The sequence below is a fragment of the Streptomyces sp. NPDC090798 genome, assembly GCF_044768965.1.
In the GTDB taxonomy this organism is placed as follows: Bacteria; Actinomycetota; Actinomycetes; order Streptomycetales; family Streptomycetaceae; genus Streptomyces.
In genome coordinates, this window is the sequence record NZ_JBIVXA010000012.1 from 110619 (window position 1) to 164475 (window position 53857).

At 68.5% G+C, this 53857-nt stretch carries 56 protein-coding genes and 3 pseudogenes (2 of these 59 only partly in view); 24 read left to right on the top strand and 35 right to left on the bottom strand.

Features of this window, described 5'->3' with window-relative positions; translation table 11 throughout:
• Nucleotides 1–164: the 5' portion of an alcohol dehydrogenase catalytic domain-containing protein gene (locus ACIQTP_RS26005; protein ID WP_403403695.1), read on the bottom strand. Its footprint begins 847 nt before the window's first position; the window shows 164 of its 1011 coding nt (coding positions 1–164); the start codon lies at nucleotides 162–164; its stop codon lies beyond the left edge, outside the window.
• Between the two features lie 113 nt (nucleotides 165–277).
• Between ACIQTP_RS26005 and ACIQTP_RS26010 the strand changes: the two genes are divergently transcribed.
• The gene (locus ACIQTP_RS26010; protein WP_403403697.1) at nucleotides 278–886 is read left to right on the top strand and encodes a TetR/AcrR family transcriptional regulator; all 609 of its coding nucleotides are present in this window, start codon (nucleotides 278–280) and stop codon (nucleotides 884–886) included.
• A 298-nt stretch (nucleotides 887–1184) separates the two neighbouring features.
• Here the strand turns inward: ACIQTP_RS26010 and ACIQTP_RS26015 are convergent, their stop codons facing one another.
• The 3 genes from ACIQTP_RS26015 to ACIQTP_RS26025 form a co-directional block, all read right to left on the bottom strand.
• Complete coding sequence (locus tag ACIQTP_RS26015) at nucleotides 1185–1352, bottom strand: hypothetical protein (RefSeq protein ID WP_403403699.1); 168 nt, start codon at nucleotides 1350–1352, stop codon at nucleotides 1185–1187.
• A 9-nt stretch (nucleotides 1353–1361) separates the two neighbouring features.
• On the bottom strand, nucleotides 1362–1526 hold the full coding sequence (locus tag ACIQTP_RS26020) for a hypothetical protein (RefSeq protein WP_403403701.1): 165 nt from the start codon (nucleotides 1524–1526) through the stop codon (nucleotides 1362–1364).
• A gap of 182 nt (nucleotides 1527–1708) precedes the next feature.
• Complete coding sequence (locus tag ACIQTP_RS26025; protein WP_403403703.1) at nucleotides 1709–2017, bottom strand: hypothetical protein; 309 nt, start codon at nucleotides 2015–2017, stop codon at nucleotides 1709–1711.
• Nucleotides 2018–2200: 183 nt separating this feature from the next.
• Between ACIQTP_RS26025 and ACIQTP_RS26030 the strand changes: the two genes are divergently transcribed.
• Nucleotides 2201–3058 (top strand): alpha/beta fold hydrolase, encoded by an 858-nt coding sequence (locus ACIQTP_RS26030; RefSeq protein WP_403403706.1) that lies wholly within the window; start codon nucleotides 2201–2203, stop codon nucleotides 3056–3058.
• A 19-nt stretch (nucleotides 3059–3077) separates the two neighbouring features.
• Here the strand turns inward: ACIQTP_RS26030 and ACIQTP_RS26035 are convergent.
• A pseudogene (locus tag ACIQTP_RS26035) lies at nucleotides 3078–3957 on the bottom strand (IS5 family transposase).
• A gap of 421 nt (nucleotides 3958–4378) precedes the next feature.
• On the opposite strand from ACIQTP_RS26035, the gene ACIQTP_RS26040 reads away from it, so the two are divergent.
• From ACIQTP_RS26040 to ACIQTP_RS26050, 3 genes are all read left to right on the top strand, one after another.
• Nucleotides 4379–4618, top strand: a complete 240-nt coding sequence (locus tag ACIQTP_RS26040) for a hypothetical protein (RefSeq protein ID WP_382129874.1) — start codon at nucleotides 4379–4381, stop codon at nucleotides 4616–4618.
• Nucleotides 4618–4995, top strand: coding sequence for a fic family toxin-antitoxin system, toxin component (locus tag ACIQTP_RS26045; protein ID WP_382129875.1), 378 nt, complete (start codon nucleotides 4618–4620; stop codon nucleotides 4993–4995). The genes ACIQTP_RS26040 and ACIQTP_RS26045 overlap by 1 nt, the downstream gene beginning before the upstream one ends.
• Nucleotides 4996–5168: 173 nt before the next feature.
• Nucleotides 5169–5480 carry a hypothetical protein gene (locus ACIQTP_RS26050; protein WP_403403709.1) on the top strand — a complete coding sequence of 104 codons (312 nt, stop codon included), beginning with the start codon at nucleotides 5169–5171 and terminating at the stop codon, nucleotides 5478–5480.
• Between the two features lie 71 nt (nucleotides 5481–5551).
• Here ACIQTP_RS26050 and ACIQTP_RS26055 read toward each other — a convergent pair whose 3' ends face one another.
• Nucleotides 5552–6763: a Cmx/CmrA family chloramphenicol efflux MFS transporter gene (locus ACIQTP_RS26055; RefSeq protein WP_403403712.1), complete on the bottom strand. Its 1212-nt coding sequence runs from the start codon at nucleotides 6761–6763 to the stop codon at nucleotides 5552–5554.
• A gap of 245 nt (nucleotides 6764–7008) precedes the next feature.
• On the opposite strand from ACIQTP_RS26055, the gene ACIQTP_RS26060 reads away from it, so the two are divergent.
• On the top strand, nucleotides 7009–7896 hold the full coding sequence (locus tag ACIQTP_RS26060) for a helix-turn-helix transcriptional regulator (RefSeq protein ID WP_403403715.1): 888 nt from the start codon (nucleotides 7009–7011) through the stop codon (nucleotides 7894–7896).
• Nucleotides 7897–8198: 302 nt separating this feature from the next.
• Here ACIQTP_RS26060 and ACIQTP_RS26065 read toward each other — a convergent pair whose 3' ends face one another.
• The 5 genes from ACIQTP_RS26065 to ACIQTP_RS26085 form a co-directional block, all read right to left on the bottom strand.
• Nucleotides 8199–9185, bottom strand: a complete 987-nt coding sequence (locus ACIQTP_RS26065) for an SDR family NAD(P)-dependent oxidoreductase (protein ID WP_403403717.1) — start codon at nucleotides 9183–9185, stop codon at nucleotides 8199–8201.
• A 111-nt stretch (nucleotides 9186–9296) separates the two neighbouring features.
• Nucleotides 9297–10310 carry an NADP-dependent oxidoreductase gene (locus tag ACIQTP_RS26070; protein WP_403403720.1) on the bottom strand — a complete coding sequence of 338 codons (1014 nt, stop codon included), beginning with the start codon at nucleotides 10308–10310 and terminating at the stop codon, nucleotides 9297–9299.
• A 6-nt stretch (nucleotides 10311–10316) separates the two neighbouring features.
• Entirely contained in the window at nucleotides 10317–10721 is a 405-nt protein-coding gene (locus ACIQTP_RS26075) for a nuclear transport factor 2 family protein (RefSeq protein ID WP_403403723.1), read from the bottom strand.
• 55 nt (nucleotides 10722–10776) lie between these two features.
• Nucleotides 10777–11670 carry an LLM class F420-dependent oxidoreductase gene (locus ACIQTP_RS26080; protein ID WP_403403725.1) on the bottom strand — a complete coding sequence of 298 codons (894 nt, stop codon included), beginning with the start codon at nucleotides 11668–11670 and terminating at the stop codon, nucleotides 10777–10779.
• A gap of 701 nt (nucleotides 11671–12371) precedes the next feature.
• The gene (locus ACIQTP_RS26085; RefSeq protein WP_403403727.1) at nucleotides 12372–13259 is read right to left on the bottom strand and encodes a helix-turn-helix transcriptional regulator; all 888 of its coding nucleotides are present in this window, start codon (nucleotides 13257–13259) and stop codon (nucleotides 12372–12374) included.
• Nucleotides 13260–13600: 341 nt separating this feature from the next.
• On the opposite strand from ACIQTP_RS26085, the gene ACIQTP_RS26090 reads away from it, so the two are divergent.
• Together ACIQTP_RS26090 and ACIQTP_RS26095 are read left to right on the top strand one after the other, a co-directional pair.
• A complete protein-coding gene (locus ACIQTP_RS26090; RefSeq protein WP_067383292.1) occupies nucleotides 13601–14509 on the top strand; it encodes an MBL fold metallo-hydrolase in 909 nt (302 codons plus the stop codon).
• A 75-nt stretch (nucleotides 14510–14584) separates the two neighbouring features.
• Nucleotides 14585–15193, top strand: a complete 609-nt coding sequence (locus ACIQTP_RS26095) for a TIGR03086 family metal-binding protein (protein ID WP_403403729.1) — start codon at nucleotides 14585–14587, stop codon at nucleotides 15191–15193.
• Between the two features lie 79 nt (nucleotides 15194–15272).
• Here ACIQTP_RS26095 and ACIQTP_RS26100 read toward each other — a convergent pair.
• Nucleotides 15273–15459, bottom strand: a pseudogene (locus tag ACIQTP_RS26100) (IS5/IS1182 family transposase); the annotation flags it as partial.
• Nucleotides 15460–16383: 924 nt separating this feature from the next.
• Here ACIQTP_RS26100 and ACIQTP_RS26105 point away from each other — a divergent pair.
• The 3 genes from ACIQTP_RS26105 to ACIQTP_RS26115 are packed head-to-tail and all read left to right on the top strand — an operon-like array spanning nucleotide 16384 to nucleotide 19161.
• Nucleotides 16384–17358: a zinc-dependent alcohol dehydrogenase family protein gene (locus tag ACIQTP_RS26105; protein ID WP_403403732.1), complete on the top strand. Its 975-nt coding sequence runs from the start codon at nucleotides 16384–16386 to the stop codon at nucleotides 17356–17358.
• 32 nt (nucleotides 17359–17390) lie between these two features.
• On the top strand, nucleotides 17391–18095 hold the full coding sequence (locus ACIQTP_RS26110) for an NADPH-dependent F420 reductase (RefSeq protein WP_403404139.1): 705 nt from the start codon (nucleotides 17391–17393) through the stop codon (nucleotides 18093–18095).
• A 58-nt stretch (nucleotides 18096–18153) separates the two neighbouring features.
• Entirely contained in the window at nucleotides 18154–19161 is a 1008-nt protein-coding gene (locus ACIQTP_RS26115; protein ID WP_403403735.1) for a zinc-binding dehydrogenase, read from the top strand.
• Nucleotides 19162–19305: 144 nt separating this feature from the next.
• Here the strand turns inward: ACIQTP_RS26115 and ACIQTP_RS26120 are convergent, their stop codons facing one another.
• The 7 genes from ACIQTP_RS26120 to ACIQTP_RS26150 form a co-directional block, all read right to left on the bottom strand.
• Nucleotides 19306–19938 (bottom strand): TetR/AcrR family transcriptional regulator, encoded by a 633-nt coding sequence (locus ACIQTP_RS26120; protein WP_403403737.1) that lies wholly within the window; start codon nucleotides 19936–19938, stop codon nucleotides 19306–19308.
• Nucleotides 19939–20087: 149 nt separating this feature from the next.
• Complete coding sequence (locus ACIQTP_RS26125) at nucleotides 20088–21701, bottom strand: FAD-dependent oxidoreductase (protein WP_403403740.1); 1614 nt, start codon at nucleotides 21699–21701, stop codon at nucleotides 20088–20090.
• 321 nt (nucleotides 21702–22022) lie between these two features.
• The gene (locus tag ACIQTP_RS26130) at nucleotides 22023–22772 is read right to left on the bottom strand and encodes an SDR family NAD(P)-dependent oxidoreductase (RefSeq protein WP_403404142.1); all 750 of its coding nucleotides are present in this window, start codon (nucleotides 22770–22772) and stop codon (nucleotides 22023–22025) included.
• A 237-nt stretch (nucleotides 22773–23009) separates the two neighbouring features.
• On the bottom strand, nucleotides 23010–23552 hold the full coding sequence (locus ACIQTP_RS26135) for a DUF302 domain-containing protein (protein WP_403403743.1): 543 nt from the start codon (nucleotides 23550–23552) through the stop codon (nucleotides 23010–23012).
• A 528-nt stretch (nucleotides 23553–24080) separates the two neighbouring features.
• Nucleotides 24081–24407 carry an MmcQ/YjbR family DNA-binding protein gene (locus ACIQTP_RS26140; RefSeq protein WP_402046359.1) on the bottom strand — a complete coding sequence of 109 codons (327 nt, stop codon included), beginning with the start codon at nucleotides 24405–24407 and terminating at the stop codon, nucleotides 24081–24083.
• A 924-nt stretch (nucleotides 24408–25331) separates the two neighbouring features.
• Complete coding sequence (locus ACIQTP_RS26145; RefSeq protein WP_403403746.1) at nucleotides 25332–25670, bottom strand: thioredoxin family protein; 339 nt, start codon at nucleotides 25668–25670, stop codon at nucleotides 25332–25334.
• Nucleotides 25610–26374: an SDR family NAD(P)-dependent oxidoreductase gene (locus tag ACIQTP_RS26150; protein WP_403403749.1), complete on the bottom strand. Its 765-nt coding sequence runs from the start codon at nucleotides 26372–26374 to the stop codon at nucleotides 25610–25612. Before ACIQTP_RS26150 ends, ACIQTP_RS26145 begins: the two co-directional genes overlap by 61 nt.
• Between ACIQTP_RS26150 and ACIQTP_RS26155 the strand changes: the two genes are divergently transcribed.
• Together ACIQTP_RS26155 and ACIQTP_RS26160 are read left to right on the top strand one after the other, a co-directional pair.
• Nucleotides 26338–26757, top strand: a complete 420-nt coding sequence (locus ACIQTP_RS26155) for an SDR family NAD(P)-dependent oxidoreductase (RefSeq protein ID WP_403403752.1) — start codon at nucleotides 26338–26340, stop codon at nucleotides 26755–26757. The genes ACIQTP_RS26150 and ACIQTP_RS26155 overlap by 37 nt on opposite strands.
• Nucleotides 26758–26768: 11 nt before the next feature.
• A complete protein-coding gene (locus tag ACIQTP_RS26160) occupies nucleotides 26769–27041 on the top strand; it encodes an NAD-dependent epimerase/dehydratase family protein (RefSeq protein ID WP_403403755.1) in 273 nt (90 codons plus the stop codon).
• Here the strand turns inward: ACIQTP_RS26160 and ACIQTP_RS26165 are convergent.
• Complete coding sequence (locus ACIQTP_RS26165) at nucleotides 26980–27279, bottom strand: hypothetical protein (protein ID WP_403404154.1); 300 nt, start codon at nucleotides 27277–27279, stop codon at nucleotides 26980–26982. The genes ACIQTP_RS26160 and ACIQTP_RS26165 overlap by 62 nt on opposite strands.
• 119 nt (nucleotides 27280–27398) lie before the next feature.
• On the opposite strand from ACIQTP_RS26165, the gene ACIQTP_RS26170 reads away from it, so the two are divergent.
• Nucleotides 27399–28094 (top strand): alpha/beta fold hydrolase, encoded by a 696-nt coding sequence (locus tag ACIQTP_RS26170; RefSeq protein WP_403403758.1) that lies wholly within the window; start codon nucleotides 27399–27401, stop codon nucleotides 28092–28094.
• Nucleotides 28095–28512: 418 nt separating this feature from the next.
• The gene (locus ACIQTP_RS26175; protein WP_403403760.1) at nucleotides 28513–29067 is read left to right on the top strand and encodes an SMI1/KNR4 family protein; all 555 of its coding nucleotides are present in this window, start codon (nucleotides 28513–28515) and stop codon (nucleotides 29065–29067) included.
• Nucleotides 29068–29096: 29 nt separating this feature from the next.
• On the opposite strand, the gene ACIQTP_RS26180 is transcribed toward ACIQTP_RS26175, so the two are convergent.
• Nucleotides 29097–29576, bottom strand: coding sequence for a hypothetical protein (locus ACIQTP_RS26180; RefSeq protein ID WP_403404157.1), 480 nt, complete (start codon nucleotides 29574–29576; stop codon nucleotides 29097–29099).
• A gap of 99 nt (nucleotides 29577–29675) precedes the next feature.
• On the opposite strand from ACIQTP_RS26180, the gene ACIQTP_RS26185 reads away from it, so the two are divergent.
• Both ACIQTP_RS26185 and ACIQTP_RS26190 read left to right on the top strand, forming a co-directional pair.
• Entirely contained in the window at nucleotides 29676–30725 is a 1050-nt protein-coding gene (locus ACIQTP_RS26185; protein ID WP_403403763.1) for an NADP-dependent oxidoreductase, read from the top strand.
• A 48-nt stretch (nucleotides 30726–30773) separates the two neighbouring features.
• Nucleotides 30774–31166: a MerR family transcriptional regulator gene (locus ACIQTP_RS26190; RefSeq protein ID WP_403403765.1), complete on the top strand. Its 393-nt coding sequence runs from the start codon at nucleotides 30774–30776 to the stop codon at nucleotides 31164–31166.
• A 146-nt stretch (nucleotides 31167–31312) separates the two neighbouring features.
• Here ACIQTP_RS26190 and ACIQTP_RS26195 read toward each other — a convergent pair whose 3' ends face one another.
• Nucleotides 31313–31444, bottom strand: coding sequence for a helix-turn-helix domain-containing protein (locus ACIQTP_RS26195; protein ID WP_403403768.1), 132 nt, complete (start codon nucleotides 31442–31444; stop codon nucleotides 31313–31315).
• A 511-nt stretch (nucleotides 31445–31955) separates the two neighbouring features.
• Between ACIQTP_RS26195 and ACIQTP_RS26200 the strand changes: the two genes are divergently transcribed.
• Together ACIQTP_RS26200 and ACIQTP_RS26205 are read left to right on the top strand one after the other, a co-directional pair.
• Complete coding sequence (locus ACIQTP_RS26200; protein WP_403403770.1) at nucleotides 31956–32465, top strand: hypothetical protein; 510 nt, start codon at nucleotides 31956–31958, stop codon at nucleotides 32463–32465.
• A gap of 118 nt (nucleotides 32466–32583) precedes the next feature.
• Complete coding sequence (locus ACIQTP_RS26205; RefSeq protein ID WP_403403773.1) at nucleotides 32584–32742, top strand: hypothetical protein; 159 nt, start codon at nucleotides 32584–32586, stop codon at nucleotides 32740–32742.
• Here the strand turns inward: ACIQTP_RS26205 and ACIQTP_RS26210 are convergent.
• Nucleotides 32735–32863 carry a hypothetical protein gene (locus tag ACIQTP_RS26210; protein WP_403403776.1) on the bottom strand — a complete coding sequence of 43 codons (129 nt, stop codon included), beginning with the start codon at nucleotides 32861–32863 and terminating at the stop codon, nucleotides 32735–32737. The two genes, ACIQTP_RS26205 and ACIQTP_RS26210, sit on opposite strands and share 8 nt — an antisense overlap.
• Before the next feature lie 149 nt (nucleotides 32864–33012).
• Complete coding sequence (locus ACIQTP_RS26215) at nucleotides 33013–33300, bottom strand: hypothetical protein (protein ID WP_403403778.1); 288 nt, start codon at nucleotides 33298–33300, stop codon at nucleotides 33013–33015.
• Nucleotides 33301–33574: 274 nt separating this feature from the next.
• Here ACIQTP_RS26215 and ACIQTP_RS26220 point away from each other — a divergent pair, with 274 nt between their 5' ends.
• Both ACIQTP_RS26220 and ACIQTP_RS26225 read left to right on the top strand, forming a co-directional pair.
• Nucleotides 33575–34174 carry a TetR/AcrR family transcriptional regulator gene (locus ACIQTP_RS26220; protein WP_403403781.1) on the top strand — a complete coding sequence of 200 codons (600 nt, stop codon included), beginning with the start codon at nucleotides 33575–33577 and terminating at the stop codon, nucleotides 34172–34174.
• A 310-nt stretch (nucleotides 34175–34484) separates the two neighbouring features.
• Complete coding sequence (locus tag ACIQTP_RS26225; protein WP_403403783.1) at nucleotides 34485–34898, top strand: SRPBCC family protein; 414 nt, start codon at nucleotides 34485–34487, stop codon at nucleotides 34896–34898.
• Nucleotides 34899–35858: 960 nt separating this feature from the next.
• On the opposite strand, the gene ACIQTP_RS26230 is transcribed toward ACIQTP_RS26225, so the two are convergent.
• The 8 genes and pseudogenes from ACIQTP_RS26230 to ACIQTP_RS26265 all read right to left on the bottom strand — a co-directional run bounded on the left by ACIQTP_RS26230 (nucleotide 35859) and on the right by ACIQTP_RS26265 (nucleotide 44557).
• Nucleotides 35859–36563 carry a hypothetical protein gene (locus ACIQTP_RS26230; protein WP_403403786.1) on the bottom strand — a complete coding sequence of 235 codons (705 nt, stop codon included), beginning with the start codon at nucleotides 36561–36563 and terminating at the stop codon, nucleotides 35859–35861.
• A gap of 95 nt (nucleotides 36564–36658) precedes the next feature.
• On the bottom strand, nucleotides 36659–37081 hold the full coding sequence (locus tag ACIQTP_RS26235; protein ID WP_403403789.1) for an SsgA family sporulation/cell division regulator: 423 nt from the start codon (nucleotides 37079–37081) through the stop codon (nucleotides 36659–36661).
• A 599-nt stretch (nucleotides 37082–37680) separates the two neighbouring features.
• Nucleotides 37681–37962: pseudogene (locus tag ACIQTP_RS26240) on the bottom strand (GTP cyclohydrolase); the annotation flags it as partial.
• Between the two features lie 94 nt (nucleotides 37963–38056).
• A complete protein-coding gene (locus ACIQTP_RS26245; RefSeq protein WP_403403792.1) occupies nucleotides 38057–38674 on the bottom strand; it encodes a malonic semialdehyde reductase in 618 nt (205 codons plus the stop codon).
• Between the two features lie 148 nt (nucleotides 38675–38822).
• On the bottom strand, nucleotides 38823–40841 hold the full coding sequence (locus ACIQTP_RS26250; RefSeq protein WP_403403795.1) for an acetoacetate--CoA ligase: 2019 nt from the start codon (nucleotides 40839–40841) through the stop codon (nucleotides 38823–38825).
• Between the two features lie 16 nt (nucleotides 40842–40857).
• Nucleotides 40858–42480 (bottom strand): bifunctional 3-(3-hydroxy-phenyl)propionate/3-hydroxycinnamic acid hydroxylase, encoded by a 1623-nt coding sequence (locus ACIQTP_RS26255; protein WP_403403798.1) that lies wholly within the window; start codon nucleotides 42478–42480, stop codon nucleotides 40858–40860.
• A complete protein-coding gene (locus ACIQTP_RS26260; protein ID WP_403403800.1) occupies nucleotides 42477–43415 on the bottom strand; it encodes a fumarylacetoacetate hydrolase family protein in 939 nt (312 codons plus the stop codon). The genes ACIQTP_RS26255 and ACIQTP_RS26260 overlap by 4 nt, the downstream gene beginning before the upstream one ends.
• Nucleotides 43412–44557 carry a VOC family protein gene (locus ACIQTP_RS26265; RefSeq protein ID WP_403403803.1) on the bottom strand — a complete coding sequence of 382 codons (1146 nt, stop codon included), beginning with the start codon at nucleotides 44555–44557 and terminating at the stop codon, nucleotides 43412–43414. The genes ACIQTP_RS26260 and ACIQTP_RS26265 overlap by 4 nt, the downstream gene beginning before the upstream one ends.
• A 137-nt stretch (nucleotides 44558–44694) precedes the next feature.
• Here ACIQTP_RS26265 and ACIQTP_RS26270 point away from each other — a divergent pair, with 137 nt between their 5' ends.
• Together ACIQTP_RS26270 and ACIQTP_RS26275 are read left to right on the top strand one after the other, a co-directional pair.
• On the top strand, nucleotides 44695–45330 hold the full coding sequence (locus ACIQTP_RS26270) for a TetR/AcrR family transcriptional regulator (RefSeq protein WP_402046448.1): 636 nt from the start codon (nucleotides 44695–44697) through the stop codon (nucleotides 45328–45330).
• A gap of 57 nt (nucleotides 45331–45387) precedes the next feature.
• Entirely contained in the window at nucleotides 45388–47559 is a 2172-nt protein-coding gene (locus ACIQTP_RS26275; RefSeq protein WP_403403806.1) for a SpoIIE family protein phosphatase, read from the top strand.
• Between the two features lie 166 nt (nucleotides 47560–47725).
• Here the strand turns inward: ACIQTP_RS26275 and ACIQTP_RS26280 are convergent, their stop codons facing one another.
• Together ACIQTP_RS26280 and ACIQTP_RS26285 are read right to left on the bottom strand one after the other, a co-directional pair.
• On the bottom strand, nucleotides 47726–48772 hold the full coding sequence (locus tag ACIQTP_RS26280; RefSeq protein ID WP_403403809.1) for a zinc-binding dehydrogenase: 1047 nt from the start codon (nucleotides 48770–48772) through the stop codon (nucleotides 47726–47728).
• A gap of 131 nt (nucleotides 48773–48903) precedes the next feature.
• Nucleotides 48904–52125 carry a cytochrome P450 gene (locus ACIQTP_RS26285; RefSeq protein WP_403403812.1) on the bottom strand — a complete coding sequence of 1074 codons (3222 nt, stop codon included), beginning with the start codon at nucleotides 52123–52125 and terminating at the stop codon, nucleotides 48904–48906.
• 394 nt (nucleotides 52126–52519) lie between these two features.
• On the opposite strand from ACIQTP_RS26285, the gene ACIQTP_RS26290 reads away from it, so the two are divergent.
• Nucleotides 52520–53176, top strand: a complete 657-nt coding sequence (locus tag ACIQTP_RS26290) for a TetR/AcrR family transcriptional regulator (protein ID WP_403403815.1) — start codon at nucleotides 52520–52522, stop codon at nucleotides 53174–53176.
• Between the two features lie 112 nt (nucleotides 53177–53288).
• On the opposite strand, the gene ACIQTP_RS26295 is transcribed toward ACIQTP_RS26290, so the two are convergent.
• Nucleotides 53289–53857, bottom strand: partial view of an alpha/beta fold hydrolase gene (locus tag ACIQTP_RS26295; protein WP_403403818.1) — the 3' portion only. It continues 154 nt past the right edge of the window; 569 of the gene's 723 nt are visible here — the last part of the coding sequence; its start codon lies off the right edge, out of view — the gene reads right to left on this strand; its stop codon occupies nucleotides 53289–53291.

The window sequence follows — 53857 nt, forward strand, 5'->3', positions numbered from 1 at the left end:
CCACCCGGAAGGCCCTCCACTCCCGCCAGGTCGCCGGGGTGGATCGGCCGGGACAGCACCCGCACCAGCACCTCCCCGGCCGCGGGCGCGGCAGGGGCCGGCTGCTCGCTCAGGCGTAGTACCTGCCCGGCTTCTCCGTGCTGGTCGTAGGCGATGGCGCGCATGACGCTCCCCTTCCAGGAACTATTGATGATGGGCATCATTGAAACTCCTGTTATGATGAGAGGCATCATTGAAAAGGTCAAATCGAGAGCGACGCGAGAGGACGGCCACGGCCATGCCGCGGATCACCAAGGAGGACAAGGCCCGCAACCGGCAGAACATCCTCGAAGCGGCGGGCCGCATGTTTCGCTCGGAGGGCATCGACGCGGTCGGCATCGCCGAGCTGATGAAGGAAGCCGGACTCACCCACGGCGGCTTCTACAATCACTTCGCCTCCAAGAACGACCTGGCCGTGGAGGTGTGCGGCGCCTCCTTCGCCGCCTCGCTCGGGGGCCTGGCCCGGACGATCGAGGACGGTCCGGGCCAGAACGGTTCGCCGCTGGAGCGGGTCGTGGCTGGGTACCTGTCCACCGAGCACCGTGACGCCCCGGACGGCGGCTGCCCCTCCGCCTCCCTGGTCACCGATGCCGGACGGCACAGCGAAGCCGTGCAGAGCGCGTACGCCGAAGGCGTCGAGGGCTACCTCACCGGCTTCGCCGCAGAGTTCCTGCGCGAAGCCGAGGAGAAGGGGCACGAGCTCGACCCGGCCGAGGCCCGCCACAGGGCCATCCGCCTGCTCAGCGAAATGGTCGGCGCGCTGATGCTCGCCCGCGCCGTACGCCACGTCGAGCCCGAGCTCTCCGACGAGATCCTGCGGACCGGCCGCAGCCACGCCCTCGACTGATGCGACTCAGGGCCGCTGCGGGACGTGGCGCTGAGGCGTTCGCGATAGACGGGCCGGCCCCGACGGGCGCAGGAATGGACACGCTCCCTACAAGGCTGTTCGGCCTGACCTGGTTGAGGGCTCTACTCCTCCGCGCCGTGTTCGTCATCGTCGAGCTCGATCGCGTCCGGGTCACGCAGCGGACGTAGGTCTCGCACGGCACGGAGGCGTTGAAGTTGTCGCGGCCCAGGACGTTGAGGGTTCTCGCCAACGGCTGTACCGATGTTTCCCACGGCCGAGCTGGGCCCCTGAGCGCGGTTCACGGGATCCGATTGGGCCGCTGCGTCGGCAGCGCCCTGACCGGGGAGCTGGGCCGCGACGGCGCACCGCGCAGTCGCCGGTTCTCCACGGTCAGTTGGTTGACGGCGCGGACGAGGTGATCGATGTCGGTCTGCGGCTGCGACAGCTCCTTGGGCGTCCTTGGCACGGAGTTCCTTCAGCTTGACGATCTGCTCGCGTAGACGGATCTCGGAGTTGGCGTCTTACCGCGCGCCCTGGTCTGCGCAGCGGCCTCGCGGACCTGGAGGTCGGACAGCGCGTAGACGCGGTCGTGGGTGGCCTGGCTGTTCTGGCCGGGCTCGCGCCGGTGCAGCGTGTTCACCGTCCGCCGCTCCCTGCGGAACGGCGAGGAGGTAGACCCTTGTTGGGTCGCCCAGCGATTGGCTGTGCATCCAGAGATACCGAGACCGAACACCCCGATGCCCGACTTCTTGCTCGTCTCCTCCTGCTCGCTTCTGGTGAGCTCGGACGGTCACGTTGGCGAGCCTCTTCACGCTGCAGCTACTACTCGTCACTGAGTTGCTGGTCGCGCGGGTGCGATGTCAGAAGCACCCGGCGCACTGAGAACAACCGCGGATTGGTGCCCTCGACGGCCGACTTCAGGATCTTGGCGCACTTCGGGCCGAACCGGGAGACGCCGTCCTCGAACACCATCTCCCCGTCGTCCTTCACCAGCTCCTTCGTCGCCAGCCACCGCGTCGGCGATTTCCCTTCCATCTCCTGCTCGCCCAGCAGCCCGCAGTACCGCTTCATCGCGTCCGCGGCCGTCGCCGTGCCCTGCCCGTCGAAGTGGAACGACGTGCCCAATACCATCGCGTCGAAGCCCTCCTCCGGCGTCGACCTGACACAGGGGCGTGGTAGCAGGGCGGCGACGCCGGCTACGTCGAGTACCCCAGCCACCAGTACTGAGCGCCCCTGAAAGTGCCGTCTAGGAAGCGGTCGGACAGTTACCTATCGTTTTGTGGTCACCAATGGTAACCAGCCGGAGGAGCCGTCATGCCCGTCACTCCCGCACACCACCTGCGCCGTATCGCGACGAACGGGGTCCAACTCAATGTCGCAATCGCCGGGGACGGGCCTGCGGTTCTCCTGCTGCACGGCTTCCCGCACACCTGGCAACTCTGGAGCGGCATCATGGGCCGACTGGCCGGGCAGTACCGGGTCATCGCCCCGGACCTTCGAGGCTTCGGTGCCAGTGCACGTGCCATCGAGGGTTACGACGCAGGCACCCTCGCCGCCGACGCCGAAGGGCTGCTCGACGCACTCGGCGAGCCCTCGGCAGCGGTGGTCGGCATCGACGCGGGCACCGCCGCCGCCGTCCTGCTCGCGCTGCGCCGACCCGGCCTCGTCCGGCGCCTGGTCGTGATGGAGGCACTGCTCGGCCGCCTGCCCGGAGCAGAGCACGCCGTCGCGGGGGGCGCCCCGTGGTGGTTCGGCTTCCACGCCGTCCCCGGCCTCGCCGAGACCGTCCTGGCCGGCAACGAGGCCCCATACATCGACTGGTTCCTCGACTCGGGGACGCTCGGGCGAGGAGTACCCGACCACATCCGTGCGGCCTTCGTCCACGCGTACACCGGGAACGAGGCCCTGCGCTGCGCGTTCTCCTATTACCGGGCCCTGCCCACCAGCGCGCAGCAGATCCAGGACGCCGTCGCGACAGCTCGGCTGACCATGCCCACCGTGGCCGTCGGCTCTCACCCCGTCGGCACCGGGCTCGAACGCCAACTCCGACCCATCGCGGATGACCTGGTCGGACACCATCTCCAGGACTGCGGCCACATCATCCCCCTCGACCGCCCCGACGCGTTGTTCGCGCTCCTTGCTCCCTTCCTCTCCGCCGATCTGCCGAAGTGACTGACGAGGGGCCGAAGGATCACGGTCGGCGGTTCGGGCGTTCGTCCCAGCGGTGAGTTGTCCAGGACCGCCGGATCAGGCTGCGCACGGTGATGATTGTGTCGGCGAGGTCGAAGAAGGCATCAATGACAGTGACGCGACGCTCGTAGCACCGGGCGAGACGGTGAAAGGCGTTCCGCCACACGTGAGTGCGTTCGACGTGCCAACGCCGACTGGCCGGAATGGGCGCCTTCTCCCCCTTGTACGCGATGCGTCCGTGCAGGCCGCGTTCGCTGAGCAGAGCGCGGGTGGTGTCCGAGTCGTAGCCGGCGTCCAGGCGCACGGTGATGATGTTGGGGCAACGGGCCGGGGCCCTCCAGACGGTCCAGAGTCGGGGCGAGCAGCGGAGAGTCGTGGCGGTTGGCACCGGCCAGGACACGGCCCAGCGGGATGCCGTATCCATCCGTCATGCCCGAGCGCTTCAGTCCCTGTTTGCCGCGGTCGACCGGTGAACGTCCGGTGGCCTCCCCGCCTCCAGGTGCCTTGGTGATCGCTCCGTCGACGGCGATCTGGTCGAGGATGAGGCCGACGATCCGGTCGTAGGACTCCAGTGCGAGCTGCATGAGCCGGGTGAATACGCCCAGTCGTATCCATTCGTCGCGGCGGCTGCGGATCGCGGTGGCCGAGCAGGTCGTGTCGGCGATCGCCTCGTAAGAACAGCCGAAGCACAGCAGTTGCAGCATCTTGTCGAAGATGATCCGGTCGCTGATGCGTCGGCGGTGCCAGCCGAATGGATGGTCCGGGTGGTACTCCGGCCGCTCGGGCAGCAGGGCTGCGCATTGGTCCCAGAGCGGTTCGGTCAGCCATGATGAAGGGCGGGCACAGGTCTCCCCAGTGATCACAGAGCGTCGCAACTCCATGATCACCGGGACCTGTGCTTGTCTGTTGCCGGTGTCCCCAACCGCGCCTATCCGCGCGACCTCCAAGGCGGTTGACCTAGTCGAGCCCCCGGGAGCCTCTTGCCACGCCGTGTTGACCCCGAAGCCGCAGCCGGACGGACAGCGGCAGGCCCCTGCGGCGGCGCAGTCTCCGTGAGCAGGGCCGCCAGAGGTCGGTCCAGGTGAACGCAGGGTTCTGCACCGGGTGACCGGCCTGTCGCCACCATGGCCGCTGGCACTGACAATGCCCCGCTCACGCACTCGCACAAGTCCTCAGCTCTGCCGACCCTCGGATCCGGTCCACGGCTGCAGTCCGCTTCACGGTCCGTCCGGCAGTCTTGCCCGTCGGCACGTCCGGGAGAAGGGCGCTCCGCCCCGTGGTACCAGCTGTTACCATCTGGAGATGGCGAAGACTCAGAAAGGCTGGCGCGTCGACGACGAGATCGCGGAACTTGCCACGGCACGGGCCAAGGACCGCGGCATGAGCGTCGGCGACTACATTGCCGCTCTCGTGCGGGAAGACGTCGGTGGGTTGCGGCAGCGAGGCCTCGACGCGGCGAGGCGCTTCCTCGACGAACACCAGAGCGTCTTCGACGAGGCCGAAGACGCAGACCGTCCCACCTCGGGGGCACACGCCGCGTAATGGACCTGTACATCGACGTCCCCTGGATTCTGCAGGTCGCGGAGATCGCGGGCGCGGCAGATCCCGCACCCGACGACTACGGGGTGCCGGTGGCCGCAGTCGCCTGCCACCGGGCCGAACTACTGGATACTCCCGTCTACGCCGGCCCCTACGCCCGCGCCGCCGCGCTGGTCCACATCCTCGGACGCTGCCGCTGGCTCGAGCGCTCCAACATGGCCGTGGCCGCCGCAACCGGCGTGATGTACCTGGAGGCCTCCGGGATCCCCGTCAAGCCCACGCGCGAGGACGCCGTGGCCCTCCGCGACATGCTGCGTGATCCCTCCTGCACCGCAGCCAGGATCGCCGCCCTGCTGCGTGCCTGGCCCCAGGCCACCTGAGCCGTATCGCACGGCGTCAGCCATCATGACGGTGCCCCCTCGACGGAACTCACTGGCCAATTCCTTTGCGGGGATGGCTTGTCCGGTGCCCGGCCTGAATGTCGCAGGCGGCTGGCAGCGTGACGTGGGTGATCCCGCACCGAGCGGCGGCAGTTGAGCCATGGCCTGGCTGGGTGACCCGCCGGGCGGCGCAGGCCGTGCACGGCGAGGACCTGGTCCGCATCGGCCGGCTCATCCCGGCCCTGCTCTACAGCCAGGCCATGGACCGCCGGGACCTGGCCGCAGCGCACGAGCGCGGCGACCGGGACCGGGTGCCGGCCGAAGTCGGCCTCCAGGTGATGGGGTGCCGCGACGACCTGCCGGAGACGGCGGTAGTCCTGGACGTGCTCGCCCTGTGCCGCCCGCCGGGCGGACGGGCGTCAACTCACCTCCGCCGCGCGGGGACTCGTACCGGATCTCGTCGAGTGTGCGTCGCCGGTAGATGAGGTCCTGTTCTGGAATTGTCGGTCTCCGCAGCCGATGCCCGCGACGGAACGATTGGGTTCGGTTGCAGTTGTCAGGAGGCGACGGGAGCGTGCTCCCGCTCCGAGACGGTTGTGGGCTCCTCGGTTCCCCCTTCGTGGCGTCGGGTGAGGTGGCGGTCCAGCAGAACGCTGCCCAAGTGGGCGACCCCGAAGGCCGCGCCGATCCAGGCCGTACCCGCCAGCCCCAGTCCCGTGTTGATCACGAGGCCGGACGCCAGGGGGGCGACGGCGATGCCGACGTTGAAGGCGGCGATGTTCACGGCGCCGCCGAGCGTCCTGGTCTCTCCGAGAATGGAGAAGACTCTTGCGTTGACTGCGGGCGTGACTCCGAAGTTGGCGGCGCCCAGGAGCACCACCAGCGCGATCGTGACCCAGGCGACATGTGCGGTCACCGCGAGTGCTGTCGCGGCGACGATGAAGGCGGCCATGCCCACCAGCAGGAGTGTGAAGGGGGCGCGGTCGGCTACGCGTCCTCCGATGGTCAGGCCGATGAACGCGCCGACGCCGTAGAGTCCGAGCACGAGGGGTACCAGGCCTGTGCTGAGGCCGGTGACGTCCTCCAGCAGGGCTCCGAGGTAGGAGAAGATCGCGAATTGGGCGGCCACGGTCAGTGCGGTGGTGGCGTAGGCGACCCAGAGCCGTGGCTGCATCAGCGAGCGCAGTTCCGTGGCCAGACGCGGCTGTGCCGTCGCCGTGTCCCGGCCGCCGGGCAGGGCGATGACCAGTGCGATCGTGGACAGAGCGGTCATCGCGGCTACGGCCCAGAAGGCGGCCTCCCAGCCGGCGTGCTGTGCGAGCAGGGTGCCGCCCGGGACACCGATGATCGTGGCCACGCTCAGTCCCGAGACCACCACTCCCATGGCCCGGCCCTGCTTGTCGGCGTCCACCAGCGAGATGGCCGCGACCGAGGCCATGGCCCAGAATCCGGCGTACGCCATGGCCGACAGCACCCGCATGACCAGCAGGAATCCGAAGTGCGGGACGAGGGCGGCGCCGATGTGGGCGGCGATGAAGACGAGCTGGAAGCCGACCAGCGCGGCACGGCGCGGCATCTTCAGGGTGATCAGGCTCATCAGTGGTGCTCCGACGAGCATGCCGATGGCGAAGGCGGACACCAGCATTCCGGCGGAGGCGAGGGGGATGTCGAGGTCCTGGGCGATGGAGGGCATCACGCCGGAGAGCATGAATTCCGAGGTGCCCTGGGCGAATATGCCCAGCCCAAGGACGTAGATCACAAAGGGCATGATTCATCTGCTTCGTGTGAGGAACGAGGGGTAACCGGGTGCTCCGCTCGGCCGTGGACGGCCGTTTCTCAGACAGGGCCCGTTGTCGGCGAGCACCACCTGTGGAGGCGGCGTTGCCTCCCGGTTCGCGTCCAGCATCCCGCCCGGGACACGCGTGCGGACGCCTCGCGCGCGCCCTGCTGAACCTAGGTCTGGCTGGTCCACTCACCGGCCCGTCATGCCGCTGTAGTGGTATCACTGGAGGCATGGATCGAAGCGACGAGCTCGGTGGCTTCCTGCGCTCGCGCCGGGCCCGTCTGCGTCCCGAGGACGCGGGGGCGGCTTTCAGTGGCGGCGCGCGCCGGGTCCCGGGACTGCGCCGTGAAGAGGTCGCGCACCTGGCTGGGGTGAGCACGGACTACTACGCCCGTCTCGAACAGGGCCGGCACCCCCACGTCTCGGAGACGGTGCTGGAGGCGGTCGCCCGCGCGCTGCGCCTGGACGACACCGAACGCGGCTACCTCTTCGAACTCGCCCGGTCCAAGTCCCCCAGCCCGGAACGGCGCCGTCCGGCCCCGCTGCCGCGCGTGCGTCCGGCGATCCACCAGATGCTGGACGTCCTCAACGATGTCTCGCCGGCCCTGGTCCTCAACCACCGCAGCGACGTCCTGGCAGTCAACCATCTTGCCAAGGCGCTGATCACGGACTTCGACGCACTGCCGCACCGCGACCGCAACTTCGCCCGATTCGTACTGCTCCAGCCCGCCGCCCGTGACCTCTATCAGGACTGGGACCGGGTCGCGGAGGCGTTCGTCGCCAGTCTTCGTCTGGCTGCCGGACGCCATCCCGACGACCGCCTGCTGAACGAATTCGTCGAGGAGCTGTCCACAAAGCTTCCCGAGTTCTCCACCTGGTGGGCCGGCCACCGCGTGGACCAGTGCGCCCACGGCACCCGGCGCCTCGTTCACCCCGTGGTCGGCGAACTCACCCTCTCCTACGAGATTCTGGCCCTGCCCGCCGACCCTGACCTGAGTATCTGCCTCTACACCGCGGAACCTGGTTCGGCCTCTGCGGAGACGCTCAGCATGCTCGCCAGCTGGAGTGCCCCGACGGGCCTACGAGGGCGCAGCTCCTCCGAGGCACCCTCAAGTTGACTCCCAACGAGCGTCCGTAATTTCCGCTTCCGTGTGACCTGCGGCAGCCGTCCTGCCGCTGCCGCGACGTGTTTTGCCCTCGCCTGCGCGGTCCCGGACGATGGTCGGCCCCTCTGCCGACTCCCAGGACCGCGCAGGGAGACAGGTGTTCCGGTGTCTTCGACTGCGTCCCGGTAGAACCCCCGGTAGAACACCTCGTACAGGTCACGGCTCACGTATGCGATGTGCGGGTCAGCACAGTGTCGATGAAGGGCGCTGGAATCGCTGCCGCGAGTTCAGTTCCGCTCTTGCGAGGATTCTGCTCATGCGCCTGTTGCGGCGAGTGACAGCTCCCACAGGCGCTTGGCGGCGTCCGGGTCGAGCGCGTACGGGGCTATGCCGCCGGGGGCGGATCCAACGGCCTGGGCCGACAACTTCTCCGCTTCGTTGTTGTCCTCGAAGTAGCGGCCGCCGATGCCCTCCAGCTGAGGGGAGGTCGCGACGAGGACGCTGGTCGCGGCGCCCTGGGCGATGGTCTTGAACCGGAACGGTGCGCCCTGGATCGAGCCGGATTCTCCGGCTGCCTCGGCGGCGCGCAGCTGTGCGGCCTGGTCCGGATCCATGTAGCGCGACAGGTTCGTCGACATGATCACGCCGGGGTGGACGGCGTTGGCGGTGATCCCGTCGGTGGCCCAGCGGTTGCTCGCCTCGACCGCGAAGAGAACGTTGGCGGTCTTGGACTGCCCGTAGGCGAGCCACGGGTCGTAAGCGCGGTTGTCGAAATTGATGTCGTCGAACTCCACGGGCGAGGCGTGGTGGCCGCGGGAACTCAGCGACACGATCCGCGCGTTGCCGGCGGCCGCGAGCGCGTCGTGCAGGCCGAGCGCGAGCGCGAAGTGGCCGAGATGGTTGGACGCGAACTGCAGCTCCCAGCCGTCCGGTGTGCGCTCGAGCGTGGGCAGTGCCATCACGCCGGCGTTGTTGACGAGGATGTGCAGGGGCCCGGTCCAGGCGTTCGTGAAGGCGGCGATCGACGCCTGGTCGGCGAGGTCGAGCCGGCCGACATGGACGGCGTCGCTTCCGGTGGCCTTGCGGATGTCGGTCGCGGTGCGCTCGCCGGCGTCCGTGTTGCGGACCGCGAGGGTGACCGAGGCACCGGCGCCCGCGAGGGCGCGGGCGGTCTCGGCGCCGAGACCCGAGGCGGCGCCGGTGACGACCGCGTGCTTGCCGGAAAGGTCGATGCCTTCGATGACCTCGGCGGCCGTCGACTCTTCTCCGAAGGGCGTGTGGATGCGCTGGGTGGTTGTCATGATCTCAAGTCCTAGCTAGTCAGTGGTCGGTTGTTTTCCCCACCTGAACAGGCGAGGGAGGCGGTCCCGGCAGATCTGGTGCAGGTGCGCCGGGAAGACAGAGGGGTGGGCTCACGCCTGGTGCTCGAGTTCGAGGACGAGCTTGCCGGTGTTCCTGCTGGTGAACAGGCGCCTGAGCGTGGCCGGGAACGTCTCGATGTCGCCGTGCACCGTGTCCTCGACGCTCGTCAGCTGACCGGCGGCGAGCCAGTGCGACATCTGCGCCATGGCCTCGGGATACCGGTCGGCGAATGCCGGAACGGCGACGCCTGCCATGGAGGCGCTCCGGTACAGCAGAGTCAGGTAGTTGCTCGGTCCCACGACCGCATCGGCGTTGTCGTACTGGGAGATCGCGCCGCTGATGACGACTCGCGCGCCACGGGCGAGGCGGGTGAGTGCCTGATTGAGGATGTCTCCGCCGACGTTGTCGAAGAACACGTCGACGTATCGCGGGGTGCGGTCGCGCAGCTGGTCGAGAAAGTCGTCCCGCTTGTAGTCGATGGCGGCGCTGAACCCGAGCCGGTCGACGAGCATGCGCGTCTTCTCGGGGCCACCCGCGATCCCGATCACGTGCGCGCCCTTGATCCTCGCGATCTGACCGGCGGCGCTTCCCACGGCCCCGGCCGCCCCCGATACGAGCACCACGTCGCCCGCGGTGAGCCGGCCGACGTCGAGGAGCCCGAAGTAGGCGGTCATGCCGGTCATGCCCAGGACGCCGAGATACGCCGCGAGCGACCGGCCCTCCTCGGGGCGGATCTTGGAGACCCCGGTTCCGTCCGAGAGCGAAAACTCCTGGACGCCGAACGTGCCGTGGACGAAGTCGCCCTCCGCGAAGCCGGGGTGGCGGGAGTGCACGACCTGTCCGATCGTGATCGCCCGCATGACCGCTCCGATGTCCACCGGAGTGACGTGCTCTGCTTTCATCCAGCCGCGCATAGCGGGGTCGATCGACAAGTGTGTGACCTTGACCAGGAACTCGCCGTCGCCAGGCACGGGAATGGGTGTCCGGACGAGCTCGAAGTCGGAGTCTTCGAAGGGGCCGGCCGGGCGGGCTCTGAGGCGGAACTGGCGATTGGTGCCGGTCACCTCGGCTCACCTCGCCCGGTCGTGCGGGAAGTGGTCGCCGAACACCGGGAGGCCGCTTGCGGACTCGGCGCGGGTCGCCTCGTCCTCCCAGACGTCCCAGTGTTCGGCCAGTCTGCCGTTCTCGACACGCACCACGTCGGCCACGACGGAGGCGGTCTCGCCTGCGCCGGAGTAACGGCCGTAGAGCATCACGTAGTCGCCCTCGGCGACGGCGAGTTGGTTGTCGTAGCGCAGGGCGGCGGGCAGGGCGCCAACGAGGTTGAACAGACCCTCCCGACCCGGCGGGATGTGCCGGCTGTGCTGAAGGTAGTCCTCGGACCAGAACTCCTCCGCGGCCGCGTAGTCGCGCTTGCCGAAGAGTGTGTCGAAGGCCGTCAGAACGAGTTCTTTGTTCTGCTCGGGTGTGGACATGCCGTGCTCCAGAGGGTGATTGTCATGAGTGCCTCGGGCGTCGTCACCTGTGCGGCTACGCGCTCTTCGCGCTGACGCCGGCGAGGCGGTGCCACTGGGTGAGGGGCGGCGTCTCGCCTCCCTCGGCGGTGATGAGCTGCAGGGCCAGGTGGTCGGCGCCGGCGGTGTGGAACTCGGTCAGGCGGTCGCTGATCGCGTCGTCGGTTCCCCAGGCCGCCAGGGCGTCGACCAAGGGGTCGCTGCCGCCGCCGGTGAAGTCGTCAGCGGTGAAGCCGAGGCGTTCGAAGTTCGTGGTGTAGTTGGGCAGCCGGAGGTACAGCTCGAGGAAGTCACGTGCGATGGCACGTGCCCGGACGGGGTCGTTTTCCAGGACCACGGTGACCACGGGAGCCAGGAGCGGTCCGTCGCCCAGGACCTCCCGGGCCTGCCTGATGTATTCGGGGGTGACCATCGCGGGGTGGGCGCCGGCGGCCCGGTCGCGGGCGAGACGCAGCATCTTCGGTCCGAGCGCCGCCAGGATCCGGCGGCCTGCCGGGACGGGGGCGGCGGCGTTGTCTAGGGCGTCGAGGTAGCCGACCATCGTGGAGTAGGGCCGCTGGTAGTTCTGGGCCAGCTGGGCGTGGCTGGCGCCCAGGCCCAGGAGGAACCGGCCGGGGTGGGCTTCCTCCAGCTCGGCTCGCTGCCGGGCCACCGTGGCGGCGTCCTCGTGCCAGATGTTGAGGATGCCGGTGGCCAGGGCGATGCGTTCAGTGGACCCGGCGAGCGCGGCGGCGTGGTGCACGCTGCTGTTGCCCCCGAGCCAGATCACGCCGAAGCCGAGTTCTTCCAGCTCGGCTGCCGCGCGTCGCCGTTGCTCTTGAAGTGCCGGGTCTTCGGAGCGCAGTTCGTGGCTGAAGATTCCGAAGCGGCCCAGGGACTGCTGCGGTGCGGTGCGAGGTGCGGAGTGCATCGTTTATTCCCTAACAGGATGAATGCGCTGTTCGTGCTGCCGATCTGTATGCGTGGACCTCCCCTGGCCCGGAGAGGTGTCATGCCGTTCACTGGGCCGGTCGAGCCGCTGCTGCCGCGGCTCGGCCGAGGGCCTGGAATTCGGCCTCGCCGATGGCGAACCCGGGCGTGGTTCTCGCGGCGTGGCGTTGGATGCGCTCGACGGCCTTCAAGACCTCAATTCCTAGTCATCAGTCGGCTGTGTTTCTCTCATCCGGATAGGTGGGGGAGTGGGTCTGGCCGGCAGAGAGACAAGGGGCGGCCGAGAGACAAGGGCCGGCCGAGAGACAAGAGGCGGAACGGCCGCTGATGCAGGGACCCGGACCAGGCGCTCGTGAAGGCGGGGATCAACGCCCAGTCGGCGAGATCGAGCGGGCCGACATGGACGGCGTCGCTCCCGGCCGCCTTGCGGATGCCGGTCGCGATGCGCTCACCGACGTCCGTGCCGCGGACCGCGAAGGTGACCAGGGCGCCGGCGCTCGCGAGGGCACGGGCGGTCTCGGCGCGAGACCCGACGCGGCGCCGGTGACGACCGCCTGCTTGCCTGAAAGGTCGACGCCCTCGATGACCTCGGCGGCCGTCGACCCTTCTCCGAAGGGAGTCTGGATGAGCGTGGACATCATGGCCTCAAGTCCTCGTCACTGATCGGCCGCCTGTTCCTCATCAGCCGTGCGGTGCCTGGGAGGGGGCGGCCTCGTGTGTGTTCGTCGGTGTGGTCCAGCTGGCGAGCAGGCGGAGTGTTTCCGCGGAGGCGGAGCCGGGTTCGGTGGTGTAGAGCACGATGCTCTGGTCAGGGTCGGCGGGCAGAGCCAGCGTTTCGTAGGAGAGGGTGAGATCGCCGACCACGGGGTGAACAAGGCGTTGGGTGCCGTGGGCGCACTGGTCCACGCGGTGGCCGGCCCACCAGGTGGAGAACTCGGGAACCTTGATGGACAGCTCCCCGACGAGTTCGTTCAGCAGGCGGTCGTCGGGATGGCGTCCGGAGGCCAGGCGCAGACTGGCGACGAAGGTCTCCGCGACCCGGTCCCAGTCCTGGTACAGGTCACGGGCGGCAGGGTGGAGCAGGACGAATCGGGCGAGGTTGCGGTCGCGGAGCGGCAGTGCGTCGAAGTCCGTGATCAGCTGTCTGGCCAGGTGGTTGGCGCCCAGGACGTCACTGCGGTGGTTGATGACGACGGCCGGTGAGACGTCGTTCAGGACGTCCAGCATCTGGTGGATCGGCTGCCGTATGCGTGGTGCGCGGGAGGGACTGCTCCGGTCGCGTCCGGGTGTCCTGGGCCGGGCGAGTTCGAAGAGGTAGCCGCGTTCGGTGTCGTCCAGGCGCAGGGCGCGGGCGACCGCCTCCAGTACCGTCTCGGAGACGTGGGGGTGCCGGCCCTGTTCGAGGCGGGCGTAGTAGTCCGTGCTCACCCCGGCCAGATGTGCGACTTCCTCGCGGCGCAGTCCGGGCACCCGGCGCGCGCCGCCACTGAAAGCCGCCCCCGCGTCCTCGGGACGCAGACGGGCCCGCCGCGAGCGCAGGAAGTCCCCCAGTTCGCCGTTGTCGTTCATGCGGCCAGTGTGCTCTCCATAGCGGCCTGACGGGCCGGTGAAGGTGGACCAGTCAGACCTAGGTTCAGCAGGGCGCCCTTGGGGTGTCCACGCGCTCGCAAAGCAGACCATGCTGGACGAAAAGCGACGACCTTCTCCCGCGAGGAAGCCAGAGGAAGCCAGAGGACCTCCCTGCGCCGGGCCGGAGAAAGGAGCGGCTGTCCCGCACCGGCCCGCTGTCGCCTCGAAGACCGCGCCGCCGCAGGCCAGGCCCGAGCCGGCCCTCACGCGGCCCCTTGGAACCCCATCACGGGACACCCCTCCGCCCCAGCCCTGGGGCGGGCCACCCAAAGGAGATCACCATGACCGAGTTCGCGCCTGTACCCGACTTTGCCCTGGGCCCGGACATCCCCGAGTCCGGGTATGTCGTCCAGGACCTGGGCGGAGGTGCCCACTTCGTCACCCAGGGGATGATCAACACGATGTTCGTGGAGACGAAGAACGGTGTCGTCCTCGTGGACGCCTCACCGTTCCTGGGGGACAAACTGCTGGAGGCGATCGAGTCGGTCACCCCCAAGCCGGTCACCCACCTGATCTACAGCCACGCGCACGCCGACCACATCGGGGCGGCTCACCTGCTGAAGCGGGACGGCCTGAAGATCATCTCTCATGAGATCACCGGCGAGTTCATCAAGGAGGTCAAGAACGACGACCGGCGCCCGCTGCCCACCGAGACCTTCAGTGGCCGGCGCAAGGAGATGGACATCGACGGGGTGCGGTTCGTCCTCGACTACACGGGAGACTGGCATCAGGCCGGCAACCTGTTCATCCACCTGCCGGAGCTGAAGCTCATGGGAGCGATGGACAGCTTCACTCCGAAGAGCGCGCCGTTCTTCCGCCTGTACTTCTCCGCGCACGTGCCCGCGTACTTCGACGCCATGGACCAGTTGCTGGAGTACGACTACGAGACCATCGTCACCGGCCATATGGCCCTGCCCGGTACGCCCGAGGACGTGGCGACGAACCGGGAGTACATCCGGGACCTGCGCGCCGCTGCTTCCGAAGCACTGCGCACGGTCGACATGAAGGAAGCCTCGGCCGCCGCCAAGGTGCCGGCCGACAACAAGCAGGCGGAAATCAAGGTCTGGATGGACGCGGTCACCGCCCGCGCGGCCGAACTCATGCCGTCCTGGGAAAAGCGCCTGGGAGGAACCGACATCTTCCTCTCCGACAACCTCAACGCCACCGCGTGGAGCGCCTTCATCGACTAGGACGACGCCCTACGAATGAGGGGCGAACCGCGGTGACTGCGTTCGTCGCAGTCGACTTCGAAGGAGGGATGCCGCATGCTGCCGGCGACGAAGGTGGAGCAGTTGGCGCAGAGCATCGATCTGGTCGTGGACGCTGTGCGCGGTGCACCGGTCGACCAGTATCACAACCCGACGCCGTGTTCGGCGTGGACGGTGAAAGACCTCGTCAATCACATCGCCATGATGCTGCTGATGACGAGAGACGCGGGCACCCGCACGGCGTCGGATCCGGGCCTGCTGACCGCGAGCCCGGTGCCACTCCTCGCCGGGCGGCCGGAGTCCGAGTGGGCGTTGCTCGTGGCCGGCAGAGCGGAACCGGCGGCCAGTGCCTGGTCCGAGCCGGCAGCGTGGGAGGGCGAGGCCGGCCTCGGCGGACCGCTCATGCCCGCGACCGCGCTCGGCGGGATCCTGATCGCCGAATTCACCGTCCACGCCTGGGACACGGCAGCAGCCACGGGACAACGGCGCACCATTCCCACGGCCTTGGCCGAAGCCACGTTCGCGACATACTCGCGTGAGGCCCCCCGCATGCGCAGTCTCCGCCTTCTGGGTGACGAAGTACCCCAAGACGCAGACGCACCCGTGTTCGACCGCGCACTGGCCCTCACTGGCAGAAACCCCCGATGGACACCAGCGGCGCATTAGGGTGTGCCCGACGGTCCACCGGGGCCTTCATCGCCGGTGAATCTTCCTGCCTCGCGTACGGCCGGCGCATCGATGACGCGTTCTTGAGTCCCTGGTCGACCAGGGCCTTCTCCACGGTGTCGGTGTCGGCGGCGACCCGGTGTCGGAGGCGACCTTGTCCAGCAGTGCGATGCCGACGGCGTTGTCGTGCACGGACGCGGCGAACACCACCACCGCGATCACCAGGCCCAACACGTCAACGGCCAGGCGCCGCGCCTGCGGCCCGGATGTGTGAACCGTGCAGGGCATGGCGCCTGGCACGGCCGCTGGGCGTCGGGTCGGGAGCCCACTGGTGCTGTACGACGGGGGCGCCGACCGTGTAGTCGATGTGGGTGGCCGGTTCCGCGCCTCGGGGCCAGAAGGCGCACGGGGTGACGTTGGCGGCGAAGTCTCCGACGACGGCGTGGCGGGCGCTCTCGCGGCGGGGCGTCGCGCCGATAATGGGCCACCGCCGTGTGTCCGTCCTCCTTGTGTCCGTCCTCCTTCGGGTGATGTCGAGAGCAGAGTCTGGCCGCTGCCGCGCTGGTCAGGCAGGGTGGCTGACTGGTTCCTTGATCCCGCCAGGTGCCTTGTCCCTGGGGGCTCGGTGCAGCTGTTCCTCACAGACCGGCGGAAGGTCTGGAAGGTGGGGTACGTGGCCGGCGTTCGTCCTGCCGAGCTGAGCGAGCTGTTTGAACGGCGATGGGTTCCGACGGGCACGCGGACTGGAGCTGCGGCACCGGGCGGGGCGAGTACCTCTCCGGTTGCGGCGCCCGGGTCAGGGTTCTTTACTAGTAGGTACAAATCTGGCTGCACCAAGCGGTCCCCGAGGTGGCGTGGCGGAGCACTCCGTCGTTGGCGGGGGGCGTTACAAAGTGGCTGGGCACGGGTTGCCGCGTTTCTGTGTGCTGTGGTTTCAGCGGGTCTCCGGAGGGACTGCATGGAGGAAGAAGCGGACATCCGCGGACAACTGGATGGCAAGGCCGGTTTGGTGGCTGCTCGACCGGGATCGGTCTAGCTACAGCCCGTCGGTCTATCGCCGAGGGCTCTGCCGTCTCCCTCGATGGCGGAGCCGGACCGGGCCGGATACAGCCGCGGAAACCCTTGGGGGACCGGGCCGTCGGCGTCGGAAGCGGTGTCTCGAATTTCGACGAAGCAAGGAGTCGTGTCCCATGCTCGCCATCCACCTCACCCAGTTCGGAGAGCCGGAGAAGAGCCTTCAGGTGGTGGACGTGCCCGAGCCCCCGGCACCCACTGCCGGGCAGGCGCTGGTCCAGGTCGAGTATGCCCCGCTCGACCACCACGACCTTCTCCTGGCGCAAGGTGTCTACCCCGTACGCCCTGAGCTGCCGACCGCTATTGGAAACGAGGGTGTTGGGACGGTCGTGTCCGTGGGGCCCGGAGTCACGGAGGTCCGTCCCGGCGAGAGAGTCCTGCTTCCTTTCGGCGTCTTTTCCTGGTCCGAGCGAGTCGTGGCCGAGGCAACAAACCTGACCGTCGTCGACAAGTCCATCAGTCTTGAACAGGCAGCGATGCTCACCATCAATCCCGTCACCGCGGGGCTCCTGGTCGGCCTACGTGACCTCCCGGCCGGTTCCTGGGTGGTGCAGAACGCGGCGAACAGCGGGGTAGGCCGGTCTGTCATCGTGTTCGCCAAGGAACGAGGGCTGCGCACCATCAACATCGTGCGCCGCGCGGAACTCGTGAGCGAACTCCGTGACCTCGGCGCCGACATCGTGGTGGTCGACTCGGCGGACGCCGGCGCGCGCGTGCGGGAAGCCATCGGCTCCGATCCTGTGCTCCTCGGCCTCGACGGTGTCAGCGGGGCGGCGACCGCACTGCTGCTGGACGTACTGACCGACGGCGCCCTGCTGGCGATCTACGGGTATCTGAGCGGCCAGCCGTTCACGCCCGATCCAGACGTGCTGAGGACGAAGAACATCACCACGACGGAATTCTGGATGTACAAGGACGAATTTCTGCCCCGGCTTCCGGCGTTGAACGCGGAGTCCGCGCGGCTGGTCTCCGAGGGAGGACTCGTCCTGCCCTCCGCGCCCGTCTACAAGGCGGCGGACTTTCCCGAGGCGCTCGCGTACTTCCGGGAGAAGGGCAAGGTCCTCCTGGACTTCAACCCGCATCGCGCGTAGGCGCCGCCGCACCTGCCGCTGAGGCCGGGACCATCCCGACAGGAAGCGGCCGGAGTCGATCACACAGCCGCTGCCGGGGCGCCGGCACGACCCCCGACACACGATCAAGGAGTGGCAGCATGGCCGCACACAGCACCATCGGCATTCTCGGCGCGGGAGAGATCGGGCAGGCCATCGCCGACAAGGCCGTCCGTCACGGACATGAGGTACTCATCGGCAACAGCCGGGGCCCGGAGACACTCAAGGCGGTCGTGGAACAGCTGGGGCCGAAGGCCCACGCCGTGACAGCCGAGGAGGCGGCGCAGCCGGACCTCGTCTTCCTCGCGGTCCCTTTCGGCGCGGTACTGGACCTGACCAGCCTTACCGAGTGGTCCGGGAAGATCGTCGTCGACACGACGAATCAGTTCGCCGCGGCCAACCCCTGGCGGGGCCGGTACGACGTGGGTGACCTCACGGGCAGCGAATGGGTCGCCGAGCGCCTCCCCGGAGCGCGAATCGTGAAGGCGTTCAACAGCCTGTTCGCCGCGTTCATCGCCGCGGACCCCCAGCACGAGGAAGGCCGCCAGGTGGTCTTCTACGCGGGTGACGACGCCGACGCGAAGGCGGCCGTGGCTGTGTTGCTGGATCAGTTCGGATTCGCCGCACTGGACCTTGGTGGTCTGCGGGAGGGCGGACGGCTGATGCAGCTCGACGGCCCGCTCAGCGCACGGCACTTCCTGCTTCAGGATGCCGGCTGACGACCCAGACCTCGCTCACCCCCGGCCACGCACGCCGAGCACACACAGGAGAAGTGTCATGAGCCGTCGTGTCGTCCACACCCGCGGCGGGTCGCCCGCCGATGTCCTGACCGTCATCGAGGAGCCCGAGCCGGCAGCGCCCCAGACCGGTCAAGTACTCGTCCGCGTCACCGCGTTCCCCGTTCACCCTGGTGATCTCCAAGCTGTCGAGGCGTATCAAGGCAGCGGCGGACAACCGGCCCCGGCCGGTGTCGAGGCCACCGGCGTGGTGGAGGCAGTCGGCCCGGGCACCCCGGTGGCGCCGGGAGTCGAGCCCGGCGCGCGGGTGACGGTCTTCCCGCACCCGGGCGCCTGGTCCCAGTGGGTCATGGCGGCCTCCCGGGCAGTGGTCGCCGTACCGGCAGGGGTGTCGGACGAGGTCGCCGCGCAGATGCTGGTGAACCCGATCACCGCTGTGATGCTGCGTCGCGAGGCGGAGGCACACGCATCCATCGGGTACGACGGCGTTGTGCTGCAGACCGCCGCCGGCTCGTCGGTCGGACGGCTGCTGACCGCCGTGAGTGTGGCCCACAACATCTCCCTCGTCAACGTCGTCCGCAGTGAACGAGGTGCCGCGGAGCTGCGTACCCGCTTCCCGGACGTGCCGGTGGTGACGACGGAGCAGCCAGGCTGGGCCGATGAAGTCCGCGGCGCGGCCGACGGCCGCCCGCTGGCCGTCGCACTCGATCCGATCGGCGGGAGACTTGCCGAGAGCCTTGTGAACCTGCTGACGCCGGGCGGAACGCTCATCTGCTACGGGCAGATGGCCGCAGAGCCGATCTCGCTGCCCGCTTCGACGCTGCTCCACAAATCGCTGACGTTGCGCGGAAGGACCGTCGGCCACTGGATGTCGGACACCTCTCCCGACAGGCAGGCATCCGATATCGCCGCCGCGAAGCTGATTGCGATGGCCGCCAAGGACCAGTTCGACGTAGCCGGCACCTATGGTCTTGATGACCTGGCAGAGGCCGTGGAACACGCGCAACGGCCCGGAAAGGTCGGCACCGTCCTCATCCACCCCTGGTAGGAGCCCCTGCGCTGCTGCTGATCGTCCTGTCCGCCGGCGACCTGTGCCCGATGGCCAGGCGGCGCCCTTGACGCCTGGCTGGCAGACCTCCACGGCGTGCGGCCCTGAAACCGAAACCCGAGGACCGTCCATATAAGGACCGGGTCACACCGAACGGCCCTCCTGCCGATCCGGCCCCCGCTCGTTCGTCGAAGCGCGGGGCAGAAGGGCCAAAGCCTGCTTGGCAGCCCCGAGGACAACCTCCGCTGCCGCTCCCGCCCTGCCCAGGGCCTCCAGTCCTCGCAACGTAGCAAGGAGAAGGCTTGCGAGCCCGTCCGTGTCCGCGTCGGCAACCAGCGAGCCCTCCTCTTGGGCCCGGGCGATGCAGTCCGACAGTTCGCCGTACAGCCCGCGGACGGTGGCAGCAGTACGCTCGGCAACGCTCTTGTCGACTGCGGCGAGTTCCGTGGCGCTCCTGGCCATCATGCAGCCGCGCCGCTCCACGTCCTTGCTGATCGCTTCGGAGATGTCGCATACAAGGCGTTCCAGCCGGGGGAGGGCCGGTCCCGGGCCGCGCAGTGCCGAACGCCAGGCCCCGATCGCGTCACTGTTGTAGCTGTCCAGAGCCTGCAGGAACAGGGCGTGTTTGTCCCCGAAGGCCCCGTACAGGCTTCCGCGTCCCAAGCCGGTGACGGCGCTCAGATCGTCGATGGAGGTTCGGTCGTAACCGTGGGTCCAGAACTGGTCGCGAGCAGCCCGCACAACCTCCTCGTCGTCGAACTGCCGAGGCCGGGCCATGAGGAAACTGTACGTCGCGTGTGGGGCATCGCGGGGAGAAAGGTGTGGGGCATTGCGGGGAGAAAGCAGGGCTGCAGGAGTCTGTTTCGAGACCTTGAGACGCCGGTTCGCCCGGACGGCCGAGCTAGTGCTGCCCGCTCCACTCGCCCTCAGAAAGGCACCCCGGGAACGTCTATGACCCGATGAACGGAAGAAACGGCAGAGGCCCCTTCGCCGACCGCGGCGGCGACACGCTTGATCGACCCATGCCGCACATCGCCTGCGGCAAAGACACGGGGAATACTCGTTTCAAAGGGAAGGGGGGAGCGCTGCAGTTCCTGCCAGGACAGCCCCAGATCTTTGTCAGCAATGTGCACATCGGTATATATGAACCCGTCCTTGTCGGATGCGCAGGCCGCATTTAGCCAATTTGTGGCCGGCGTTGCGCCTATGAAGCAGAAAAGACCGCTGCATCTCAGCAGAGATTCGGCGCCAGTGGCGGAATTTCTGATCCTGATGGCCTCCAGGGAGTCTTCTCCTTCGAGTGCTGTCACCTCGCTCGACGTATGCACGGTAACGCGCGGATCCGCGAGGAGGCGGCGAACAAGATAGGAGGACATACGAGCTTCGATGTTGTCGCGGCGCAGTATGATGTTCACTGCAATTGATTTACCGGCCAGGAACAGAGCCGCTTGGCCTGCAGAGTTTGCCCCTCCCAGAACGGCCACCGACTTGCCTGCGCACGAACGGACTTCTAGCTCAGTCGCAGCGTAATAGATTCCCGCACCTTCGAAGTGCTGCCAGCGCGCGATTGGAAGAGACTGATAGCGGGCGCCGGTGGCGATAATCACGGCGCGCGCATAAATATCCGTGCCGTCGGACAGGGAAATCTTTATACGGCCAGCAACGGGCTGGAGGCCAACGGCACGCGAAGGCGAGTAGAGGCGAGCGCCGAATTTCAGCGCCTGTACGGCGGCAAGGCGGGTCAGTTCTGCGCCGCTGATTCCATTAGGAAATCCCAGGTAGTTCTCGATGCGGGAACTTGCTGCTGCCTGCCCTCCGGGACCCACGGCGTCAAGCATGACGGTTCCGAGTCCTTCCGATGATCCATACACCGCAGCACCCAGCCCGGCAGGTCCACCCCCGATGACAGCCAGGTCTATCTCTTCGTCCTTGATTCTTTCATGTGACAGTCCCAGATTCATCGCGAGGCTCACGGGCGTGGCATTGCGCAGCGAACGCCCCGGAAGGAGAACGGCAGGCAAATCACCTGCGGTAAGTGAAGCAAGCCCCAGCAGCAGCAATCCGTCGGGGGTTGCATCGTCCATCCAGCGATACGGAAGTGCCATGTGTTCAAGGTACGACCGCAGCGCCATGCACTCGGCAGAAGAGGCACTTCCGATGACCTCGATGGTATGTGAGGCAGACTCCATCAAAATTTCACGTCGAGCCCTGAACGCGGTGAGCAGGATGTCGGAGAGCGCGGTCTCGGTTTCCATAAGCAAGCGAAACCGGTCGGGTGGAATTCGATAGATGCGGCCATCTGTGGCGGCGCGGGCAGGGAGATACACAAACTGTCCCGTGAGAATACTGAGTTCACCGATGAACTCTCCGGGACCGAAGGTGACGATCACCTCCTCGGGATAGCCGGGTCCCGCCTCTCTGATGATTTCAAGCTGACCTTCTTCGATTACCACCAGGTCATACTTGTCATCTCCCAGCCGGAATATGAATTGCCCTTCCGAGATGTTCTGTGGAACGCCGAACTCGAAAAGTCGGGACAACTGGTCTTCCTGAAGGTGAGGGTAGGCTCTGTCGCCCCAGATTCGGCGGCCTGGTTGTCGCGAGGGCATGATCAGCTCCCCTGTGTCACAGTATTTCGGTCGAAACTCCCAAGGGGTGAGTTTATCGGCGACACGGTCGCGGAGCTCGTCGGGAGTCGTGAGCCGGTCCTGTAGCGGAGGAGATAGCTGGTGGCGGCTACGGGTCAGGCGGCCGCATAAGATCGGCCGCCTGAGGAAACCAGTGAAAAACCTCCGCCGACAGGCGGGCCAAGCCGTCTTCCGGCCTCGCTTCGCGGCTACGCCGACATGTGGCGGCCGTATTCAGACCTGGACAAGGCCGCCGTCGACGAAGAGTTCGGCTCCCGTGGTGAAGGAGCTCTGGTCAGAGGCGAGAAAGACGGCCGTGGCGGCGACTTCGTCGGGGCGTCCTATCCTGCCGAGGGGAATCTCGTTGGCGAGACTGTCGGCCAGTTGCTGTTCGCCCTTCGCCGGGCTGCCCAGACCGCGGATGCCCGGGGTCTCTATCGGTCCCGGGCTGAGGGCGTTGACCCGGATGCCACGCCCCGCGAGTTCGGCGGCCCAAGTGCGGGCCAGGTTGCGGATGGCGGCCTTAGTGGCACTGTAGACCGTCATGGCCTGGACCCCCATCGACGCGTTGGTGGACGACAGCACGATGACCGAGGCCCCGTCCGGCAGCAACGGCAGCGCCTTCTGGACCGTGAAGATCGTCCCCTTGACGTTGATGTCGAAGGTCGAACGGTACTCCTCCTCGCTGATCTCCCCCAGCCGTGAAAGCCCGCCGCCGCCGGCGTTGGCGACGACCACATCCAGCCGTCCGCTGCCGCCCTGGATGATCGCGAAGAGGTGGTCCAGATCGTCGAGATGCGAGACATCACCTTGTATGCCGATGGCCCGTCCCCCGAGGGATTCCAGAGCCGCATCCAGCTCGGTTTTGCGCCGACCCGTGAGGTACACGGTGGCGCCCTCGGCGACGAACCGACTGGCTATTGCCAGACCGATCCCGGTCGAGCCGCCAGTCACCAGGCTGACCTTGCCATCAAGCTGTCCCATGACGTCCACATCTCCCTCGCGGCAACTCCCAGAGACCCGCTGGAAGCCCAGCGCCCCAGCACGCGGCAACTACGCCCTCACCGACTGCGGAATCAGACGTCCCGCCTCACGGGCCGCAGGGTTTGAATGGATTTGTACCTATTAGTAAAGAACCTGAGACGGGGTACGGCAACCGGAGGGACGCTCGCCTGCGGAGATCGTCGCCGACGGCCGCGCGCATCGACCTCTGGACCAGCGTCACCGGGGCAAGCCCTGGCTGCCTTTCAAGCTGAGCGGTGCCGGGAGCCCGAGGTGGTCGAGGAGATCTGCGAGTTTGGCGTCGAGTTCTTGTCCGATCGCGGCGATCTCGGCGCTGCCGAAACTGCCGAACTGGTCGCCGGGCCTGTCGAATGTGAAGTACGCGGGGCCCTGCGGCTCTCCCCAAATGGCCGTGTGCAGCGGCGCGTAAAGAAGGACGGACGGATCGAAACGATACATGCGCTCGGCAATGGTGTGGTTGCCCATGAGATAGCTGGTGCACACTGCAGTGTCGCCGGCCAGGGAGAAGACCGGAGCGGCATCGTTGCGATGGTAGATGAGGAAGCCGTGTGGAGCCGAGGATCCGATGAGATCCAGCATCTCCGGCCACGGCGCGCGACGCCGGACCAGGTCCGCGACCCGGTCCTCCGGGACAGGGGGCACTGCCTGCTCATACAGGGTCCGCAAGGTCTGCGGGTCCGTGTCTGCTTCGATGTTGTACCTGGTCGAGCTGCAGCGAATGGCCTTGATCTTTTCGTTCATGAGGCAGATCCATTGGGTGCGGCGGGAAACATCTCGCCGTGGCTGCCGTGGCTGCCGTTGCGGCCCGTCGGACATCTGCGGCAGGCTCGGCAAGTGGCCGATGCGAAATCGGCCTTACGGCCTTGTGCAGGGTTGGCCGCGGCACGTCGAGGGGGAGGCCAGCGGTTGGTCGACGAAGACGAACTTGTGCTTCGCGCCGGCTCCTGGAGCCCGTTGCCGCGGCTGAGCCGTCAGGCGTGTCTGCATGCTGTTCGCGCCACAACGGCACGACCTCGGCGACGAGTTCAGCGATCACTATTGGCGACAGCCCGGTGACCTGGTTCCCCGCCACGATCAGCTCGCGCGCCAGGGGCCCCATCATGCCTAGTTCAACTCATGCCCAGTTCAACGAGCTACCTGAGCGCCGAACCATGGCCAACCGTGCACGAGGTCGTCGTGATACCGCAACTTCTCGGCCGAAGCGGGCGCGATCCTTCCACGGCGACGTGCGGCCCAGCGTTTTGGCCGTAACTCCTGAATGCACGCCGCTCATGGTGCGACCAGGTCGTGACTGTCCCCTATGAGCTGCTGGATCAGTTCGTCCGGGACGTCGCCGGCCAACGAGATGTTGACCCAGTGTCGTTTGTTGAGTTTGTACGCGGGGTGCACTGCCTCGAAGTCTTCCAGCAACTCAACAACCCGCTCCGGATCGGCCTTGACTGTCACCTGGTCGTCCGGGAACTCGTGGCCGCTGAGGATGGCAAACACCTTGTTGTTCGCCGCGGTCTTGAACACCACGCGGTCCGGGGCGAACGGACGCGACTCGCTGACTCCAGCGAAAGAAAGCGCGAGCTCCCTGACGTCGTCCACGGTCATGGCTACCTCGCTTCACTAGCCGCCACACGCTCAACCTACTCGGCTTCGTCCGATGTGGCGCGTCCAGTTCGACGCTGGCGTTGTCAGCGACGGTCCAATGGAGTCCGAGGGAGATCCTCACGGGTAACGGCGATCTGGGCGCCGATGACCGGCAGCTGCTCGTTAGGGGAGCCTGCTGGCTGATGCTGGGGCCATTTCGTCGCCCGACTTACCCGGGCCGACCTACGCCAGGTCTATCGCTGCGCGAGATCCCGGAGGTCGGGGCTGTTCGGGAGCATTCGGGCGGATGGACGAGTCGACCCTCCCGCCCCGTGTGCGGCTCAGCACGAGGTCGAAACGGCGGCCGAGGCAGGGGAGGTATCAGCGATGACGGCGGGCCGGCTGCCGCTTCCAGTTCGTGCCGTACGCGACTGCCATGATGCCGCGGCTGGCCCGGATCACCGCCACGCTGTGGGACGCCACCGCCGTCTGCCGTTTGCACTGTTACTCCGAGGCATCCCACCAGAGCGGGAGCTCCGAGTGTTGCAGGACGCGTGCCGGGGCGGATGGACCGAGGAGTGCGGAGAGCACCGTAACCCGAGCCACCCAACACCTCATCCACCTCGCGAGCCCTGACCCCCGTGACCCTATCCGCCACCCGAAGGCCTCCTCAGCGTCACGGTCAAGGCCTCGCGCGTCGCCAACCGGGGCAGGACCGGCTCGGCCTCCCGCGCCGCCTGGTCGTCACCGAGCTCCCGGCGCAGCCCAGCTTCGTGGGCTGCCACAGCTGGTGGAAGCGCCTCCGCATCGCCGGTTCGTCCGGCCGCTCGTCGATGTACTCCACAGTGAGCCCGGCCGCGCGCGCCCGCTCCACCACCGACGCCCGCAGCCCGCGCACTACGGCTTGCGTGACGGACGTGGCGGCCGCAGTGCCGCGGCGACCGCTCAGAGGCGGCCGTCCAGGAACGCCCGTACCTCGGCGATGGTCATAGGCCCCGTGCCGTGCGCCACCACCTCTCCCTCCTTCAGCAGGACGTAGGACGGGGCTCCGGCGATCCCGTATCGCTTGGTTGCGGACGGACAACGCGTCATGTCGGTACGGACGGCCGTCAGGCGGCCCGTGTACTCGTCCGCGATGTCACCCACGACGAGGTCCATCGCCCGGCAGGGCTCGATGGCCTTGGGCCATGTCCCGGTGAAGTATGCGAGGACCGGGACTCCGCTCATCCCGAGGATGAAATCGAACTCCGCGTCCTCGCGGGGTTGGTGAACCCGCTTCGCCATGGAAGCTCCAGACCTCGCGTTCCGTCATTGCATCCCCATCTTCCCCCGCGCGGTGCGGCAGGCTGAGTCCGGTCGGTCGTCTGGCTGACCGATGGGCGCGTGAGAGAGTTGCGGTTCCGGCCGGCGCGGTGGGGGTGTTCGGCCTGTGAGAGGCGTTGTTGTCCACGTCTGTTCATCCTGCGCGGCCTGGTGATCCGGGCCGGATCGGCCCGTACCGGCTCATCGGCCGACTGGGTTCGGGCGGCGTGGGAACGGTCCGTGCGGCCCTGGATCCCGGCGGCCGGCGGGGGGCGGGGGGCGGTCAAGTGTGAGGTGCGCACTATTCCGGGAGGGGAGCGGGTGTACTGATCCTCCGCGACCAGTCCCAGCTCACCGCTGCCGATCGTTTTTCGACAGGATGTTCGCGCAGAACGGGCCGTCGGGGCGAAGTCGTACAGGCCCGCATTGCTCACCAGAATGTCCACGGCGCCGGCCGCGGCGGCCAGACGCAGCGTGTCGGCCGCGTCCGCGAGGTCGGCGGCGATGAAACGGGCGGTGCCGCCCTCGGCCGCGATCTCCTTCACCAGGGCCTCACCCCGGGCCTGGTCCCGGCCGTGCAGCACGACCTCGGCGCCTTGCCGGGCCAGGTTCCGCGACGGACGCCGAGAGCTTCGACCGGCACATCGCTGTGAACACCCGAGCCCCCTTCCTCCTGGTCGGCGCACTGGCTCCAGGCATGGCCGAGCGCGGACAGGGTTCGATCGTGCTCGTCGGGTCCAGCGCGGCCCGCCAGCCCGCCCCGATCGGCGCCGCCTACGGTGCCTCCAAGGCCGGCGCGGAGACCCTCACCCGCTACTGGGCCACCGAGTACGGGCCCTCCGGCGTACGCGTCAACACCGTCTCGCCGGGCCCCGTGCACACCGAAGGCACCATGGCGATGCTCGGCGAGCACACCGCAGTCCTGGACACGACCAACGCCCGCGGCCGCGCCGGAGACCCCGCCGAGATCGCCGAGATCGTCTCGTTCCTGGCCGGCCCGGCCAGCTCCTACGTCAACGGTGCCGTGCTGTTCGCTGACGGTGGCGAGCGCAGCGCCCTTGCCGCCTGAGGAACCACGCCATGAACATCTTCGTCATCGGCGCCACCGGATTCGTCGGCGCCGCCCTCGCTCGGCGCTTGGCCGAAAGCGGACACTCGGTCACCGGCTTGGCCCGCACCGACGCCGCCACCCTCGACGTCCTGCGGGTACGGCGTGCCGCGCGTGCCGTGGCGACGGCGTACGACTCCACGGTGCTCAGCGCCTCTTCGGCGAGCTCTCGGCGGTCTTCACCTACGCCCCGTCTTGCCGAGCCACCACACGGCCCTGATCAGATTCTTCGTCCGGACCGGTGATGGAGGTCCAGGCGTGATCCAGGATGGCCGTGTCGGGCTCGTCGTGTCGCGCCCGCAAGAGGCCGCCAGATGTGTCGAGTTGGCGTTGCCGCGCGTGCCCGAGGACGGCCCGCAGCAAGGCGTCGCGGGTGTTGAAGTGATAAATCGGCATGTGGGTTGAGGTGTTGGTGGCGATGGCCAGCGGTTCGAGCCGGTGGGGGAGGGGGGCCGTGCGCGAGGGCGTGATCAACGCAGGCATCGAGCAGCTTCTCCTTGATGTGCGGCTGCGGTCGTCTGCTCACGACGCCACTTCTTCACGTAACGGCTACTACGTCTACGGTTGATCGAAAGGCTGCCAAGGCAGACGTGGAGGTAGCGATGAGGGTCGTGTTCGTGCATGGGGCGTGCGTGCGGAACGGGTCGTGGTGGTGGCACCGCACCGCCGAGCTGCTGCAGGAGCGAGGGGTGCGGAGTGTGGCCCCGGCGCTGCCGAGCTGCGGTGAGGCGGCCATGCCCGGCGGCGTCGGCGGTCCGGGGCTGTCCGAGGATGTCGCCGCGGTGCGGCAGGTGCTACAGGCCGGCGACGAGCCGACCGTCGTGGTCGCCCACAGCTACGGCGGCATCATCACCGCGGAAGCCGCTGCGGGAATCGGGTCGGTGCGCCACCTGCTGCTGGTCTCCAGCTACCTGCCCGAGGTCGGGCAGAGCCTGTCGGAGTTCGGGGACGGCAGCCCCGCCCCGTTCCTCGACATCGACCCCGACGCCGGCACGTTCGGGGTCCGCCCCGAGCTGCTCGTGGACACGTTCCTGCAGGACTGCGACCCCGAGGTCCAGGCGCAGGCGGCGGACCACCTCGCCCGCCAGAGTGTGCGGGTGACCGGGCAGCCGGTCGGGGCGGCCGCATGGCGGCAGGTTCCCTCGACGTACCTCATCTGCGCCCAGGACCGTGGCACCCCGCCGCGCCTACAGCGCGAGTTCGCGCGCCGGGCCGGCAGCGTCGTCGAACTCGACGCCGGCCACCACCCGTTCCTGTCCCAGCCCGCCGCGGTCCGGGACCTGCTGCTGAGCCTGTGACGGCAGCCGCGGACGAGCCGGGCCGGCGGTCCGAGGATCAGGAGGCCGTCATGAGCGCCCAGGAAGAACTTCCGTCGAGGGCCTACACGGCCCACAACGGGCAGGACGTTGACCTGCGAACACCGGCTGGCGTCGGATCCGGCCGTTGATCATCAAGGGTCGTGTCCCCCTGACGCGCGGCCCTTCAAGGGCAACCGCTTGGCGTCGGCTTTTTCGCTGGAAGCTACCGGCATCCCTTGACGCGGTCCGAGGATCGGCCACCATCACGGCAGCGGGAAGGCCCCACCCGCATTCCGTGCGTTGCTACTTCTCATCTACATTTCCGGGTCCGGTGATCGCGCAGTGGTGATCTCGCCTGACCGGTCATCAGGCAGGGCCTGATAACTGACGTGTCAGTAGGGTTCGGGAGGATGCATGGGTGAACGATTTCGAACCACTGCTGGAACGACTCCGGACTGCCGCCGCGGACAGCGAGAACCTGCAGGACCCGATCACCCTGCAGAGCCTCGACGCGGCCGAACAACATCTGGGCTTCCGCCTGCACCCGCTCCTCGCCGCGCTCTACACCACCGTGGGTAACGGTGGCTTCGGCCCCCAGGACGCGCTGCTGGAGCTCTGCGACGCCTCGCCATCCGACGGCACGGACACCGCGCTGGGCAACTACCTCACCCTCGCTTCCCCGGACGGCTCCGATCCCGGGTGGTCGTGGCCGGCGGGCGTCCTGCCGATCCTGGACTGGGGCTGCGGCATGATGGCCTGCGTGGACTGCCGTGGCGCCGACGGCACCGTCCTGCTCTTCGAACCGAACGCGACCGACGGCGAGGACGTCTCCACGGCCTGGTTCGTTGACTCGCCCAGCCTTGCCGAGTGGCTGCAGACCTGGCTCGACCGACGTGGTTGGTATGAGGAGGACCAGTTGGACGGCGACTCGGACATGCGGCCCTGGCCCGAGGCAGCGGACAGACTCCGCTGACCTACGAATCTCGGCGCAGCCGTTGGCCGTCACCGCGAAGTCGGCCGGGACTCTCGCGTGACCCACTCACGCCAGCAGGACTGGCTTGCGGAGGAGTTGGAAGCCTGCGCGGCCGAACATCTGTCGGTTGAGCATCTTGATCCGGTTGACATGATCTTCGACAGTCGCGAAGGAGCGGACACGACAGATGAGGGCGTCCAGTTCGGGGCAGTGGATCCGACGGTCTTGAGCCGGAGTTGCTCGGTCTCGGAGAGTTTCCGGGCGGCGAAGGACCACTCGGCGACAGCCCGTGGCGAGGGCGGCCGGGCAACCACGAGTCGCGGTGCGGTGCGTCTCTTGATCAGATGGGCGCGAACGCGCTGGTAGCTGCCCTTGCAGTCGAACGGGACGATCTCCTCCAGGAGCTTCCAGGCGTTGGTGCAGCCCTCGCTCCAGCGCTCGTCCAGGTAGGTCTTGTACTCGTCCAGGACGGAAGCCCGGTTCTGGTCATCGAGTCGTGTGAACTCCATGCGGGCCAACACCCCGTTCGGCCTCCGGGTACGTCTCGAGGCCCCCATCGGCCGGACGGCTTGACCTTGACGCATGGGTCAATCCCTAGCGTCGTCGGCATGGACACATCTTCGAAGAGCACAACGTTCTCCAGCCGCTCAGGCATCTCCCGTACGGGGCTGGAAGCCCGGCTGTTCGCACGGCCCGAGGGCCTGCCCGCTCCCGGGAACTTCGAGATCACCGAGGTCGCTGTTCCCGATCCCGCACCGGGGCAGGTGCTGGTCCGCAATCTGTTCATGTCGCTCGATCCCGGAATGCTCATGCTGATCGCGGGCGAGTCCGGCCTGCCGATGCCCCGCTATGAGGTCGGCGAGGTGATGTACGGCGATGCCATCGGTGAAGTGGTCGCCTCTGCGGACTCATCACTTGGCGAGGGCGATTTGGTGATGCACCGGCTTGGCTGGCGCGAGTATGCCGTGGCGCAGGCCGGGCTGTTCCGTCGCGTCGACCGGGACGCCTACCCGACGCCCTCCACCTACCTGGGCTTCGGACTGGTCGCCTACGTCGGGCTCATGGACGCGGCGGAACTACGGCCCGGCGACACCGTCTTCGTCTCCAGCGCGGCGGGAGCGACCGGGAGCATGGCCGGCCAGATCGCCCGGCTCAAGGGAGCGGCCCGGGTGATCGGCAGCGCCGGATCGCGGGACAAGGCCGCCCATCTGACCGGGAGACTCGGGTTCGATGCGGCCTTCGACTATCACGACGGGCCGATCGTCGACCGGCTGCGCGAGGCCGCACCCGAAGGCATCGACGTCTACTTCGACAACGTGGGTGGCGAACAGCTGCGCGCCGCGATCGAGGTCATGAACCCGCATGGCCGCATCGCCGTGTGCGGAGCCCTCAGCCGGCACAGCGAAGCCAGTTCCGGCGGCGGTCCCGGCGACCTGCTCAGTGTCCTCGGTAAGCGGCTCACCATCCGCGGCTTCACCGTTGGCGATCACCTTGAGCGTGCTCCGGAGTTCGGCGCGCAGTTCCGTACGTGGCTGCGCGAGGGCGCGATCGTCTACGACGAGACGGTGATCGATGGGCTGGCCAATGCACCGCAGGCTCTCCTCGATCTCGTGAACGGCGCGTACACCGGGAAGACGGTGGTCCGGCTCGGGAGTTGACCTTGACGTACGGGTGAAGCTTTATGGTCGGACTCGGAGGTGGCTGCCATGCTGATCGGTGAACTGGCCTCGGAGGCCGGGACCACGACCCGTGCCCTGCGTTACTACGAGGAGCAGGGCCTGCTGGAGTCCGGCCGCACGACGGCGGGTTATCGCCTGTATGAGCCCGGTGCGGTACGCAGGGTCCGGAACATCCGTGAGCTTCTGTCCTGCGGGCTCACCGTGGAGGATGTGAAGTCCCTCCTGGCCTACCTCGACGCCGATCTGCCCGAGGTGTTCTCCTACTCACCGCTGTGCGCCGACGGCTACGGCGTCGGCGCACAGCGGGTCGCTCAGCTGGAGGAGCGAATCGCGATCCTCACCGAGCTGCGCGACAGCCTCGTCCAACGGATGCCATGGCTGGCGGCCCCAGGCGACACCGCAGCGGAGCAGGCCGCTTGACGGTGAAGTGCGGCGGCCTTTTCGGCCGGACGAGCGATCCGTCACCGTGTCACCAGCCGCAAGCGGCGGTGATCAGTCCTCTGACCTGGAGGGTCGGGGCAGTCCTGCCGCGTTGGTCGACTTGGCGGGTGGGGGACGGCAGTCCTTCAGCTCGGGAGCTCGAGCACGTAGTTGTAGATGGTGTTGCGGGAGACGCCGAGGAGCTTCGCGATCGAGGTGACGGTGTTCTCCGGGCGGGTGAGCAGGTCGCGGGCGGTACGCACCTGTTCGGCGGTCATGGCCGGCGGTCAGCCAAGGCCGGCCCCTCGGGCGCGGGCGGCGTCCAGGCTCTCGTTGGTGCCCTGCGCGATGAGTTCGCGGACGAAGTCAGCGAGGGCCGCGAAGACTCCTGCGGTCCGGTAGTCACTGTCGGCAGGTGGTGGATCACCAGATACCGTTCCCGGTATTGGTGAGTCCGGGCGGAGCCCGCGCTCCCGTGCACACCAGATCCTGGTAGTGCCCGGTGCGTCTCTTTCTCTCACGAGTCTTGAGAAAGAGACCATTGTGTCTGAACCTCGCGTGGACGGCCTCGGCGCGGACGCCGCCGCCTGCACCTCCGTATCCGTATCCGTATCCGTATCCGTTCTGATGCTCAGATTGACCAAGTGGAAGGTTCTGCCCGCGGTTGCGTGACGGCTACGCCAGATGCCCCTCACCCGCTACGGCATCCGGGCTGGCGCGCCACGGAAGCGTGGTCACAACCGCATAGTTGGCCTGTCCGGACGGGGCTGTAGGTGCCAGGCTCGCCGCATGGCAGATGATGTAGTGGGGAACCAGGTCGCTGAACTTCGAGCCGTGTGTGAAGAGCAGGCACGGAAGAATCGCTTCCGTCGGCGATTCTGGCGGCTCACCCATGCCGCGCTCGGGCTGCCAGCCGCTGTGCTGGCTGGTATCTCAGGCGCAACTGGGCTGTCCTCGGAGGGGGCCCGTATCCCTGCGGCGGTGCTGGCGCTCGTCAGTGCGGGACTCGGCGCTGCCATCGCGTTCTTGAAGCCGGAGGTGCATCAGCGAGCGGCACACGCACGCCGCAGGGCCTACCTCGCGTTAGAGGTCGAGGCCCGCTTCGCGCTGACCCGGGCGGCGTCCAGTGGCGAGCCCGTTCCCCTGACCATCTACAGGGATCTGTTGGAGCGCCGAAGGATGATCATCGCTGGCCAGGCGGACGAACTTGTGCAGTTGGTGGCCGTGGGCGGAGCAAGCCCCGAGACCGAGAACAGTTGCCGGCATCAGGCCGCGTCCGTCCGTGACCCCGATTCGTAGGTGTCAGCTGCCTGATCTGGCACCAGGCGGGCCGGGCGGCTGGTCGTGCCGCGTGCCTTCGGGGGAATCGCCGCCTTGCTGTGGTGCGCCGGGGTACTGGTTCAGTGAAGGTTCGGCCATGGTCACCCTGCCCCGGATCGTGCCCATGCTCGTGTCGCCGGGCCGTCCGCCGCTGCCGGGTGGTCACGACTGGTGGGCGGTGGAGACCAAGCATGACGGCCGGCGGGCCATCGCCTACGTACCGGGGGACGGGGGAGTCCCGCTCCCGGTCAGGTGAGAACATCACCGCGGCCGACGCCGATCTGCAAGGCGCCGACCAGGCGGAGAGCCACGCCCCGCAGACCCACCGGCACGAACCAGAGCGGGCGTGTGTCGGCGAGCTGCCGCCCGGCGGACACGCTCAACCCCATACCGCCGCCGACGGCCCACGAGGCGACAGACGAGCACCGAACTCGTCCCGTCGGCCCGGCCGCCGGCCTGGACGTCGCCACCTGCATGCGCACGTGGACGGTCCAGACGACCGCCATGGGCCTCATGGGCTTCGCCCTCACCGCAGCGCTGTGGCGACTCGTGTGACCTCCACCGCGCGGATCGGTGAACGTGGGGTGCCCGCCCCCGCCTTCGTCGGCCGATGGCGGGCATACTGTGCGTTGCGTGGTGATGTGCGGGACGTGGACGAGGCGTTGTTCTGGATCGGCACTTTCAGGTCCCAGAGCGCTTCTCCTCCGGGGTCGAAGGCGCGCCGGACGACCTCGGTCGTCGTGGCGCTCGGCGCCGCCTGGTAGGGCAGCTCACCGGGCATCCGGCGGCGGCCGCAGTCCGCGACTACAGCCACGGCACCTCCACCACGTAATCCGATGCCCCAGCCATCCCCGCCTGCCTCGGTACCACGCCCGCCTGGGGAGCCTCGCCCGCCCGACCCACCCGCGCCGGGCACCTGCTGGCGCAGCCCGAACGACCTCGCCTGCGTGCGGGTCGCTCAGGGGTGGCTCAGGGGTGACTCAGAACACGTACGAAACGGTTTCGTTTCGCAGACTCCTGCGCTAGCTTCATCGTGCAAGAAGGCGAGCTACGAAACAGCGTCGTTCGGAGTGGGAAGGGAGAGTGGCATGACTGAGATCGCGACGGCGCGGCGCAGTCGGATCACGCCCGAGCGTGAGGCCGAGTTGTACGAGGCCGTGCTCGACCTGCTCCGGGAGGTCGGCTACGACGCCATCACCGTGGACGCCGTGGCCGCTCGTACCCGGTCCAGTAAGGCGACGCTCTACCGCCAGTGGGGCGGCAAGGCCGGGCTGGTGGCCAGCGCGATGCGGCACGAAAAGCCGGGTCGTATCGCCGACGGGGGCACCGGATCCCTCCGCGGCGACCTGCACGCCCTCGTGCAGCGCGAGGACGACTGCTGGATAGAGCAGTACGCCGCCCTGATGCGGGGTCTGGCCATGGCGACGCACACGAACCCGGATCTCCTGCGGGCGTTCAAGGAACTGCTCGTCGAACCCGAGATGGACGAGTTCCGCCAGGTGACGCAACGCGCCGTCGACCAGAGTGAAGTGCGTGCGGACAACCCGGCGTTGGAGTATGTGATGCACATGATGCTCGGCGGGTTCGCCACCCGCATGCTGATCGACGAGCTGCCGCCGACGCAGGAGTTCCTCGTTTCCTACATCGACGCGGGGCTCCTCCCAGCCCTCGGCGTTCCCACCATCTGACAAGTCCCCCGCTGCTACGCCCGTTACCCGTCGCGGAACCCGGGGCATCGATCGGGCCCGTACGCCCGTGCGTGGTGGTGCGCATGTGAGGGACTCGTCATCGACGGATCGTCTTGGCGGCGCAGAACGTGAACGGGGGGGCGCGGTTGTGCCGGCTGGTGTCGCGCATGTCGGCGCCGACGGCGCTCTGCCGGTCCTGTCCGGCTTCCGTGCGGCGTGCACAGGCGCGCCATGGATGACTTCTGCACAAAACGGCCGATCCCTGCGTTGTTCCGTTTGGTCACCAAGCGCTTCGGGGACTCGGTGGGCTATGGGTGACTACAGAGAGAGCATCATTGTGCAGGTGTCGCCGGACCGGCTCTTTGCCTACCTGTCCGACGTGCAGCATCTGCCGTCGTACATGCCGCGGCTGACGTCCGCGCGCCCTCACGACGGCGACAGGGTCACCGTCACCGCCCACATCAACCCCCCTGATGCGTCGGAACGGGACGTGACCAGCGAGGCGTGGATCCACGTAGTGAGGGACGGCAAAAGCCTGGAGTGGGGCGCGCCGGGACCGCACGACTACCGGGGCCGGCTGCACGTGGACGAAAGTGAGGGCGCCGGCAGCTCCCGCCTTACTGTGGAGCTGCATACCGAGCACGCGGAAGGCGAGCAGGTCGACCACGGGCTCGACGAGGCTCTGCGCGGCATTAAGCAGGCGGCGGAAGACGCGGAACGCTGACTCCGTTTCAGCACGGGGGACGACCCGTCGGCGCGGCGGCTCGAGAGCGTGCTCCGGAAGAGTCGCTGCCGGCCAAGTTCCCGTGGCAGCGATGGCGTGCGGCCGACGTCGAGATCGGGTTGTCAGCGGCCTGGTACGGGGCCCAGGGCCGTTGATCAGCGACGACGAGGTGGCGAGTTCGTCGTCTAGTTCGACGGGCGCTACGCGGAGTAGCCGGTGCTGACCTCGCCGGACCGGCCATCGACCATCGAGGGCGCGCGCGAACTGCACCGCACGGTGGAGGAAGCCCGGGCGGACGGATGTACGGCTGTCGTGCTCTCGCGAGCGCGGAACCTCGCGACTCGCTCGTTGGCGTTCTGCTCGGCGACCTCCGCGTCGAACCACGTTCGGCGTCGCCGATCTTCGCCTTCCAGGGGGCGACGGTGTCGGTGCGCTGCTCGATGCGATCGACGCCGTCCATGAACTGGGGGAAGTCCTCGAACTGTGTCCACTGCTTGTGGGCAGCACTGACCAGGACGTTGAGCGGGTTAGGTGACAGCCGCCCACGCCGCCGAGTCGCCACGCGGTGGGTAGTAGCTGGCCGTATCCCGGCGGGAGGAAGACCCCAGCTTGCGAGACGTCATGTATCGGAGACGGTCTGTGAGTCACGCTGTCTCACACATACCGAGTGATGTCGTCGGGGCCCCGCGCCGCCTCAGAGGCAAGGAAGCAGGCGTCGGCTGAGCCAGGCCAAGGTGGTGGACCCCCGTCACGGCGGGGAGGCCGCGACCGAGCCCCTGGGCGCGGCCCCGGGGCGGTCACCCACGCCACGTTCGCCGAACGCTCCGGTGACGCCCGAGCCACGATCTACCGCCACCGGCCGCAGCAGCATCTCCTTCTCGGCCGTAGTCTGACCGGCTCCGACAGCAGCGGGCGGGACTCCGACACATGCGCAACGGCGAAGCCCGGGACCGTCCCGCTCTAGATATTCGTGCCGGTGTCGCCCTCTTCATTCGAAGAGTCCCGCTGCTTCCTCTCGCCCGGAGCGGAGAAGTCCTCGTGCTCGTCCAGCAGCTCCTGGAGCGCGGCGTCCGCCTTCCGCCTGTCCTCTTTCGTCAGTTCAAGAGGTGCGTTGCTGTAGACGGTGTACCGGTCGCAATCAATGATGTTGGCGGCCCTCAAGGTGAACGTCAGAAGGGTGCGCCACCCCTTGCGGTGGCCGACCCTCACCTGAATCTGGACCTTGTAATTACGAGGCTCCGGAACGAATCCGGAAAACGGTGCCTCGAACTCGATGAAGAGTTGCTGCGCTTCTCTGCCGGCCACGGCGAATACGGCTGGCAAGTTCGGCTCCTCCTCCGGCCCAGGTTGGAGACGGGACGGTGAAGAGATCCACAGGAATGGCAGATGGGAGGCGGGCTCATCAGGGAAGGCCAACCTGAGATCCTGCACGACTATCGGCTTGGCGCCGGTGTTGTGAAGGACGAGCGGAAGCCTCAGGCGAGCCATGGAGCCGTGGGCGATCGCGGCAAAGGAATGAGGCTCCCAGGACTTCAGGTGCCCTCGCCTGGCGTTGATCCACCAGAAGGATGCGACGGTAAAGATCAACGCGCAAACCGACACAGCGCCGGCGCCAGGAATCGATGGAAACGCATCCTGAACTGCAGCGGCCATCAGCGGAAGCACAGATTTAGTGTGCCAGCCTCAGGGTGGGCGCGCTAACTCGGTGAGGCGGGGCCTTTGAGCGGCCCAGCCTCCCGGTGCGGAGCGGCTGGGTTCCTTCACCGTTCGGCGATGAGGTGCGCCAGCAAAGCGTCCAAGTCGATGCGCCCAGGCTCGGCCCCCCTGGGCACCACCGCCTCCGCGTCCTGCAGGAACGCCTTGATTTCCTGCGCCGGGGCTTTGAGCAAGGCCGTACCAGCCGGCGGATTGAGAAGGATGTACAAGTCGGAGACGTCATGCTCCTCGGCGGGCCACAGGCGTATGTCCCCCTCGCCGGTGGGACCCTCCAGACCATCGGCCAGAAGGTCTCGCCCAATGATCCATTCCGCCGTCTCGTCGCTGCCGACAACGGTGAATGCGGCGCGGACAGCATAGGGATCGCTGGGCTCGTACTGCAGCATCACGCTGGCGGAAAAGGACAGCTCATGAGAGACGACAAGCTGGACAGGTAGCCCCCGAACCACGGTTTTCAACGACTTCATTGGTCTTACTCCTGGCGCCTCAAGTCATCCGGAGTGGATGATCGGAAGGGATGCCGCCGGAATCCAAGAGGCCTGTGCGGTGACACCCCGAGGTTCCATACGACGTACGGAACGCCTGTTCAGTAATACCATACGCCGTATGGAAAGTCGAAGAGTGCTATCAGCAGGGAGAGACTCCTCCTGTCCCTCGTGATGACGGCGCCCCGGCGCCGGAACCCGGGCGTCCCGCCGGACGACGCTCCGCCTGGCGAACCGGATCGCCCGACCGAGACCTGCGCACTGCCCGAGAGCGGCGTCACGAAATACCCCGGCACATCACCTGGTCAACTACAGGTCGAGAACTTGTCCATTGCGAACATCGCCCCTGATCGGTCTTCACTCATCTGCTCGACCTGCGGCAGAAGCTGTCGCCACCGCTGGGAGCTCCGACTGGGAGACAACGAGAACCCACAACTTTTCCGAGTACAGCTTCCGGGTTCGCATCGCGGTCGCCGGCGCCGGGGACGCGTCTTCCTGCTCGGCGGCGGGGCCCGTCCGCCTGGTCACACACGGCATCGCGGCGACGCCAGGCTGAGCCATGATCCGATGGGCAACGGCCGTCAGCCCGCCGGCAGTTCCGCCAGTAGCAGTGTGTGCTGAGTGCGGACCACCTTGGCACGGAGGTAGCGGACGTCGCGAGCCGTGGTGAAGACGCCCGTGGGAACGTGCTGGGTCACCGTGAGTCTCTGGGCGCGCAACTGGGCCGCCTTGTCCGGATTGTTGGACAGCAGGTCCAGCTCAGAGATGCCGAGAGCGGCGAGCATCTGCGCGGCGGCGGTGTAGTCACGGGCGTTCTCCGGGAGGCCGAGGGCCGCGTTGGCCTCGTAGGTGTCGAGGCCCTGGTACACACCACCCTGAAAAATGGGCGCCGGTACTCGGAAGAGCACCGGCGCCCACGGCATGGCGCCTCTCACCTACCAGGCGGCGGCAGTGCACTCAGGCATAGGCGACGGCGTCCTCGACGGGCACGCGGGGCAGCCGCGGGAACCACGGGTCGGCACCGGGGTGACCGATGTTGACCACCAGATGCGAGCGCCAGCTGGTACCGGCGAAGAACTCCTCGTCCACGCCGGCCTTGTCGAAGCCCGCCATGGGACCGGCCGCGAGCCCCGCCGCGCGGACCGCGAGAAGGAAGACCCCGGTCTGCAGTGCCGAGTTGTAGGCCGCGATGCTCTCGCGCGCGCCGGTCTGGTCGGCGAACGCCGCTCGCAGCAAGTCTCCGCGGGCCGGGAAGACGGTCGGCATCTGCTCGTGGAAGTCGAGGTCGTACGCCAGGACCGCCACGGCCGGCGCACTGAGCGTCTTGGCCCTGTTGCCCTCGTCGAGGTGCCGGACGAGTCGCTCCTTGCCCTCGCGGCTGCGCACGAAGAGCACGCGCAGAGGCTGGCCGTTGGCGGCGCTCGGCGACCAGCGGGCGAGTTCCCAGATCATGGCCAGTTCGTCGTCGGCAACGGCCACCTTGGCGAAGGTGTTCGCGGTGCGGGCCTCGGTGAACAGCACCTTTCGTCCGGCGTCGTCGAGGACATCGAGGGCCTGCGGTTCGCGGTCGGTCATGCTCATCATTTCTCTCTTACTTCGGTTGTGTGTGGTGCCGGGGCGGGTTGACCGCCCCGGCACCACCCCGTGGGGACGGGGTTTACGGAGCCGGGTAGGGCACAAGGTCCCAGTGCTGTCACGTGGGCCCGTGGTTCCCTGGCCGACGTCATGTGTCGTGTGCTGACCGCTTGTTCCGCTCCGCGCCCAGGCGGGCGAAGTAGGCGATCAGATCGGGATTGTCGACCGCCTCGGGGTTCAGGACCTGCTCGGCGGGGGCACCCTGGAGCAGGCGCTTGACGGGAACCTCGAGCTTCTTGCCGGTCTTCGTGTGCGGGAGGGCCCGCACGGCGAGGATCTCGTCGGGGACGTGGCGGGGTGAGGCGCCGGTGCTGATCGCGTCGCGGATCCGGACGCGCAGGGAGTCGTCCAGGGAGACCCCGTCGGCGAGTACCACGAAGAGCGGCATCCAGTAGCGGCCGTCGGGCTCCTCCGCGCCGATGACGAGAGCCTCGGTGATCTCGGGGAGGCGTTCGACGACGTCGTGGATGTCGGCACTGCCCAGGCGCACCCCGTTGCGGTTGAGGGTGGCGTCGGAGCGGCCGTGGACGATCACCGAGCCGCGCGAGGTGAGTGTGATCCAGTCGCCGTGCCGCCACACACCGGGGTAGGCGCCGAAGTAGGCGTCGCGGTAGCGGCTGCCGTCGGGGTCGTTCCAGAAGTACAGCGGCATGGACGGCATGGGCCGGGTGACGACCAGTTCGCCGACCTGGTCGAGGACAGGGGTGCCCGTCGTGTCGTAGGCGCCCAGCGCCACTCCGAGGCTGGGGGCGGACAGCTCGCCCGCCCAGACGGGGGTCGTGGAGGCGCTGCCGGCGAAGCCGGAGACGATGTCCGTGCCGCCGCTGGTGGAGGCCAGCTGGACGTCGGCGCCCACGTGGTCGCGGACCCAGGGGTAGGCGGAGGCGGGCAGAGCGGAGCCGGTGCAGCCGACGACTCGGATGGCCGACAGGTCGTGCACGGAGGGTTCGATGCCCAGCTTGGCCATGGTCAGCAGGTACTGAGGACTGGTGCCGAAGACGGTGACTCTGTGACGGGCCGCCAGCTCCCACAGGACGTCCGGACGCGCCTGCGGTACCGGGCTGCCGTCGTAGGTGCAGGTGGTGGCACCGGTCAGCAGGGTGGAGACGACCAGGTTCCACATCATCCAGTGGGTGGTGGTGTACCACAGCAGGCGGTCCCCGGTGCCCAGATCGGTGTGCAGGCCGAGGGTCTTGAGGTGTTCGAGCAGGACCCCGCCGTGCCCGTGGACGATGCCCTTGGGCAGTCCGGTGGTGCCGGAGGAGAAGACGACCCACAGGGGGTGGTCGAACGGCACCGGGGTGATGGTGAGGTACTCGACACGGCTGACCGCGTCCTCCCAGGGAACCCTCAGCCCCGAGTCCCCGCCCTCGGGCCACGCAAGGCCCACGTGGTCCACGAGCACCGTGGCCTTCAACGTCGGCAGGGCCGTGGCGAGTTCGAGCGAGGCGGCGCGGCGGTCGTGGGTGGCGCCGTTGAAGAGGTAGCCGTCAGCCGTGATGAGCACCGTGGGTTCGAGCTGGGCGAAGCGGTCGGCGGCGGCCTTGGGTGCGTAGTCCTGGCCGCACACCGACCACACCGCGCCCAGGCTTGCGGTGGCGAGGAAGGCGATGACGGCGTGGGGGGTGTTGGGCAGATAGCCCACCACCCGGTCGCCCTGTCCGACGCCCAGGTCGCGCAGGCTGGCAGCGACGGAGGCGACCCGGGCGCGCAGCTCCCGGCCCGTGATCTCATAGCCGGCTCCGGTCTCGTCCAGGGCGGTGATCGCGGGAGCATCGGGCTGCAGGTTGCGCAGCGCGTGATGGGCGTAGTTGAGCGTGGCCCCGGGGAACCAGCGGGCGCCGGGCATGGTCTCCTCGGCCAGCACCCGCTCGTACTCAGTCGTCGCGTCGACGTCGAAGTACTCCCACACCGCGGCCCAGAACCCTTCGAGGTCGGTCACTGACCACTGGTACAGGGCTCGGTAGTCCGTAGGGTCCTGGATCCCATCGGCGCCCCGGTGCCGGGCCGCCCATCGGGCGAAGTCCGCGATGCGACTGTGGGCGGCCGACTTCGGGTCGGGAGTGAAGAAGGGTCCCGTATACGGCTCAGGGTGCGGGATGGTCATGGTGTGGAGCTCCTGGTCAGGCGGGCCGGGCGTCGGCGGTATGGCGGGCCGTGTGCAGCAGGGGGGCCCAGGCGACGGTGTCCGTGAAGTCGCCGGTGCCGGCCGGGACGGTGTCCATCACGACGCGGTCGGGGCGCAGCAGGACGGCGTCGGCACGGCCGCGGGCCAGCCAGCCGGCCAGGGTGCCGTCGTCGCCCAGGTCGTCGACACGGATCGTCAGGGCGCCGAGCGCCGTGGCCACGGCCGTCATCTGCGTCGTGGGCGGCACAGCGGTCAGAACGGCGAAGGAGTCCCCGAGGACGTCATCGAGGCGCACTCGCCTGCCGTCGTGCCGTACCCAGGGCTGCGGGCCGAAGGTGCCGGCCAGCACGGGGCCGGTCAGCCTGGGGCGGCGCCGTACGAGTGGACCGGCGGTCAGGGCGGGGCTGAGGTCACGGCTCACCGCCGCGGTCACACCGGGGACGCGACAGGCCGCGCCCACGACGGCCCGGCGGAACGCCGCACCGCGGTCCTGACCGCCGGTCATGGCCCAGCCGACGGCGACCGCCACGCGGATCACATGGCGGGCGTGCGGCTTGCGCTCGCGTTCGTAGGTGTCCAGCAGCCCCTCGTGTGCGCCCCGTTGGAGCACCCGGGCGATCTTCCAGGTGAGGTTCTGGGCGTCGCGCAGGCCCGCGCACAGCCCCTGCCCGACGAAGGGCGGGGTGAGGTGGGCGGCGTCGCCCAGCAGGAAGACACGCCCCTTGCGCCACCGGTCGGCGAGGCGGGCCCGGAAGGTGTACTGCGCCTGCCGGATCACCTCGAAGTCGTTGCCCGGCGAGGCGTAGGGTGGCAGGTCCACCCAGGGGGCGACCAGCTCGCGCAGGCGCTCCCATCCGTCCGGGCCGTCCAGGTGCTGATCGTCGGCCAGCCTGAACTCCCAGCGGTAGCGGTCCTCGCCGACGCGCATGAAGGTGGCCGGCTGGGTGGGGGAGCAGATCTGCTCGGCGCCTTCCCAGGTGCGCACAGGGCGGCCGGTGCGCACGTCGATGACCCGCCAGCTCTCCTCGAAGTGCAGGTCCTCCCATTCGGCGCCGATGGCGTCACGGGTGAGACTGCCCGCACCGTCGCAGCCGAGGACGGCATCGGCCCACAGGTGCTCGTCCTCGTCGCTGCCGTCGCGCCGAAGGGTGACCCGGACCGGACCCGTCGGATCGTTCGGTCCGTCGGTGTCCCGTGCGACGGACTGGGTGACGGACACGACCTCCACTCCGCTCCACAGCTCGCACTCGGGTCGGCGCGCCAAGGCGTCACGCAGCAGGCGTTCCAGGTCGGGCTGGTCGAACATGCTGGTCTGGGGGAAGCCGTGGTGTCCGTGCATGGACCGCGGGAATTCGGCGATCACGCGGCGCCCGGCGTCCAGCAGACGCAGTCCGGGCGCCGGGCGGGCGAGGGAGGCGAACTCCTCGTGGACACCGGCGCTCTGCAGGATCCGGCGGATCTCGTCGTCCACGACGACGGCGCGCGGCAGGGGGTAGATGTCCCGGTGACGTTCGAGGACCAAGCTGCGCACTCCGTGCCGGGCGAGCAGCAGAGCGGCCGTGACCCCGACGGGTCCCGCACCGATGATCACCACCGGTCTACGGGCAGTGGCCTTCATGGTGCGTCCGTAATGGGGGTCCGCTGCTCGCCGAGGTCGATCCGTCCGTCGGGGGTGGCGATCGTGGCGGTGATGAGGTCACCGTTGCGCAGGTACTTGGGGTTTTTGGCCTGGCCCTTGAAGAACGCCTTCCACTTCAGTGCGGGCGGCAGCAGCGCGGCGATCTTCTCGGCCGCTTTGGGCGGGGCCTTCAAGGCGGTGCCGCCGGGAGTGCCGGTCAGCAGCAGGTCGCCCGGGGTGAGGGTCTGGAAGCGGGCGAGCAGGGTGAGCGCCTGTGCGGGGCGTACGATCATGTCCGCCAGCGTGCGGTCCTGGCGTGACACGCCGTTGACCGACAGCCGCAGCCGCAGGTTCAGCAGATGGGTGAAGTCCTCGGGCTCCAGCAGGGCCAGGTACGGACCCGTCGGTGTGAAGGTCGGATAGGACTTGCTCTCGTAGAACTGGGTCTTGGTCAGCTGGACGTCGCGGGCGCTGACGTCGTTGGTCAGGACAAGGCCGGCGACGTAGTGCGGCAGGTCCTGCTCCTCGACGACGGTGCCCACGGGCAGGGTCGCGCCCATGACGAGGCCGAGTTCCACCTCGTAGTCGAGGAACTTCACGTGCGCGGGGCGGATGACCGGGGCATGAGGGCCGCTGACCGAGCCGGACGCCTTGCGGAAGAAGGTGGGCGGGATGTCGCCGGTGAAGCCCGAATCCTTGGCGTGGCTGCGGTAGTTGACCATCTGGGCGACCACCCGGCACGGGGTGGTGACCGGAGGCAGCGCCACCAGGTCGGCGACAGGTGTCCCCGGCTCGTCGGAGGTGGCGGCTTCGCGGACCGCGTCCCGGTCGGCGAGCAGTTCGGCGGTGGTGACGGCCTTGGTCTCGACGTGGACGGCGCGTTCGTCCCGGACGACCCACCAGCCGTCGGGAGTACGGAGAACGTTGGTGCTCATGAGCTCATCGCTTTCATCAGGCCCAGCAGGCGTGCGGGGTCGAGTTCGTTGTCGCCGCGCAGGGCCGTCATGACCTCGCGCAGCTTGGCGGGGGAAGGGGTGGCGCCCAGGAAGTCGCGGGTGACCGGCGGACCCCACTGGGCCAGGCCACTCGCGGACATCGGTGCCCAGCCGGGCTCCAGGTCGCAGGAGAAGAGGTCGCCGTCGGCGAAGTGCTCCAGCATGAAGTGGTCGGGGTCGCGCCAGTAGTCGAACAGCTGGCTGCCCTGGATGTGCCGGCCGATGCCCCAGCTGCGCTGGTAACCGCGCTCGGCCAGGTACTCCCCACCGGCGCCGATCGCGTCGAGGTCGGTGACCTGGTAGGCGGAGTGGACGTAGCCGGTACCGGGCCCCAGGTGCAGGGCCAGCGTGTGGTGATCGACGGCCACGCTCCCTTGGTCGCACCGGATGAACGTCATCGTCGGCCCGCGCCCGCGCTGCCCGTCCAGGAACAGGAAGTCGGACACGATCATCCCGAGGGTGTCCAGGTACCAGTCCAGGGTGCGGGCGAACACACGGGTTTCCAGCACCACATGGCCCAGCCGCTGGATACGGGACGGCTCACGGGGCGGGCGCTGGGTGGCGTTCGTACGACGGTGATCGGTGCCGAAGTTGAGGAGCAGCGGCTCCTGCTCGGCCAGCGCGGGCAGCTGCTCGGCGCAGTGCACGACCCGGACCGGCAGGCCCGAGGGATCGAGCAGGGCGACCGACTGCCCACCGCCCGGTACGCCGATGTCCCGGACGGTACTGCCGGTGGCGCGGGCCAGCCGGTCCAGGTCGGCCCGCTCGGCCGCGCGGAACGCCGGCCCGATGAACCGGGACGCACGCCCCCGCCGGATGACCATGCAGGGTGAGCCCGCGAAGGTGCCGCGCAGCCACAGCTCACCCTCGGTGCGGGCGGCGATCGCGAACCCGAAGTCACGCGCGAAGACCTCGGCCCGGTGCAGGTCCGGCTTCTCGAACTCGAGCCAGGCCAGATCCGCCACCTTGATCACGGGATTCCGGGAACGTCCTGGGTGCTCTCCGCGCAGGGCGCCCTGCTCACTGTGGAGGTCTTGGTGGGGCGTCTTGGGATCGGCCCTGTTAACGGGGGTGTGGGACATGGTGTCCTCCAAGCAACACTGCTGTAATGAGGAAATCATCAACTTTGGCGTAACCCATCGTCAATAGGGTGGACCCAAATAATTGATAGTCTCATCAGTAATGGCAGACTCATCGCGGCGGTTGTTACACTCGCCGTATGCCGACGTCAGCCCCGCCCAAGAACCGCTTCGAGCGACGCCGAGCCGAGACCCGCCAGGCGCTCGTCCGCGCGGCCCGGCAGATCCTCGCGGAGACCGGCGACACCAGCGCCAGCATCCAGGCCATCGCCGAGCGCGCGGACGTCGGATTCGGCTCCTTCTACAACCACTTCGAGTCGAAGACGGAGCTGTTCGACGCCGCGGTGACAGACGCCCTGGACGAGTTCGGGCAGGTCATAGACGAGCGCGTACAAGGGATCGACGACCCGGCCGAACTCGTCGCCGCGGGCTTCCGGCTCACCGCCCGCATGGCCGACTCCCACCCCGAACTCATGCGGATCCTGCGTGACCGCGGTCTGGCCTACATCCACTCCGACCGCGGACTCGCCCCGCGAGCCCTGCGCGACCTGGAGAACGGCATCGCCTCGGGCCGCTTCACCTGCCGCAACGCGACAACCGCCCTGTCCGCCTTGGGCGGCACTCTGATGTCCCTCGTGGCACTGCGGCTGGCCCGCCCCGATCTCGACGGGGACGAGGCCGCCTCCGACCTGGCCGAGATGGTCCTGCGCATGCTCGGCGTCCCTCCGGACGACGCCCACCAGGTGACCCGGCGGCCGCTGCCCGGACACGGCTGAGCCAGAGGAGGCCGGCCGAGGCCTCGCCGTCCACCAGGGCGGCGTAACGTCGTGGGTGTGGACTTCACCGCGGACAGTCTCCTGTCCCGTGCCGCGCATGAACTCAGCCCGCGAGCGGACGACCTGATCCACGACGTGAAGCGATGCCTGCGGCGCGAGGTCCCCGACCTGTGGGATGAACCGGACATCGCACAGATGACGGCGGAGAACGTCGCCGAGCACGTCGTCGCCCTGCTTTTCGGCATCGAGCGCGGAATCGAGCCAAGGCGGATCGATCCGCCGGCCGCCGACGCGGAGCGCGCGCGTCGGCTGGCCCAGCGCGGGAAGCCGGTCACATCGATGCTGCGCGCCTTCCGGCTCGCGCAGGGCCTTGTCCTCGACCGGCTGCTCGAAGAGCTGTCACGGCTCACCAGCGATGCCGAACCGGTCAGCGCGGCGACACGCAAGCTGATCACACTGGCGACCGAGTACATGGACCGCACATCGGAGACGGGCGTCCTGGCCTTCCAGGACGAGCGGGATCGCCAGGTGCAGTGGCGGCTGTCAGTGGTGAACGAGGCGAGCGTACGCGTCGGGACGACCCTGGACATCGCCCGCACCGCCCAGGAGTTGGCGGACCTGGCCACCGAGCGCTTCGCCGACGCCGTCACCGTCGACCTCCTCGAGACGTCTTCCGGCGACGAGCCCCCAGCGACGGACACACCCGTGGTCCGCCGGGTCGCCCAGCAGTCGGTGACCGCCGGTCACCCGGAGACGGACTGCCTGGAAGCGATCTACGGGGAGCCGCCGGTTCCACCGCAGCAGCTACACAGGTATACGGACGGAGCACCACCGGCTCGCGCCCTGGTGACCGGCCGGCCCTCACGGCATCGCCTCGGCGCGTTCGCGTCCATGCTGGTGGTACCGCTGTGCGCCCGCGGCACCACCCTGGGTGTGGCTCAGTTCTTCCGTCACCACAAGCCCGACGCGTACGGGGACGAGGACCTGCTCCTGGCCCAGGAGATCGCGGCCAGGGCGGCGGTGGCCATCGACAACGCCCGCCGGTACACGCATGTGCGCGCCACCGCTCTCACCCTCCAGCGCAGTCTGCTCCCGCGCAGTACACCCGTGCAGTCCGCCGTGGAGGTCGCCTGCCGCTACCTGCCGGCCGCCGCCCAGCTCGGCGTGGGCGGCGACTGGTACGACGTCATCCCGCTCTCCGGTGCCCGGGTCGCACTCGTGGTGGGCGACGTGGTCGGCCACGGCATCCACGCCGCCGCCACCATGGGCCGCCTGCGGACCGCCGTTCGCACCCTGGCCGACATCGACCTGCCGCCCGACGAGCTCCTCACCCACCTGGACGACGTCGTCATCCGCCTGTCCGCCGAAGTCTCTGCCCAGACGGACGCCGAATCCGCGGGGGACATCGGCGCCACCTGCCTGTATGCCGTCTACGATCCCGTCTCCAGCCGGTGCGTCCTCGCCCGCGCGGGCCACGTGCTGCCTGCCGTGGTGAACGGGAACGGCACCGTCGACATTCTCGACCTGCCAGCGGGCCCGCCGCTCGGCCTGGGCGGTCTGCCGTTCGAAGCGGCAGAGATCGACCTGCCCGAAGGCAGCCTCCTCGCCCTCTACACCGACGGCCTGATCGAAGCCCGCGACCACGACATCGAGACGGGCCTCACCCTGCTCCGCCAGGCCCTCGCCCAGCCCGCTCCCTCCCTGGAATCCGCCTGCGACACCGTCCTCGAAACCCTGCTGCCGGCTCGCCCGGACGACGACGTCGCCCTGCTCCTGGCCCGCACCCACGCCCTCGGGAGCCGCCAGGTCGCCAGCTGGGACGTGGAGGCCGACCCCGCCGCCGTCTCGCGAGCCAGGGCGAACGTCTCCCAGCAGCTGACCACCTGGGGGCTCGATGAACTCGACTTCACCACCGAACTGGTCGTCAGCGAACTCGTCACCAACGCCATCCGCTACGGCCGACCCCCCATCCAGCTGCGTCTCATCCACGACCGCACCCTCCTCTGCGAGGTCTCCGACGACAGCAGCACCACCCCGCACCAGCGCCGCGCCCGGGGCTACGACGAGGGCGGCCGCGGCCTGCTTCTGGTCTCCCAAGTCACCGAGCACTGGGGCACACGTCACGCCCGGCACGGCAAGACGGTCTGGGCGGAGTGCGCCCTGGGCGCGCCGGAGCTCTTCTCGGACGCGGCAGCGCTGGACGTGGAGGGTGTTCCCGGAGTCGTATGAGCACCATCTCGACATCGCAGGCCTCGCCCTGCCCGGCTTCACCTGCCCAGGAGTCCGTGTGCGCCAGACTCGGACACCAGGAAACAGTGGGCGCCGGTACTCCCTCTAGCACCGGCGCCCACTCACCCCTGCCCGGGGTGGTCTTGATCTACTTTCTGTTCAGTTGTCAGGGGACGAGGATGAGGCGGATCGGGTCGCCGATCTTGTTCTCCAGCCGGTTGACCGCGTCGGCGGCCTCGGCGAGCGGGATGTGGTCGGTGATGGACGGGGCCAGGTCGAGACGACCGACCTCGGCCAGCCGGACCAGCTCGGTGACGGACTCGGGAGTGCCGCCGTAGTGGCCGCGCACCTGCTTGCCCAGATAGTTGAAGGTCAGGCCCTCGCTGATGGTGATCGGCCTGGGGCTGATACCGACCAGGATGAGCACTCCGTTCAGGCCGAGCACGGTGGCTGCCTGCTCACGGACCGCCGGCACGCCGGCGCAGTCGAAGGCGAAGTCGAGGCCTCGTCCGCCGGTGGCCGCGCGGACCTGGTCGGCGAAGTCGGAGGCGGCCGGGTCCAGGGCGAAATCCGCACCGAAGGCCAGGGCACGCTCCCGAGCTCCGGGCAGCGGGTCGACGGCGATGATCGGCGCTGCGCCCGCCAGGCGGGCGACGCGGACGTTGTGGGCGCCGACACCGCCCACACCCCAGATTCCGACGGACTGTGCGGGGCGCACCCCCGCGGTGGCGACGACGGCGGCGTAGGGGGTGGAGACCGCGTCGGGGATGATCGCGGCCTGGTCGAAGGGAAGGTTGTCGGGGATGGGGATGAGGGTGTCCTCGCGGGCGACGGTGTACTGGGCCCAGCCGCCGTCGTAATCGATACCGGCGGTGAGCATCTGGGTGCAGGGGCGGCGACGTACGCAGCCGGCGCACTGGCCGCAGGTCTTGCCGGCCTCCAGGGTGACGCGGGTACCGACGGTCAGGCCGCGCTTGAGGTCGGGGCCGAGAGCGTGGATCACACCGGCCATCTCGTGGCCCACGGTGACCGTGTCGGAGGTGGCGAACAACGGGACGAGGGAGCCGTCGAGGAGGTGGACGTCCGAGAGACAGACGCCTGCGGCCTTGACCTCGATGAGGACCTCGCCCGGGCCGGGCACGGGGACGGGGACCTCTTCCACGGCGAACTTCTTGCTGTCCAGGTGGAAGCGTCCGGCGAGCATGGTGTCCATGGTGCTCTGCTTTCTGTGAGCGGCACTCCGGCGGTTCGGGCCGACGGGTGCCGTGTGGTGCCTCGCGGGTGGGTGGTGGCCGGGAGGGGTGCGGGGTGTCAGGACCGCCGCACCCTCCCGGCGTCTGAGGGTCAGGCGAAGACGTCCTGCTGGTAGCGCTCGTCGGCTTCGAGCTGGACGAGCCACTGCTGGGCGGCCTCGTCGTCGCTGCCGGTGTGCTTGCGGTAGATGGCGGCGAGCGCCTCGCGCACGGCGGGTGCCATGCGACGACCGTCGCCGCAGACGTAGATGTACGCGCCGTCCTGGATGGCCTGCCACACGATGTCGGCGGTGCCCGCGATGGCGTCCTGGACGAACCGGGCCGGGTGTCCGGTCACCGCGGAGAAGGCGGTGTGCACCTGGGCGATCCCGGTCTGCTCCCAGTCCTGCATCTCCTGCCGGTAGAAGTAGTCGTGCTCCGGGTGGCGGCAGCCGACGAAGACCTGGGACAGACCTACCTGGGTGCCGTTCGCATGCTGGTGGGCACGCTCCTCCAGGAAGCCGCGGAGCGGGGCGATGCCGGTGCCGGGGCCGATGAGGATCAGCGGCGTGGCGGGATCGATCGGCGGGGCGAAGGTCGGGGAGGGCACGCGCACGTAGCCGTAGAAGACGTCCCCGGGATTGAGGCCCGCGATGTAGGAGGAGCAGGTGCCGCGGTACCGGCCGTCGCCGGACAGGGCCGGCCCTTCCAGCAGACCGACGGTCAGCCGCACGTGCCGGGGATTGGCCAGCGGGGCGGAGGAGATGGAGTAGAACCGCGGACGGATCGGGCCCGTCATCTCCAGGAAGACCCCCAGCGGCAGTTCGACCGCCGGGAAGCGCTCCAGCAGGTTGAGCACGGAGACGCGCTTGCCCAGGACCTCGGTCTGGTACCGCTCCTCGGCCTCGGCGGTGTCGGCCGTGTAGGCCTCCAGCTGCGGCCGGGTCCACGGGCAGTCGGTGTGCTTGGCCAGCGTCTGTATCTGCGAGCGGGTGGCCACGTCCTGCAGCTCCACGAACTCGGTGAACAGCAGGCCCGCTGTGACGGGAGTGCCCACCGGGAGGTGCGTACGGCCGCCGGCGGGCTGGTCCAGACGCAGGACCTGGTCGCGGTCGACGCCGAGTCGCGCGAGGACTCGGGCGACCAGCTGCGGCTCGTTCTTGGCGAAGACGGCCAGGTGGTTGCCGGTGTCGTAGGTGACACCGTCGGGGAGTTCGATGGTGATCGACTTCGCGGCCGGGCGCGGCGGCTCGATGCTGAAGTCCCACAGCCCGGTCGCGTCGCTGACCAGTTCCTCGTTGGCCACGACCGTGAGGGGGTAGGCCTGCTCGGAGACGATCGCGGGGCGCACGTCAGCTTCGGTGAGCAGCTGCACCTCGAAGCGCGGCCCGGTGGTTTCGGAGGTGTCGGCGGCGTACTCCTCGGCCAGGGTGGTCCAGAGGGTGTCCATCCAGCGGGTGGCCATGCCGTCGAAGTCACCGGCGGCGTCCGCGATGCCGCGCTCGATGACGCGGGTGGCGCCGGCGGCCAGCAGGCCCGCCTCGATCCGCTTGGGGAAGCCCTGGTAGGTGGCCACCCACTGGGTGTTGCCGGCACCCAGCAGCGCGAACCGCACGTTGGACAGCGAGCCCTCCGGGAGTCCGGCGGCGAGCAGGTCGTCGAAACGCTGCGCGTTGTCCGGAGCCTTGCCGTTGTAGCTGGAGGCCACGACGACGAGCAGGCCCTCGGTGGGCAGGTTGTCACCCAGCTCGTCCAGGCCGACCAGGGTGGTGCCGAATCCGGAGCGCTCACCGCGGTCGGCGATGGTGCGCGCCAGGTCCTCGCACGAGCCCAGGCTGGAGCCGTAGGCGACGGTCAGGTTCACCCCGACACCGCTGACCGCGGCCTGCGCCCGCGTGTCGTCGGTCTGCAGGTCCACTGCGCCGAACACGGTCCGCTCGTGCTCCTGACGGGCCCGCACGGTCAGTTCGAAGCCGCCGGGCTTGCGCGTCAGCGCCTCCTTGACGTCCATCTTGTAGTCGTCGGGGTCGGCGAACTTGAACTTCTGCAGCACCAGCGCGAGGGCAAGACGGGCCTCGGTGAGCGCGAACTGCCGGCCGATGCAGGCACGCACGCCGTTGCCGAACGGCTTGTAGGCGTGCGGGTGGTGGTTGACCCGGTTCTCCGGCAGCCACCGGTTGATGTCGAACTCCTCCGGCCGCTCCCACGCCTTGGGGTGGGTGTGCAGCGGACCTTCAAGGATGTTGACCCGTGCTCCCTTCTTCAGCCCGTAGCAGCCGCCGATGATGGTGTCCTCCAGCGGGGACTTGCCGATCATCGGGATGGGAGCCCACAGGCGCAGGGTCTCCTCCAGGATCCGCGGGATCACATCCATCGGCATGATCGTGTCGTAGTCCGGGACCGTGTCGCCCGGCAGCAGCCGGTCCACCTCGGCGTAGGCCTGGGCCAGGATGTGCGGGTTGCGCATCAGCGAGTACGTGGCGAACGACAGCAGACCGCTGGTGGTCTCGTGACCGGCGATCAGGAACGTCAGCACCTGGTCACGGACGTTGTCGTCCTCCAGCCCCTTGCCGGTCTCCGGGTCGGTGGCCTCCAGCATCAGGCCCAGCAGGTCATCCTCACCGGTGCCCTTCCCGTCACGGCGCTCCTTGATCACGTTCTCGACCAGGTCCCGCATCAGCCGGATGTTCTCGCGGTACTTCCTGTCATCGGCCTTGCGCATCTTGGTCATCATCGGCAGCTCCTGCGAGCGCCGCAGCGATTCGACCAGCGCCTGCAGCAGCGCGTTGAGGAAGGGGTGCAGATCCTCCTTGGCGAAGGAGTCGAACCGGTAACCGAACCCCGTCAGGGCGATGGTGTCCAGGGTCAGCCGGGTGTAGTCGTCGGTGATGTTGACCGGCCGGCCCTCCTTGCGCTCCCACTTGCCCACCAGGTTCTGGGCGATCTCCAGCATCTGCCCGAAGTAGCCCTTCATCGCCCGCTGGCTGAAGGCCGGGAGGAGGACTCGGTGCGCCATGCCCCATTCCTCTTCGTGCTGGTGGGCCGTGAACAGGGCGGCTCCCGCGTAGTCCCGGACATGGGCCAGCGGCGTCTTGTCGATCTGCTTGAAGAACCGCGTCTCGTCACAGACCTCGGCCACCAGGTCCGGGTCCCAGACGAAGACCTGCTCGATGCCGGCGATCTCCATGCCGTAGAGCCCCTCGGGGAACTGCTTGGACAGCCTGCCGAAGTACTCCACCGGGTTGGTGCTGGGGATCTGCGGCGTGTGGCCGAAGAGCGGGACCCCCCGCGGAGACCGGATGGGCCGCAGGTCGGTCTCGGGCTGTGTGGTCATGACTGGCTCCTTCAAGGGGAAAGGCGGGCAGGGCGCCATTCGGCGTCGCGGGGCGCCGGTACGGCAGCACCCGATTTCCATACGCCGTATGGCTTCAGTGATACCATACGACGTATGGAACTTCAATCGGCGGGCCTGGGGCCGAGAATCAGAAATGTCCGCCCCCCAGGGGCGGCGTCGCTCGCGCAGCCGGGTCGCGTCAGGTTCAGGCGCCCGCGGCGGCGCCTCTATGTCGCGCTCGCTCGCCCGGCGTCAGTCCGCGAGATCGGGCAAGGCGGGTGCGTCAGGGCGCCGTGGCCACCCAGTCCGGGACTGTCCGCGCGGCTGGAGGGGCGGGGAGCTGAAAACGGTGCCACTGCCCCCCGCGTCGGCGAAGCCTGGTACCGTACACCGTATGGCGACTGAACGGAAGCCCTCTCGGGGCACGAGAAAGAGGGACGTACCGCTCACCAAGGACGGCATCCACGCCATGGCGTTGCAGCTCATCGACGCCGACGGGGTCGAGGCGCTCACCATGCGCAAACTCGCGACCGCGCTCGATGCGAACCCCATGTCGCTGTACCACCACGTGCCGAACAAGGACGCCGTGCTGCGCGGCGTGGCCCGCCGGGTCGGTTCGCAGTTCAGCGCGGAGGACCGGGGAGACATCCCCTGGCAGGACCGACTGCGTGAACTGGCTCGGGACTTCCGTGAACTGTCGCACCGTCACCCGAAACTGATGGGGTATTCCTTCACGCGCCCCGACTACGTGCAGCCGGAGGACCCCTTCTGGCAGGCACTGGTCGACATCCTGGCCACCGCGGAACTGCCCGAGGAGGAGATTCCGCGCGTCGCCGCGACCCTGGTCGGTGTGTTCACAGGTTTGCTGCTCAGCGAACTGAACGGGGCGCTGCAGCGGTGGACCACTCTGCCGCCGGCACCGTCGGGCCCCGACGAGGGAGAAGCGGCCCCGCCCTCCAAAGACGTGATCGACACCATGTTCGACTCCACGCTGGACGCCGCGGTCGCCGGAGTGGAGAACCATGTCGCACGAGCCCGCGAGAGGGTGTGACGGAAGCCGGACGGCTCCGGTGGAGCGGTGAGCGGTCCGGCAGCGGCTCGCCCCTCGGTGTCAGCGGCACCGAGGCCGGCCCCAGTGGGCGAACCCGAGGGCGGCCACTTCGCTACGCAGTCCAGTGCGCCTCCAAGGCCGCAGCGACCTCGGCCGGCTTCTGTACTGCCGTCCAGTGGTTGCAGTCCAGCTCGACGACCCGCGACGCCCGCACGGCTCCGCCGAGCTTTCCGGCGAACTCGACCGGACAGGCGGGGTCGAGCGTGCCCCAGAAGACCAGGCACGGCGCGGACACGTTCGCCAGTTCCGGCTCCCACTGCGCACCCACCGTCTCGGCGGAACGGTACAGCTTGAGGATGCTGTCCCTCATGGTCCCGTCCACGCGCAGAACCATGTCCCCGGCCACCTCGGCCGGGACATCGAAGTGCTCCATCAGATCCTTGGCGAAGGACGCCGGGTGGAGTTCGTCCATGAACCGGTCGCCCTCGACCGGGTCCTGCCAGATCTTGGCCAGCGGATGCCAGACGTAGTCGGCACTGACCGGAGCGCTACTGCCGGCCCACGTACGAACGAGGTCGGGCCGCAGGGAAGCGACACGCGCGGTGAGGACGCAGCCCCAGTCATGGCCGACCAGGTCCACCGGCTCGCCCACCCGCTCCAGCCGTTCGATGAGCCAATCGG

Excerpts from the sequence above, each read along its gene's own strand:
- ACIQTP_RS26225 (WP_403403783.1), top strand. The coding sequence starts at position 34,485 with ATGGGTGACTACAGAGAGAGCATCATTGTGCAGGTGTCGCCGGACCGG.
- ACIQTP_RS26280 (WP_403403809.1), bottom strand. The coding sequence starts at position 48,772 with ATGGACACCATGCTCGCCGGACGCTTCCACCTGGACAGCAAGAAGTTC.
- ACIQTP_RS26245 (WP_403403792.1), bottom strand. The coding sequence starts at position 38,674 with ATGACCGACCGCGAACCGCAGGCCCTCGATGTCCTCGACGACGCCGGA.
- ACIQTP_RS26205 (WP_403403773.1), top strand. The coding sequence starts at position 32,584 with ATGGTCACCCTGCCCCGGATCGTGCCCATGCTCGTGTCGCCGGGCCGT.
- ACIQTP_RS26060 (WP_403403715.1), top strand. The coding sequence starts at position 7,009 with ATGGATCGAAGCGACGAGCTCGGTGGCTTCCTGCGCTCGCGCCGGGCC.
- ACIQTP_RS26220 (WP_403403781.1), top strand. The coding sequence starts at position 33,575 with ATGACTGAGATCGCGACGGCGCGGCGCAGTCGGATCACGCCCGAGCGT.
- ACIQTP_RS26200 (WP_403403770.1), top strand. The coding sequence starts at position 31,956 with ATGGCAGATGATGTAGTGGGGAACCAGGTCGCTGAACTTCGAGCCGTG.
- ACIQTP_RS26105 (WP_403403732.1), top strand. The coding sequence starts at position 16,384 with ATGCTCGCCATCCACCTCACCCAGTTCGGAGAGCCGGAGAAGAGCCTT.
- ACIQTP_RS26270 (WP_402046448.1), top strand. The coding sequence starts at position 44,695 with ATGCCGACGTCAGCCCCGCCCAAGAACCGCTTCGAGCGACGCCGAGCC.
- ACIQTP_RS26010 (WP_403403697.1), top strand. The coding sequence starts at position 278 with ATGCCGCGGATCACCAAGGAGGACAAGGCCCGCAACCGGCAGAACATC.
- ACIQTP_RS26130 (WP_403404142.1), bottom strand. The coding sequence starts at position 22,772 with ATGGGACAGCTTGATGGCAAGGTCAGCCTGGTGACTGGCGGCTCGACC.
- ACIQTP_RS26255 (WP_403403798.1), bottom strand. The coding sequence starts at position 42,480 with ATGAAGGCCACTGCCCGTAGACCGGTGGTGATCATCGGTGCGGGACCC.
- ACIQTP_RS26265 (WP_403403803.1), bottom strand. The coding sequence starts at position 44,557 with ATGTCCCACACCCCCGTTAACAGGGCCGATCCCAAGACGCCCCACCAA.
- ACIQTP_RS26170 (WP_403403758.1), top strand. The coding sequence starts at position 27,399 with ATGAGGGTCGTGTTCGTGCATGGGGCGTGCGTGCGGAACGGGTCGTGG.
- ACIQTP_RS26260 (WP_403403800.1), bottom strand. The coding sequence starts at position 43,415 with ATGAGCACCAACGTTCTCCGTACTCCCGACGGCTGGTGGGTCGTCCGG.
- ACIQTP_RS26140 (WP_402046359.1), bottom strand. The coding sequence starts at position 24,407 with ATGACCGTGGACGACGTCAGGGAGCTCGCGCTTTCTTTCGCTGGAGTC.
- ACIQTP_RS26075 (WP_403403723.1), bottom strand. The coding sequence starts at position 10,721 with ATGTCCACACCCGAGCAGAACAAAGAACTCGTTCTGACGGCCTTCGAC.
- ACIQTP_RS26165 (WP_403404154.1), bottom strand. The coding sequence starts at position 27,279 with ATGCCTGCGTTGATCACGCCCTCGCGCACGGCCCCCCTCCCCCACCGG.
- ACIQTP_RS26160 (WP_403403755.1), top strand. The coding sequence starts at position 26,769 with ATGAACATCTTCGTCATCGGCGCCACCGGATTCGTCGGCGCCGCCCTC.
- ACIQTP_RS26080 (WP_403403725.1), bottom strand. The coding sequence starts at position 11,670 with ATGCACTCCGCACCTCGCACCGCACCGCAGCAGTCCCTGGGCCGCTTC.
- ACIQTP_RS26025 (WP_403403703.1), bottom strand. The coding sequence starts at position 2,017 with ATGGTATTGGGCACGTCGTTCCACTTCGACGGGCAGGGCACGGCGACG.
- ACIQTP_RS26090 (WP_067383292.1), top strand. The coding sequence starts at position 13,601 with ATGACCGAGTTCGCGCCTGTACCCGACTTTGCCCTGGGCCCGGACATC.
- ACIQTP_RS26250 (WP_403403795.1), bottom strand. The coding sequence starts at position 40,841 with ATGACCATCCCGCACCCTGAGCCGTATACGGGACCCTTCTTCACTCCC.
- ACIQTP_RS26135 (WP_403403743.1), bottom strand. The coding sequence starts at position 23,552 with ATGAACGAAAAGATCAAGGCCATTCGCTGCAGCTCGACCAGGTACAAC.
- ACIQTP_RS26285 (WP_403403812.1), bottom strand. The coding sequence starts at position 52,125 with ATGACCACACAGCCCGAGACCGACCTGCGGCCCATCCGGTCTCCGCGG.
- ACIQTP_RS26185 (WP_403403763.1), top strand. The coding sequence starts at position 29,676 with ATGGACACATCTTCGAAGAGCACAACGTTCTCCAGCCGCTCAGGCATC.
- ACIQTP_RS26195 (WP_403403768.1), bottom strand. The coding sequence starts at position 31,444 with ATGACCGCCGAACAGGTGCGTACCGCCCGCGACCTGCTCACCCGCCCG.
- ACIQTP_RS26030 (WP_403403706.1), top strand. The coding sequence starts at position 2,201 with ATGCCCGTCACTCCCGCACACCACCTGCGCCGTATCGCGACGAACGGG.
- ACIQTP_RS26040 (WP_382129874.1), top strand. The coding sequence starts at position 4,379 with ATGGCGAAGACTCAGAAAGGCTGGCGCGTCGACGACGAGATCGCGGAA.
- ACIQTP_RS26235 (WP_403403789.1), bottom strand. The coding sequence starts at position 37,081 with ATGAAGTCGTTGAAAACCGTGGTTCGGGGGCTACCTGTCCAGCTTGTC.
- ACIQTP_RS26290 (WP_403403815.1), top strand. The coding sequence starts at position 52,520 with ATGGCGACTGAACGGAAGCCCTCTCGGGGCACGAGAAAGAGGGACGTA.
- ACIQTP_RS26095 (WP_403403729.1), top strand. The coding sequence starts at position 14,585 with ATGCTGCCGGCGACGAAGGTGGAGCAGTTGGCGCAGAGCATCGATCTG.
- ACIQTP_RS26120 (WP_403403737.1), bottom strand. The coding sequence starts at position 19,938 with ATGGCCCGGCCTCGGCAGTTCGACGACGAGGAGGTTGTGCGGGCTGCT.
- ACIQTP_RS26085 (WP_403403727.1), bottom strand. The coding sequence starts at position 13,259 with ATGAACGACAACGGCGAACTGGGGGACTTCCTGCGCTCGCGGCGGGCC.
- ACIQTP_RS26115 (WP_403403735.1), top strand. The coding sequence starts at position 18,154 with ATGAGCCGTCGTGTCGTCCACACCCGCGGCGGGTCGCCCGCCGATGTC.
- ACIQTP_RS26055 (WP_403403712.1), bottom strand. The coding sequence starts at position 6,763 with ATGCCCTTTGTGATCTACGTCCTTGGGCTGGGCATATTCGCCCAGGGC.
- ACIQTP_RS26045 (WP_382129875.1), top strand. The coding sequence starts at position 4,618 with ATGGACCTGTACATCGACGTCCCCTGGATTCTGCAGGTCGCGGAGATC.
- ACIQTP_RS26190 (WP_403403765.1), top strand. The coding sequence starts at position 30,774 with ATGCTGATCGGTGAACTGGCCTCGGAGGCCGGGACCACGACCCGTGCC.
- ACIQTP_RS26145 (WP_403403746.1), bottom strand. The coding sequence starts at position 25,670 with ATGGCGAAGCGGGTTCACCAACCCCGCGAGGACGCGGAGTTCGATTTC.
- ACIQTP_RS26180 (WP_403404157.1), bottom strand. The coding sequence starts at position 29,576 with ATGGAGTTCACACGACTCGATGACCAGAACCGGGCTTCCGTCCTGGAC.
- ACIQTP_RS26065 (WP_403403717.1), bottom strand. The coding sequence starts at position 9,185 with ATGACAACCACCCAGCGCATCCACACGCCCTTCGGAGAAGAGTCGACG.